The sequence below is a fragment of the Pseudomonas sp. DVZ6 genome, assembly GCF_024259445.1.
GTDB classification, from domain to species: domain Bacteria; phylum Pseudomonadota; class Gammaproteobacteria; order Pseudomonadales; family Pseudomonadaceae; genus Aquipseudomonas; species Aquipseudomonas peradeniyensis.
The window spans coordinates 1-57,671 of the sequence record NZ_JANCLM010000027.1; the positions used below are offsets into that span (position 1 = coordinate 1).

A 57,671-nucleotide genomic window follows, 5' to 3' on the forward strand; every position below is an offset into this window, starting at 1 on the left:
GCTTGCCCCGCGATAGGGCCATCGGCTCAACCGGAACGGTTCAACCCCACCTCCATGTCATCGATCAACGCCTTGGCCATGGCACTGAGGATCCGCGCCGAGCTGCCGGCCAACAGGTCACCCTCCATTTCCGCCTCGCAGGTCAGGTGGCGGATGCAGCCGAGCAGCACCGACAACTCGCTGAAGGCGTCCTCGAAGGAAACACCCGGCTCGACCTTGAACAGGTCCAGGCAGACCGTACGGCCTGCGGTATGGCCACGAGTCATGGTCGGGCCTCCGGTTTGTGTTCGAGCAGGGCGCAGGCCAGTTGGCCTAGGTAGTCGCTGGCGGTGAACAGGCGGTCCTGAACTTCACCGGGTTCGGTCTGGAAGTAGATATCGAGCACATCGGAGATGGCGGTGGCTACCTCGACAGCAGCGGCCATCGCCTCCTCGCGGGTGAGCGTGGAACGGATACTGATGAAGGGTGCGAGACGGGGTGGATCGGGGACGATTTTTTTCATAGGTCCAACTCTTGTGCGTTCCAAGGAAGCGCCATCCCATGGCAATTCTCACAAGACAAAGGGTGGCAGCCGTGAACGGGGTGAGAATCCGGGGCACAAGAAACCCGGTCAGACCGAAGTCTGCCCGTGCACGGCTGCCATGAAGGGACTGCCGAAAAACTTGTACTCCAGGATTCTCACACCCTGGTCACCAAATCTGGCGACCCGATGAAGTTATCCCTGGGGTATTTCCCCGACAATGCGGCGGCTTCCGGCAAGCGCGTAGGATAGTTCCCAAGCTTTGTTGGCTGAAGCATTTGGTTTCAGATTCGGAAATATCTGACAGTTCTTGAGATCGCTGGGGCTGTTTCACAGCCCTTTCGCGGCACAAGGCCGCTCCTACACAGGAGTACGCGCATCCCTGTAGGAGCGGCCTTGTGCCGCGAAAGGGGCGCAAAGCGCCCCCAGGGATTACGACAGATAACCTGACCAGTGGTATTGACCTGGTATTAAAGTGGTATTAATTTTCCACCCAACAACAATATCGGACACCGCCCATGCGTCCTCTATCGGCCCTGCGCCCCGACGACACCAGCGCCACCCCGCTCTACCTGCAGCTGGCGCGCAACCTTGAGCAGGCCATCCACGCCGGCCAATGGACCGCCGACCAGGCGCTGCCCTCGGAGCGCACCCTCAGCGAAACCCTGGACATCTCCCGGGTCACCGCGCGCAAGGCCCTCGAGGTCCTGCTCGAACAAGGCCTGATCCATCGCATCCAGGGCTCCGGCACCTTCATCACCCCACGCCTCGAACAACCCCTGTCACGCCTGTCGAGCTTCAGCGAAATGCTGCGCATGAAAGGCTTCGTGCCCAGCTCCCAGTGGCTTGAGCGCAGCATCGGCACCCCGAGCAACGACGAACTGATCCGCCTCGGCCTGTCGCCCACCGACCAGGTGGTCCACCTCAAGCGCCTGCGCAAGGCCGACGATATCGTCATGGCGGTGGAGGTCAGCACCCTGCCCGCCCGCCTGCTCGGCGACCCGCAGGCCATCGGCGACTCGCTCTACCAGCACCTCGACCGGCTCGGCCGTCCGGTGGTCCGCGCCCTGCAACACATCCGCGCAATCAACGCCAGCGAAGAGCTGGCCGCCCAGGTGGGCATCGCCCCCGGCACCGCCATGCTGCTGATGACCCGCATCGGCTACCTCGACGACAACACCGCCATCGAGCTGACCGACACCTACTGCCGCAACGACTACTACGACTTCGTCGCCGAACTGCGACGCTGACCGGAGCCCCCATGGACATCGCCAATATCCTCACCCCCGACGGCTGGGTGCGCGGACAACTGCACCTGGAAAACGGCCGCATCCGGGCCATCGACGGCACGCCGTGCGACCCGCAGGCCAACGACCTGCCGTACCTGCTGCCCGGGTTCATCGACCTGCACGTGCACGGCGGTGGCGGCAGCGACATCATGCAGGGCGGCGACGCCTTCGCCACCATCGCCCGCACCCATCGGCGCTTCGGCACCACCTCGCTGCTGGCCACCACCATGACCGCGCCCCGCGAGGAGCTGACCCGCGTGCTCGCCGAACTGGGCGAACACCTCAGGCAACCGCGCCAGGGCGCGCGCATCCTCGGCGTGCACCTGGAAGGCCCGTACATCAACCCCGGCAAGCTCGGCGCGCAGCCGAACTTCGCCCACCAGGCGCTGCTCGACGAGGTCGAGCAATACCTGGCCCTGGCGCCGATCAGGGTCATCACCATCGCCCCGGAAGTCGCTGGTCACCTGCCGCTGATCCAGGCCCTGAGCCAGCGCGGCATCCGCCTGCAGATCGGCCACACCCTGGGCAGCTACGAAGAAGGCGTGGCGGCCCTGGAGGCCGGCGCCACCAGCTTCACCCACCTGTACAACGCCATGAGCCCGCTGCACCACCGCGAGCCGGGCATCGTCGGCGCGGCCCTGGCCCACGCCCGCTACGCCGAACTGATTCCCGACCTGCTGCACGTGCACCCCGGCGCCATGCGCGTGGCCCTGCGCTCGATCCCCTGCCTGTACTGCGTGACCGACTCCACCGCCGCCGCCGGCATGCCCGATGGCGAATACCGCCTGGGCAGCCACACCGTGACCAAGTGCCTGGGCGGCGTGCGCCTGCCCGACGGCACCCTGGCCGGCAGTACCCTGACCATGGACCAAGCGCTACGCAATCTGGTGAAGATCGGCCTGCCGCTGGCCGAAGCGTCCGAGCGCCTGTCACTCCATCCCGCCGATTATCTCGGCATCGCCGACCGTGGCCGCCTGCAAGCGGGCGCCTGGGCCGATGCGGTGCTGCTGGACCGCCAACTGAACCTGACCGCCGTGATGATCGAAGGAGAAACCGCATGAGTTCAAGGATGCTCGAAGAAGCCCGCGCCTGCGCCGAGGTCGTCGAACGTCAGACGCAGACGCTGGACCCACGCCTGCAAACCCTGGCCGAACAGCTGCGCCGGCTCGATCCGCAAGTGGCGCTGACCGTGGCCCGGGGCAGCTCGGACCACGCCGCCAGCTACTTCGCCTACATCGCCATGCAGCAGCTGGGTCTGCCGGTGGCTTCGCTGCCGATGTCGGTGGTGACCCTGCAGCAGGCGCCGCTGCGGGTGCGTGGCCAGGTGGCGCTGGGCTTCTCGCAGTCGGGCCAGAGCCCGGACCTGGTCGACAGCCTGCGGCGCCTGGGCCAGTGCGGGGCGACCACGGTCTCGCTGGTCAACGCCGAAGGCTCGCCCCTGGAGCAGGCCTGCCAGCACCACTTGCCGCTGTGCGCAGGCCCTGAGCTGTCGGTGGCGGCGACCAAAAGCTTCGTCGCCACCCTGGCTGCCAGCGCCCGCCTGGTCGCCCACTGGGGCCAGGACCGCGCCCTGCTGGAAGCCGGCCTGGCCCTGCCCGCGCAGCTGCGCGAGGCCGCGGCGCAGGACTGGAGCCCGGTCATCGACACCCTGCGTGACAGCGAGCGCCTGATGGTGATCGGCCGTGGCGCGGGCTTTGCCATCGCCCAGGAAGCCGCGCTCAAACTCAAGGAAACCTCGGTGATCCAGGCCGAGGCCTTCAGCAGCGCCGAAGTGCGCCATGGCCCGATGGCCCTGATCGATGCCCAGTACCCGCTGCTGGTGTTCGCCCCCCGTGGCGTCGAGCAGGCCGGGCTGCTGCAACTGGCCGCCGACATGCGCCAGCGCGGCGCCCGCGTGCTGCTGGCGGCGCCGGCCGATATCGCCGGGCGCGACCTCACCCTGAGCTGCGCCGAACACCCGGCCCTGGACCCGCTGCTGGCGATCCAGAGCTTCTACATCATGGCCGCGGCCCTGGCCGAGGCCCGCGGCCTCGACCCCGACCAACCGCGTCACCTGAGCAAAGTGACCTGCACGCAGTGAAGCCGCGAGGAACAGCGCATGCCCGACAATAACAAGATTATCCTCCATGCCCCGCTCGCCGGACCGCAGGTACCGCTGGACCAGGTACCGGATCCGGTGTTCAGCAGCGGCACTTTGGGCGACGGCGTCGCCATCGACCCGTTGAACGACGTGCTGCACGCGCCCTGCGCCGGCGAAGTGGTGCAACTGGCGCGCACCGGCCATGCGCTGACCCTGCGCGCGGCCAATGGTGCGGAAGTCCTTTTGCATATCGGTGTCGACACCGTGCAGTTGCAGGGGCGCGGCTTCTCGCCGCTGGTGGCGCTGGGCGACCAGGTGACCCTGGGACAACCGCTGGTGCGCTTCGACATGGACCTGGTGGCCCAGCACTGCGTCAGCCTGGTCACCGTGATGCTGGTCAGCAATGGCCCGGGCTTTGGCCTGATGCGGCTGGAGACAGGCACTGCGCGCCTTGGCGCGGCGCTGCTGGAGGTCGAGGCCACGGACAGCGAAGCTGATATACGACCGGTCAGCCATGAGCGTGCAAGTGGTCATGCCCGGGTTGCTCATCACGGTGGCCTGCACGCCCGCCCCGCCGCCCTGCTGCGCCAGACCGCGCAAGGCTTCCAGAGCCATGCGGTGCTGCGTTTCGCCGAGCGCGAGGCCGACCTCACCAGCCTGGTGGCAGTCATGGGCCTGGGCGTTGGCGAGGGCGCAGAGGTCGAGCTTATCTGCACTGGGCCGGACAGCCAGGCCGCGCTGCAGGCGTTGATCGTCGCCGTGCAGACCGCCTCGGTCGGTGAGCGCCATGCCACCCACGTGCCCACCAGCGTCGCCACGCCCACACCCAATGCCGAGCCCGGCGTGCTCAACGGCGTCTGCGCCGCCCCAGGCCTCGCCCTCGGGCCACTGGCGCGCCTGGACGGCATCAGCCTGCCGGCGGACAGCGGCGACAACGATCCCGCCGAGCAGCACCAGGCGTTGAACACTGCCCTGGCCGAAGTCCGCCACGCCATCGACCGCGACTGGCGGCACCTGCCTCGCGGCCAGGAGGACGCGGCGGCGATACTCGAGGCCCACCTGGCCCTGCTCGACGACCCGGCCCTGCTCGGTGACGCCCGCCAGCATATCGCCGGCGGCGTCGCCGCCAGCCATGCCTGGAGCCGCGCCATCGAGACCCAGTGCCAGGTCCTGCGCAGCCTCGGCAACCCGTTGCTGGCCGAGCGCGCCAACGACCTGTACGACCTGCAGCAGCGGGTGCTGCGCGCCCTGCTCGGCGAAACCCGGCAACTGCGCCTGCCGCCGGCGGCCATCGTCGTCGCCCACGAACTGACCCCCTCCGACCTGCTGCTGCTCGCCCGCCATGATGTCGCCGGGCTTTGCATGGCCGCCGGTGGCGCCACCTCGCACGTCGCCATCCTCGCCCGCGCCCGCGGCCTGCCATGCCTGGTGGCCGTGGGCGAAGCGCTGCTCGACCTGCCCGCCGGCACGCCGCTGGTGCTGGACGCCGACCAGGGTCGCCTGGAAACCCAGGCCGCCCCACAACGCCTGGCCGAGGTCCACTGCCACCTGCAGCAACGCCGCGAAATCCGCCAGCGCCAGCAGGCTGCCGCGCAGCAAGGCGCGCGTACCCGCGATGGCCAGCTGATCGAGGTCGCGGCCAACGTCGCCAGCGCCGAAGAGGCCGCCCAGGCCCTGGCCCAGGGCGCCGACGGCATCGGCCTGCTGCGCAGCGAGTTCCTGTTCATCGACCGCCCCACCGCACCGGACGAGGCCGAGCAGCGCAACGCCTACCAGGCGGTGCTCGACGCCATGGCCGAGCGCCCGGTGATCATCCGCACCATCGACGTCGGCGGCGACAAGCAGCTCGACTACCTGCCCTTGCCGGCCGAGGCCAACCCGGTACTGGGCCTGCGCGGCATCCGCCTGGGCCAGGTGCGCCCGGAGCTGCTCGACCAGCAACTGCGCGCCCTGCTCCAGGTCAGCCCGCAGCGGCGCTGCCGAATCATGCTGCCGATGGTCACCGAGGTCGACGAGCTGATCGCCATCCGCCAGCGCCTCGACCGGCTGGCCGCCGAGCTGGGCGTGACGACTCGCGCCGAACTGGGGGTGATGATCGAGGTGCCGGCCGCGGCGCTGCTCGCCGAGCGTCTGGCCGAGCACGCAGACTTCTTTTCCATCGGTACCAACGACCTGTCCCAGTACACCCTGGCCATGGACCGTGACCATGCCGGGCTGGCCGCGCGGGTCGATGCCCTGCACCCGGCACTGCTGCGCCTGATCGGGCTGACCTGCCAGGGTGCGGCGAAACACGGGCGCTGGGTCGGCGTGTGCGGCGCGCTGGCCTCCGATCCGCTGGCCACGCCCGTGCTGGTCGGCCTGGGCGTGGCCGAGCTGTCGGTCAGCGCGCCGCAGATCGGCGAGATCAAGGCTCTGGTCCGCCAGCTCGATGCCAGTGCCTGCCGCCGCTTCAGCCAGGGCCTGCTGGGCCTGGCCAGCGCCGGTGCGGTACGCCAGGCCTGCCGTGACTTCGCCGCGCAACCCAACGCCCAACCAGCGGCCCCCGTGGCCCTACAACAATAATCGGAGCGCACCATGTACCAGCACTTCATCCAGGGCCTGCAGCGGCTCGGCCGCGCCTTGATGCTGCCCATCGCCATCCTGCCCATCGCCGGCCTGTTGCTGCGCCTGGGCGACACTGACCTGCTCGACATCGCCCTGGTGCATGACGCCGGGCAAGCGATCTTCGCCAACCTGGCGCTGATCTTTGCCATCGGCATCGCCGTCGGCTTCGCCCGCGACAACAACGGCACCGCGGGCCTGGCCGGCGCCATCGGCTACCTGGTGCTGGTGGCGACGCTGAAGGTGATCGATCCGAAGATCGACATGGGCATGCTCGCCGGCATCATCTGCGGCCTGCTCGGCGGCGGCTTGTACAACCGCTTCAAGGACATCCAGCTGCCGGACTACCTGGCGTTCTTCGGCGGCCGGCGCTTCGTGCCGATCGCCACCGGGGTATCGGCGGTGTTTCTCGGGCTGCTGTTCGGCCTGATCTGGCCGCCGATCCAGCACGGCATCAACGAACTCGGCCAGCTGATGCTGGAGAGCGGCAGCATCGGCGCGTTTTTCTTCGGCGTGCTCAACCGGCTGCTGATCATCACCGGCCTGCACCATATCCTCAACAACCTGGTGTGGTTCGTCTTCGGCAGCTTCCAGGCGGCCAGCGGCCAGGTGGTCACCGGCGATCTGGCGCGCTTCTTCGCCGGCGACCCTGACGCCGGGCAGTTCATGACCGGCATGTTCCCGGTGATGATCTTCGGCCTGCCCGCCGCCTGCCTGGCCATGTACCGCCACGCCCTGCCACAGCGGCGCAAGCTGATCGGCGGGGTGCTGCTGTCGATGGCACTGACCTCGGCGCTGACCGGAGTGACCGAGCCGATCGAATTCGCCTTCATGTTCCTGGCGCCGCTGCTGTACATGATCCATGCACTGCTGACCGGGTTGTCCATGGCCATCTGCGACCTGTTGGGGATCCGCCTGGGCTTCACCTTCTCCGGCGGCGGCATCGACATGGCCCTGGGCTGGGGACGCTCGAGCAACGGCTGGCTGGTGTTCCCGGTGGGCGTGCTCTATGGGTTGGTCTACTACTTCGTGTTCGACTACTGCATCCGCCGTTTCGACCTGAAGACACCCGGCCGCGAAGAACAGGCGGCCAGCCAGGCCGAGGGCAGCGATGCGCCACGGGCCCGACGCTACATCGACGCCCTCGGCGGCGCGGCCAACCTGCAGGGCGTCGATGCCTGCACCACGCGCCTGCGCCTGGTACTGGCCGACCGCAACCTGGCCCGCGACCAGGACCTGAAAGCCCTCGGCGCCCTCGCGGTGGTGCGTCCCGGTACCGGTGGCAGCCTGCAGGTGGTGGTGGGGCCGATGGCCGATGCGCTGGCCGACGAGATTCGCGCAGAACTGCCCCATGCGCGGGTGGCGGCACCGGTTGCCGAGAAGGCCGCCGTGGTCACCGAGACGGTCGTTGCGGATGAATGGCTGCAGGCCCTGGGCGGGCGCGAGAATGTGCTGGAGGCGCAGTGCGTGGCCTCGAGCCGGCTGCGGGTAAGGGTCAGGGATGAGGGCAAGGTAGAGCAGGAACGCTTGATCGCGCTGGGGTGCCTGGGGGTGAGTCCGCAGGCGGGTGGGGTGTGGCATCTGTTGGTGGGAGCGCGAGCGCCTGGATTGAGCCAGGCGCTGCAAGACATGTAGGAGCGGCCTTGTGCCGCGAAAGGGCCGCAAAGCGGCCCCAGAATTCCGGCGTTTTCGTCAAGATTGCCGGGGCTGCTGCGCAGCCCTTTCGCGGCACAAGGCCGCTCCTACAGCGATGGCACTAGCCTTAGAAATCGGCCAGCGGCCAGACCTCATAAGCCGGCGTTTCATACGGGTGGCTTTGCTTGAGCGCAGCAACCACCTGGCCGATCAGCGCATCAGCCACCACCAGCTCCACCCTCCACTCCTCGACCACCTCGACCTGGCCGGTCTGCCCGAGGTACGGCTGGCTGCCGTCCAACGGGCGGAACTGGCCCTGGCCGAGGGTCTGCCAGGCGCAGTGGTCGTAGTCGCCGATGCGTCCGCCACCGGCGGCGAACACGGCGGCCTTGACCACCTCGACATGGCTGTCGGGGACGAAGAAGGCGAGCTTGTACACCCTCAGTTCACCCACACCCGCGCATTGCGGAACATGCGCATCAGCGCCGCGTCTTCCTGCCACTCATCCGGGCGCCAGGAGTTCTGCACCGCGCGGAACATACGCTCCGGGTGCGGCATCATGATGGTCACGCGGCCGTCGCGGCTGGTCAGGCCGGTGATGCCACGCGGCGAGCCGTTCGGGTTGGCCGGGTAGGCTTCGGTGACCTTGCCGTGGTTGTCGACGTAGCGCAGGGCCACGCAACCGGACAGGTCGGCTTCCAGCAGTGCTTCCTCGCTGGCGAACTCGGCATGGCCTTCGCCGTGGGCGATGGCGATCGGCATGCGCGAACCGGCCATGCCCTGGAGGAAGATCGAGTTGGATTTCTGCACCTCGACCATGGCCACGCGGGCCTCGAACTGCTCCGAGCGGTTGCGCACGAAGTGCGGCCAGTACTCGGTGCCCGGGATCAGCTCGTGCAGGTTGGACATCATCTGGCAACCGTTGCACACGCCCAGGGCGAAGCTGTCGGTACGCTCGAAGAAGGCCTGGAAGGCATCGCGGGCACGGGCGTTGAACAGCGCCGACTTGGCCCAGCCTTCACCGGCACCCAGCACGTCGCCGTAGGAGAAGCCGCCGCAGGCCACCAGGCCCTTGAACGCTTCAAAGTCGACACGGCCGGCGAGGATGTCGCTCATGTGCACGTCGATGGCAGCAAAGCCTGCGCGGTCGAAGGCCGCAGCCATCTCGACCTGGCCATTGACGCCCTGCTCACGCAGGATCGCCACTTGCGGGCGCACACCCTTCTTGATGTACGGCGCGGCGATGTCTTGGTTGACGTCGTAGCCCAGCTTGACCGACAGGCCCGGGTTGTCTTCTTCGAGCAGGGCGTTGAATTCCTGGTCGGCGCAGTCGGCGTTGTCGCGCAGGCGCTGGACCTGGTAGCTGGTCTCGGCCCACTGGCGCTGCAGCAGGCGACGGTCGCCGTTGAACAGTTCTTCGCCTTCGAAGTTGATCAGGACTTCACCGTTGTTGATCGGCTGGCCGATCACGGCGACGCAATCCTCGCCCAGGCCAGCGGCGCTGAACTGCGCCAGCACATCCGGCGTGGCGTCCTGACGGACCTGGATCACCGCGCCCAGCTCTTCGTTGAAGAGGATGGCCGCGACTTTCTCGCGCTTGCTAGTCAGGTTGCCCAGTTCCAGCTCCAGGCCACAGTGGCCGGCGAAGGCCATTTCCAGCACGGTGGTCAGCAGGCCACCGTCGGAACGGTCGTGGTAGGCCAGCAGGTGGCCGTCTTCGTTCAGCCCCTGGATCACGGCGAAGAACGCCTTGAGGTCTTCGGCGTCATCGACGTCCGGCGCCTGGGCGGCCAGCTTGCCGTGGGTCTGCGCCAGGATCGAGGCGCCCATGCGGTTCTTGCCACGGCCCAGGTCGATCAGGATCAGGTCGGTTTCGCCCTTGTCCATGCGCAGCTGCGGGGTCAGGGTCTTGCGGATGTCGGTGACCGGGGCGAAGCCGGTGATGATCAGCGACATTGGCGAGGTGACGCTCTTCTGCTCGCCCGCTTCGCTCCACTGGGTCTTCATCGACATCGAGTCTTTGCCGACCGGGATGGTGATGCCCAGCTCCGGGCACAGCTCCATGCCGACGGCCTTGACGGTGTCGTACAGGCGGGCGTCTTCACCCGGGTGACCGGCGGCGGACATCCAGTTGGCCGACAGCTTGATGTCGGACAGCTTCTCGATGCGCGAGGCGGCCAGGTTGGTCAGGGTCTCGCCGATCGCCATACGGCCAGAGGCAGGGGCGTCGAGCAGGGCCAGCGGCGTACGCTCACCCATGGCCATGGCTTCACCGGTGTAGACGTCGAAGCTGGTGGCGGTGACGGCGCAGTCGGCCACCGGTACCTGCCACGGGCCGACCATCTGGTCGCGGGCCACGAGGCCGGTGATGGTACGGTCGCCGATGGTGATCAGGAAGCTCTTGCTGGCCACGGCCGGGTGGCGCAGGACGCGCTCGACCGAGTCATTCAGGTCCAGGGTGCTCGGGTCGAACTCATCGCCCAGCTCCGCTTCGCGGGTGACCGAGCGGTGCATGCGCGGCGGCTTGCCCAGCAGCACGTCCAGCGGCATGTCCACCGGCGTGTTGGCGAAGTGGCTGTCGGTAACGGTCAGGTGCGGTTCTTCGGTGGCCTCACCGACCACGGCGAACGGGCAGCGCTCGCGCTCGCAGATAGCCTGGAAGCGCTCGAAATCTTCGGCGCTGACCGCCAGCACGTAGCGCTCCTGCGATTCGTTGGACCAGATTTCGTGCGGGGCCATGCCCGGCTCGTCGTTGGGCACGTTGCGCAGTTCGAAACGGCCACCGCGGCCACCGTCGTTGACCAGTTCCGGGAAGGCGTTGGAAATACCACCGGCGCCGACGTCGTGGATGAAGGCAATCGGGTTCTTGTCGCCCAGCTGCCAGCAGCGGTCGATGACCTCCTGGCAACGGCGCTCCATTTCCGGGTTTTCGCGCTGCACCGAAGCGAAGTCCAGGTCGGCGGAGCTGGCACCGGTGGCCACCGACGAAGCGGCGCCGCCACCCAGGCCGATCAGCATGGCCGGGCCGCCGAGCACGATCAGCTTGGCGCCGACGGTGATCTCGCCCTTCTGCACGTGGTCTTCACGGATGTTGCCCATGCCGCCGGCGAGCATGATCGGCTTGTGGTAGCCACGGACTTCTTCACCGTGCGGGGTGTTGATGCCCTGCTCGAAGGTGCGGAAGTAGCCGGTCAGCGCCGGGCGGCCGAATTCGTTGTTGAACGCGGCGCCGCCCAGTGGGCCTTCGATCATGATGTCGAGGGCGTCGACGATACGCTCAGGCTTGCCGTAAGGCTTCTCCCATGGCTGCTCGAAGCCCGGGATACGCAGGTTGGACACGGTGAAGCCAGTCAGGCCAGCCTTGGGCTTGGCGCCACGGCCGGTGGCGCCTTCGTCGCGGATTTCGCCGCCGGAGCCGGTGGAGGCGCCGGAGAACGGGGCGATGGCGGTCGGGTGGTTGTGCGTCTCGACCTTCATCAGGATATGCACCGGTTCCTGCACCGCGCCGTACTGGCGGGTCTCAGGGTTCGGGAAAAAGCGGCCGGCGACGCTGCCGACGATCACCGAGGCGTTGTCCTTGTACGCAGACAGCACGCCTTCGCTGTGCATCTGGTAGGTGTTCTTGATCATGCCGAACAGGCTCTTCTCCTGCGCCTGGCCGTCGATGTCCCAGCTGGCGTTGAAGATCTTGTGGCGGCAGTGCTCGGAGTTGGCCTGGGCGAACATCATCAGTTCGATGTCGTTCGGGTTGCGCTTGAGCCCCTGGAAAGCATTGACCAGGTAGTCGATCTCGTCTTCGGCCAGGGCCAGGCCCAGGTCGATGTTGGCCTGCGCCAGGGCGGCGCGGCCACCGGCGAGGATGTCCACCGAGGTCATCGGCTTGGGCTGGGCATAACTGAACAGGTCGCCTGCGTCTTCCAGCCTGGCCAGCACGCGCTGGGTCATGCGGTCGTGCAGCTCGGCGGCAAGCACCTGGGCGTCGGCGTCGGAGATGCTACCGGCGACGTAGTAGGCGATGCCGCGCTCCAGGCGCTGGATCGACTGCAGGCCGCAGTTGTGGGCGATGTCGCTGGCCTTGGATGCCCAGGGCGAGATGGTGCCCAGGCGCGGCACGACCAGGAACAGGCGGCCGGCTGGCTCCTGCACCGGCACGCTCGGGCCGTACTTGAGCAGACGGCCCAGCACCTGCTGCTGGTCGGCGGTCAGCTCGCCGTCGACGTCGGCGAAGTGGGCGAATTCGGCATACAAACCAGTAACAGCGGGGACTTTCTGGCTCAGTTGCTCGAGTAATTTACCGTGGCGAAAGGCAGAAAGGGCAGGAGCGCCGCGCAGGATCAACATCGTCGGGACAGCCTCAGGAAGGGGTGTGCTTAGAGGCCGTGCATTCTAGCCTAATTCGCAGGCTTTCGGCACCCGCTCAAAGCCAATGCTGCCGGGCGGTGGAACCGGACTTGCGGGTCAAAAAAATCCAGGGGATTTCATCGTGGGAGCGGGCTTGCCCCGCGATGACACCTGCCGGCACAGAGACTGCCTGAACAGGCGAATCGCGGGGCAAGCCCGCTCCCACGACCTGCTGCGCCCTGTCGCAGGCACAGCGACGTGCTACCAGACAAGCCACATATTGTCGAGATATGGCGCCGCCGGTCCTTTGCGTATACTGCACCCTATGTTCGCCCACACTGCTTTGCGCCAGCGATGCGCCAGATGGCTCCTCGCAACCGGACTCTTCCTGATGCTCGGTGCCTGCGTTGAAAAACCCAGCACCCTCGAACGCGTCAAGGAGGATGGCGTATTGCGCGTGATTACCCGCAACAGCCCGGCCACCTATTTCCAGGACCGCAACGGCGAAACCGGTTTCGAATACGAACTGGTCAAGCGTTTCGCCGACGACCTGGGCGTGAAGCTGGAGATCGAGACCGCCGACAACCTCGACGAGCTGTTCGACCAGTTGGGCAAGCCGTCCGGCCCGGTACTGGCCGCCGCCGGCCTGGTCAGCAGCGAGCGCCGCGCCGCCCAGGCGAAGTTCTCCCACCCCTACCTGGAAGTGACCCCGCAGGTCATCTATCGCAATGGCCGCTCGCGGCCGACCAGCGCCAAAGGGCTGGTGGGCAAGAAGATCATGGTGCTCAAGGGCAGCAGCCACGCCGATCAGCTCGCCGAGATGAAAAAGCAGAACCCGGGGCTGGAGTACGAGGAGTCCGACGCCGTCGAGGTGGTCGACCTGCTACGCATGGTCGACGAGGGCCAGATCGACCTGACCCTGGTCGATTCCAACGAGCTGGCCATGAACCAGGTGTACTTCCCCAATGTGCGCGTGGCCTTCGACCTGGGCGACACCCGCGACCAGCGCTGGGCGGTGGCTGCCGGCGAAGACAACAGCCTGCTCAACGAGATCAACGAGTTTCTCGACAAGTCGCAGAAGAACGGCACCCTGCAGCGCCTGAAGGACCGTTACTACGGCCATGTCGATGTCCTCGGCTACGTCGGCGCCTACACCTTCGCCCAGCACCTGCAGCAGCGCCTGCCCAAGTACGAGAAGCACTTCAAGACCAGCTCCAAGGTCGAGCAGGTCGACTGGCGCCTGCTCGCCGCGATCGGCTACCAGGAATCGATGTGGCAGCCCGAGGTCACCTCCAAGACCGGCGTGCGCGGCCTGATGATGCTGACCCAGCGCACCGCCCAGGCCATGGGCGTGTCCAACCGCCTGGACCCCAAGCAGAGCATCCAGGGTGGCGCCAAGTACTTCATGCTGGTCAAGGACCAGCTCGACGACAGCATCAAGGAGCCGGACCGCACCTGGTTCGCCCTGGCCGCCTACAACGTCGGCAGCGGCCACCTGGAAGACGCCCGCACCCTGGCCAGGCGCGAAGGCCTGAACCCGAACAAGTGGCTGGACGTGAAGAAGATGCTGCCGCGCCTGTCGCAGAAGCAGTGGTACAGCAAGACCAAGTACGGCTACGCCCGCGGCGGCGAGCCGGTGCACTTCGTGGCCAACATCCGCCGCTACTACGACATTCTCACCTGGGTCACGCAGCCGCAGCTCGAAGGCCAGGTGGCCGAGGGCAACCTGCATGTGCCGGCGGTGAACAAGGACAAGCCGGCGGAACAATCGCCGCCGATGTGACACGCCACCGTCCTTTGTAGGAGCGGCCTTGTGCCGCGAAAGGGCTGCGCAGCGGCCCCAGGATTTCAGAGTTGAGCAAAGATCGCTGGGGCCGCTTTGCGGCCCTTTCGCGGCACGAGACCGCTCCTACAGGGATCGTGTCAGCTAGGCTTTCGCCCGCCGCGCCTTGAAGAACTCACTCAAGATCGTTCCGCACTCCTCTGCCAGCACCCCACCCTCGAACATCACCCGATGGTTGAGGAACCCCTGGCTGAAGAACTGCCCCTGGCTCTGCACGATCCCCGCCTTGGGCTCCAGTGCCCCATAGACCACCCGCGCCACCCGCGAATGGACGATCAGCCCCGCGCACATGCTGCATGGCTCCAGGGTCACGTACAGGGTGCTGCCCGGCAGCCGGTAGTTGCTGGCCGACTTGGCCGCGGCGCGAATCGCCACCATTTCGGCGTGGGCGCTGGGGTCGCTGTCGATGATCGGCCGGTTGAAGCCCTGGCCGATCACCTGGCCATGCTGCACCAGCACTGCCCCCACCGGCACCTCGCCCAGGGCCGCGCCCTGGGCCGCCAGATCGAGGGCCAGGCGCATGAACTCCTGGTCGCGGCTGCGATCGATGATCTGCGGTCGCATCAGACCACCGCGATCGCGGCCATCAGGCCGGTTTCCATGTGGTCGATGACGTGGCAGTGGAACATCCAGGTGCCCGGGTTATCCGCCACCAGCGCCACCTGCGCCCGCTCGTTCTTGCCCAGCAGGTAGGTGTCGGTGAACCACGGCTCGACGATCTTGCGCCGATTGGAGGCGATTACCTTGAAACTCATGCCATGCAGGTGGATCGGGTGCTGGTACTGGGTCATGTTCTTCAGCTCGAGGATGTAGCTCTTGCCTTTCTGCAGCGTGGCGATCGGCCGGTCGGCGCAGGTCTTGTCGGTGATGTCCCAGGCCTGGCCGTTGATCTGCCACAGGCTCGGCGGTTTGCCGTTCTCGGTGTTCACCGAGACCTTGCCGACCCATTCGAAATTGAAGTTGAGCTTCTCGGCGTTCTCCAGGTCCGGCTCGGCGACCGGATTCGGCGGCAGGGCCTCGGGCCAGTCGCCGGGCGCCTCGCTGCTGGCCACCGAGCGCAGGGTGCCCAGGCGCACGAATCCATCTCGCAGGGAAACCTCCTCGCCCGCCTCGGGAATGCGGATCGCCAGGCAAATGCGCATGCCCGGCCCGAGCCAATACTCGTCGTCCAGTGGCCGCGGGGTCACCGGGTTGCCATCGAGGGCATAGATCATTGCCTCGCAGTTGCCCTTGAGGTTCAAGCGGTAGGTCCAGGTGTTGTCCAGGTTCAGCAGGCGCACCCGCACCACCTGCCCGGCCGGCAGCTCCGTAACCGACTCGGCCTGGCCGTTGATGGTGATCAGGCGCCCGGCGGTGCCATTGCGGGCCGCCTCGCGGGGGATGCTGAACGGCAGCCAGGCGCCCTGCTCGTCCACGTGCCAGTTCTTCAGGCTCAGGGTGCGTTCATGCTGGAAGCCCGTGGGTTCGCGCTCCTCGACGATCAGCGGCCCGACCAGGCCGCGGCCCAGCTCCTCGGAACTGCTGACGTGCGGGTGATACCAGTAGCTGCCGGCATCCGGCACCTTGAACTTGTAGTCGAAGTATTCGCCCGGTTTGACCGGCAACTGCGAGACATACGGCACGCCGTCCATCTCCAGCGGCAGGCGGATGCCGTGCCAGTGGATGGTGGTCTCCACCGGCAGGCGGTTGATGAAGCGCACCCGCAGCCAGGTGCCCTGACGCACCCGCAGTTCGGTACCCGGCGCCGACGGGCCGAAGGCCCAGGCCTCGGTCTTGAAGCCCGGCACCAGCTCGACGTCCAGGGGCGCGGCGATCAGCTCGTAGTCGTGCCCGGCATTGTCGTCCTCGACCTTGCCCAGCCAGTAGCGTGCCGCGCCTCCGGCGCCCAGGCCTACCACCACCAGGCCGGTCAGGCCCTTGAGCATTTGTCGACGGGTAAAGGACATCGGTGCGGGTACCTCGTGTTTTGCACAATCAGTCTGCCAACTGCGGCTGGCGATGAAGGGCGAATACGATACACCTGCAAATAGGAAAGATTAAGTGAAGTGTTGTCGCAACGGCTGACGGGCAGGACTCCCTGGCCACCGCGGATGTGACGGGACAATGCGCCGAAAATGACTGCTCAGGCTAGTGCGGTGTTTCAGCGGTACTTCCGAGACAGGACACTAGCAATTCAACCAAGGCGCCTGCACTATCACGCACCGTCCCCGTACGCTGCGATACGAGACTTTGCATCATGTGTTGTGACCTTGGGTGAGCAGATACGCTTACTGTCGGTGGATATCGACCAGCCTCCATGGCGTCTGGATGCTAATGCTCAGCGCGCTTTTGATCGCCTGCCAATCGCCGCGCGAGGCGCTGCAACAACTGGCTGAAGAGCACGGCCGACCATTGCAGGTGCTCCCGGGCCACACCTACCCGCTCGTCATGCTAGCGCCGCACCCTGCAGAAAAGATGACCCGCCTGCGTGTCTACCTGGAAGGCGATGGTCACGCCTGGTCGACGGCCACTCAACCCAGCCTGGACCCGAGCCCGCACAATCTGCTGGTGCCACGGCTGGCGCTCAATGACCCAACCCCGAATGTGTATTTGGCACGCCCCTGCCAGTTCATCATGGCCGCAGCCTGCCAATCCTCCCTCTGGACCCATCGACGATTCTCCAGTGAGGTGGTTACCCGCCTGAGCCACGCGCTGGACCAGTTGAAGCAGCGATATGCCAACAGGGAATTCGAACTGGTGGGGTATTCAGGTGGCGCCGCCCTCGCCTTGTTGTTGGCGGCGCAGCGCAACGACGTTACCCAGGTGCAAAGCCTCGCTGGCAACCTCAGTCCACATCTGTGGGCGATGATGAAAGGCCTGTCGCCACTCGAGGGCTCATTGGAGCCTCTGGACTATCGCGATCGGCTCGCCTCGCTACCCCAGCGTCATTTCATTGGAGCAGCAGACCCGATCATCCCTGCCAGCTTGGCCGATAGTTACCAACAGGCGCTTGGCTCACCCCTCTCCCAATGTGTCCTTGTGCCACAAGCAAGCCATGATAGAGGGTGGGAGGCAACATGGAGCCAATGGGCTCAAACGCCGCTGGCACCGGTCCCCTAAGACCTGGCTTGGACGAGGCTCTTCGCCTGATCGTTGAGTTCCCTTAATACTGAAGGGGAAGCTCCAAAAAGCTGCCTCGAAGCATTCGTTGGGCTTATTCGTTCGGATTTGTCTTTTTCATGATGAATTCTCCTGCAGGCATCGTGTAGATTGCACGCGTTTAAAATCAGCACTTCACCGACACGCTGGCTGGGATGCCTATAACAAACGCTGATGCGCAGTGTTCCCTGCCGGTTTCTCCCTGTAAGGATACGACTGTCTTGAGCATCTACCTCTTGCGCCGCTCGCTGTTGGCGCTGTCTGTCGCCGCGGCTACTGCCCATGCCACACCCGCACCCGACCTCAACCATGACCTGGGTACAGGGGCCTACAACAGCTCCGGTGATGTATTCAATAACGTCACCTTCACCGGCACGTCGCAGAACGCAGGTGTAACGTTGGTTAACGTGACCCTGGCGGGCAACCTGGTCAACCAAGGCAAAATCAACCTGGCGGCGGCGAACACCAGCGACGTCCTGTCGGGTATCAGCATGACCCTCAACTCCACCGCCACTGGCGACCTGGTCAACCAGGGCGACATTACGGTAGACAGCAACAGCGCCATGGGGCTGGACCTGTACCTGGCGAAGATCGCGGGTGAAGTGAACAACAACGGCAACATCACTGTGACTGGCGAAGGTGCCAATGGCATGATGATCACCTCGACCCAGGCGAACATCAACAACTCGGGCACCATCACCGCTCGCGGCATCGACTCTGCGGGTATCGAAGTAGAGAACGCCCGCTTCACCGCTCAAGTGTTGGGTGGCGACTTCAAGACCGCTATCAACAATAGCGGGACGATCTCGGCCGATGGGGTGGGCATTCACTTTGTCAGCCTCGACCCCTCGGGCGGTTTCAGCATTTTCGCCATCACGCAGACAGGTGGCCTGATCGAAGGCGGCACTGCGGCAATCCTGGCGGACGACAACACCTCGCCCTCGTATTTCTACTGGCACGCAGGGCAAGTAAAAGGTGACCTGCTGGGCTTGAACGGTGTGCTGGTGAGCGGTGAAGCGATATTCGATGGCTCGACCATCCGTGCCGGTTACGTCGATATCGACGGTGGTCGCCTGACGCTGCTCCGCCCGCAGACGACCATCGTGGGCGGCCTCGACCTGGACAGCGACACTGCGCGCCTGCGTCTGCTGCTGGATAACGACACATTGCCTGAAACGCCGATCCTCAAAGTCACAGGCAACACCTACTTCTCTCAGGGTAGCCAGGTCGAACTGCAAGCTCGCTCCGACGACTTCCGTACACCGGCCCAGGGCACTCGTTACACCCTCATCAACTCAGGCACCTGGGAAGATCCGCAGAACCTGTCCGTGGTCTCCTCCTCGGCACTGCTCGAGGTGAAAAGCTTCGGCATCGAAGGCCAGGATCTCAAAGCACTGGTCGCCACCCGCAGTGACGAGGTGATTGCGCAGGGCCTGCAGGATGCCAGTGGCTCGAACAACGCGGTGAACGCGATCAAGCCGCTCAAGAACACCGTCTTGGGCCTGATGGACGAAAGCGATCCGGTTTTCCAGCGTTTCGCCAACGCCGCCACCAACGAAGAGCTGGCCAAACTTGCCGAAACCCTGACCCCGGATGTCAGCCGTGGGGTGATTCATGCCGCCACCAGCGGCCAGAACCTGGTCACAAGCGCCATCAACCGTCGCGCCAGCAAAGCGCGCAATGGCCAGTCCTCCGGTGACGTCCTGGCAGAACAAGGCGTATGGCTGCAAGCGCTGTCCAGCGATGCCAACCAGGACAGCCGCCACGGCGTCGACGGCTACGACGCAAATACCCACGGCATCGCCGTGGGTGCTGACGGCAAGCTCGACGCCAATACCACCCTGGGCGTGGCATACAGCTACCTCACCAGCGACGTCAAATCCGACCTGGGTAGCAAGACCGACGTCAGCGGCCATGCACTGACCTTGTACGGCAACTGGGCCCGTGACAACTTCTTCGTCGACACCTCGCTGATGTATGGCTGGAACGACAACGAGTCCAAACGTTACATTGCCGGTACCCGCGCCAAGGCCGACTACGACAGTGAAATCTTCGGCGTCAACGCCCTGGCAGGCTACACCTTCCAGCTCGACAAGCAGTGGCTGCTGGAACCACAGGTCGGTGCGCGCTATGCCAAGGTGTCGATTGATTCGTACCGTGAAAAAGGCAGCTCAGCCGCCCTCAACGTCGGCAGCCAGCGCTATGAAATAGGCGAGATGGGCCTGGGCGCTCGCCTGGCGGCCGCTTTCGACGTAGGCGTGGGCACCCTGGAACCGGAAGCCAAGCTGATGGCCTGGCACGACTTCATCGCTGACAAGGCCAGCACCACCTCCACCTTCGTGCTCGGAGGCACCCCGTTCACCACCACGGGCGCGAAACCTGCGCGCGACAGCTACGAGCTGGGGCTGGGTGCAAACTACCGCGTGGGTGCGTGGAGCGTAGGAGGCACGTACAACTACCTGGCCAGCAGCGGCTTCAACGCCGACACCTTCAGTGCGAACGTGCGCTACGACTTCTGATCAACGTCTTCGCCTGAAACGACAAAGCCCGCTGATGCGGGCTTTGTCGTTTCAGGCTGCCGGGCTATGGAATAAGCAATATGCACCTCCACCCAAGCATGCGAGCGCCTGACACTGAGGTTCATTTTTCTGTACCGGACCCTCGTGATGCCCATCTTTACTCGCACCTCCAGTGATCAGCAGACCCTGCTGACAATCGCCCGGCAACTCACCGAAGACTGCCCGGACATGCGCGAGATGGCGCGAACAGTCGCGCAACAGATCCTTGACCGCAATGGCCTGAAAGCGCTGGATCCCGACAGTGTGTACCTGCACCGATTCAATACCGCCGTCAGCAGCCCCAGGACCTTCAACGGCTGGCAGCACTTCGATCAGCCGTACGAGTCGATGACTCTGCCACAACTGGTGATGCACCGTTTCGATGTCCATGACCAGGACAACGCCGACTTGCTCAGCTATCTGGTGGGTTTCTACAGCGATGGGCCAGGCAAGGACAGCTACGACGAACACAATGAAGTACGGCTCGATGCCAAGGATGTGCTGGATGACTTCTGGAAGATCGACTTCGCCGCTGATTTCAAGCGGCGGCTGGGCACCTTCTGGACGAATCATTCGGAAAACTTCCGCACGCTGGCCAAGGCCAACTTCCTGAGCAAAGTACTGGAAACCTGTGCCCATGACCCCAAGTCAGCGCTCGCCCGCCAGTGCAGTGACATCGTGCGGGCACTGGTGGGCGAAATGCCCTGGCCGCCATCAGTGCAAGCGTTGCACCAACGAATGCTGCCGGGTAACGGCGTGCGCATATGCACATTCGATATCGGCGGCCATGTCGCGACGGATATCCTGCGCCTGCAGATGCAAGACGGTAGCCAGGTCATCTACCTGCCCGGGGACATCGAAGGCCTGTATCACTTCCAGGATGTGCAGGCATTGTTCCTGTGGGTGCTCAACCACTGCAATCATGCCGAGAACCGGGCACGCTTCGTAGCGCACTTCGCCCTGAACGATCGCGACGAGGGCGACAGCCAGGTCGGGTTGAATCATTTGATCGACCTGCTCTACCACGGCTGGGGCAGGCAGGATTTCTCCGGCCTCAACACCCTGGACCAGCAGATCGACGAAGATGCCTTCGACTGGCTGCGTAACAAAGCCCACCAGCGGATGCTCGATGATGCGCACTTCGCCCTGCGCTCCAACGCCGACCTGCGCAAACAGCTGTGGATCGGTTACTTGAAGGCCGGCCTGCAAGTGTTCGGCCCCATGGCGGCCGTGGACTGGCCGGTGGCCTTGGCACTGGTGGGCGCCGGCCTCGCCGAAACAGGCTTGAACATCGACCAGGCAATAACCGGGCACACGACCCGCGAACGCAAGGCAGGTGTTACGGGCGCGATTTTCGCCGCCATCGAGACCCTGTTCAATGCGACCTTTCTGCTCAGCGCTCCCGGCAACCCCCTTGCCGAGTTAGGTGAAGCAGAAGGAACAACGGATATCGGGGAGCGCCCAACCGAGACAGAGGAGCACGCAGCTTCCGGCGATAGCGAAGTCGAGGATGACTCAGCGACAAGCGTGGCGGATGCCATCAAGACCTGGGTACCCGACCCTTTCCAACCTGCGCAAAGCTGGGAGCTGCTGAACCCTTTCGAAACCAATGTAATGCTCAGCGGCGAACCGGGGTCAGGTACCCTAGAAGGGATCTACACGCAAGGCGGGCAATTCTACGCACTGGTTGAAGATATGCCTTACCAGGTGCGTTTTGTATCAGAGCTGAAAACCTGGACCATCGTCGACCCCGACAACCCGCTCTCTTTCTACAAGAACCAACCGATCCGCCTGGATGCAGAAGGACACTGGCAACCTGTGGATCGCCCAGGCCTCAAAGGGGGCATGCTCGCACGCCTGAAGGCCTGGGGTCGCCCGTCAACGTCCGCTAGCCCGCCTGCACTTGCAGAGACACCTTATGACGTCCCCGCCGACCTGCGCCAATCACTGAACGATGTTTCAGAGCATGAGATTACGGGTACGCGGGAACGATTGGAGGCACCAGAACGCAACGCCGCCCTCAAGCGTTTCCGCCAGCTACGTGATCAATTGGCGACAGACGCCAATGATTTCATGAAGACGGTGCAGCCTCCCCCACGTCCACAGATACCTGAGATCCCTCCTGGCGCCGCCTCCAAACGGGTGCTGCAAAGCATCTACGAGAACAGCAATGGCTTGGTCATCGGAGAAGCGCATAGCAGCCTTGGCAGCAAGCGGCTACTGATCGACAACATGCGCCTGCTGCGCAAGCTGAAGGTCAGGACGCTGTACATGGAGCACTACACGACCGACTTCCAGCAAGCGGACCTGGACACGTTCAATCGCAGCGGCGTGATGCCCAAAGCGCTTGATGCTTATGTCGCGGAACAGGATCTCGGCCACGGCACCGACCCGGCTGGCTGCTACACCTTCCGCCGGGTAATGGTTGAGGCGCAGAAGAACGGCGTACGGATCCAAGCCATCGACTGCATGGCCAGCTATCGCCAGGCATGGGTGAATCCGGTTGCCGATGGGACACGCCAGCAGATGATGAACTTCTATGCGCACCTGATCATCGAGGCCGACCAGGCTGCACGAGGTCCGGGAAAATGGGTTGCACTTGTGGGTAGCAGCCACGCCAACAACTTCCATGGCGTTACTGGTCTGGCTGAAACGGAAGGCGCAATTGGCCTGCGCGTCGAAGACGGCCCGATCGATGGAATCGACACCTACAGCGCCGACCCCGGCAGGGACATCGTTGACCCGAAGGCTGGTGTCAGGCATCTGGAAAGCGACCTGCTCCTGCGTGCGGCAGTGTTGCCCATACGCTCGACATCACCTGACTTCGACAGCATGCTGGTCACGCCAGGCGATTACACCATCGAACGGGTCAATGGCGAGGAATACGTGATCAACCGCAGCCGGAATTCGGCCCTGCGACGCACCCTGATCAAACGGGACGGGCGCTATTGCTACATCGAACGCCCCGACTGGCCAGACGTACATGAACGGCGCTTCGAACACCTTGCCGACCTGCATACCCGCTTGAGTCTGCGCGGCATGCGCTACATCAGCCATTGAGCGAAGCGCAGATACGACAAGGGCGCCTTGCGGCGCCCTTGTGGCTCAACTCATTCCCACTCGATAGTGGCCGGCGGCTTGCTCGACACGTCGTAGGTGACGCGGGAGATACCGTCGATTTCGTTGATGATACGGCCGCTGACGGTTTCCAGCAGCTCGTACGGCAAGTGCGCCCAGCGCGCGGTCATGAAGTCCACGGTCTCGACGGCACGCAGGGCCACGACCCAGGCGTAGCGACGGCCGTCGCCGACGACGCCGACCGACTTGACCGGCTGGAACACCACGAACGCCTGGCTGGTCTTGTGGTACCAGTCGGCCTTGCGCAGTTCTTCGATGAAGATGTGGTCGGCGCGACGCAGGATGTCGGCGTATTCCTTCTTCACTTCACCAAGGATACGCACGCCCAGGCCCGGGCCCGGGAACGGGTGGCGGTAGACCATGTCGTACGGCAGGCCCAGTTCCAGGCCGATCTTGCGCACTTCGTCCTTGAACAGCTCGCGCAGCGGCTCGACCAGCTTGAGGTTCATCTCCTCCGGCAGGCCACCAACGTTGTGGTGCGACTTGATCACGTGGGCCTTGCCGCTCTTGGCGCCGGCCGACTCGATCACGTCGGGGTAGATGGTGCCCTGGGCGAGGAACTGGATGTTGTCCAGCTTGCTGGCCTCGGCATCGAACACGTCGATGAAGGTGCGACCGATGATCTTGCGCTTCTTCTCAGGGTCGGCTTCGCCTTCCAGGTTGTCGAGGAACTGCTTCTCGGCATCGGCGCGGATCACCTTGACGCCCATGTTCTCCTTGAACATGGCCATCACCTGGTCGCCTTCGTGCAGGCGCAGCAGGCCGTTGTCGACGAACACGCAGGTCAGCTGGTCGCCGATGGCGCGGTGCAGCAGCGCGGCAACCACGGAGGAGTCGACGCCGCCGGACAGGCCCAGCAGGACGTTGGCCGAACCGACCTGTGCGCGCACCTGGGCAATGGCGTCCTCGACGATGTTCGAGGCGGTCCACAGGGCTTCGCAGCCACAGATGTCCTGGACGAAGCGCGACAGGATGCGACCGCCTTGCTTGGTGTGGGTCACTTCCGGGTGGAACTGCACGCCGTAGTAGCCCAGGGCGTCGTCGTACATGCCGGCGATCGGGCAGCTCGGGGTGCTGGCCAGTACGCTGAAGTTGCCCGGCATCTGGGTGACCTTGTCGCCGTGGCTCATCCACACGTCCAGGCCCAGCACGCCGTCGTCATCGACATGGTCTTCGATGCCGTCGAGCAGGCGGCTCTTGCCGACCACGTCGACACGGGCGTAGCCGAACTCGCGCAGGTCGGAACCTTCGACCTTGCCACCCATCTGCTCGGCCATCGTCTGCATGCCGTAGCAGATGCCCAGCACCGGGACCTTCAGGTCGAACACGGCCTGCGGGGCGCGCGGGCTGTTGGCTTCGTGGACCGACTCGGGGCCACCGGCCAGGATGATGCCGCGCGGGTTGAATTCGCGGATCGCTTCATCGTCCATGTCGAACGGGTGCAGTTCGCAGTACACGCCGATCTCGCGCACGCGGCGGGCGATCAGCTGGGTGTACTGGGAACCGAAATCGAGGATCAGGATGCGGTGAGCGTGAATGTCGAGGGCCATGACTCAATCTCGTCAGTGGAAATCGGAAACGACACGGGGCTGTCATGACAGCCCCGCTTGCTATTGCTGGAAGCCTCAGCCTACGCGGTAGTTAGGGGCTTCTTTGGTGATCTGCACGTCATGCACATGGGACTCGGCCATGCCGGCACCGGTGATGCGCACGAACTCCGGCTTGGTGCGCATCTCTTCGATGGTCGCGCTGCCGGTGTAGCCCATGGACGAACGCAGGCCGCCCATCAGCTGGTGGATGATCGCGGCCAGGGCGCCCTTGTATGGCACACGGCCTTCGATGCCTTCCGGTACCAGCTTCTCGGCACCGGCCGAGGAGTCCTGGAAGTAACGGTCGGACGAGCCTTGCGCCTGTGCCATGGCACCCAGCGAGCCCATGCCGCGGTAGGCCTTGTAGGAACGGCCCTGGAACAGTTCGACTTCACCCGGTGCTTCTTCGGTACCGGCGAACATCGAGCCCATCATCACGCACGAGGCGCCAGCGACGATGGCCTTGGACAGGTCACCCGAGAAACGGATGCCGCCGTCGGCGATCAGCGGCACGCCAGTGCCTTCCAGTGCGGCGGCGACGTTGGCGATGGCGCTGATCTGCGGCACGCCGACACCGGCGACGATGCGGGTGGTGCAGATCGAGCCCGGGCCGATACCGACCTTGACCGCGTCGGCGCCGGCTTCAGCCAGGGCCTTGGCGGCAGCGCCGGTGGCGATGTTGCCGCCGATCACCTGCACTTGCGGGTAGGTTTCCTTGACCCAGCGAACGCGGTCGATCACGCCCTTGGAGTGACCGTGGGCGGTGTCCACCACCACCACGTCAACGCCGGCGGCAACCAGGGCGGCTACGCGCTCGCCGGTGTCCTTGCCGGTGCCGACCGCAGCGCCGACGCGCAGGCGACCCTGGTCGTCCTTGCTGGCCAACGGATAGGCCTTGGCCTTCTCGATGTCCTTGACGGTCATCATGCCCTTGAGGGCGAACTTGTCGTCGACGATCAGGACTTTTTCCAGGCGGTGCTTGTGCAGCAGCTCGCGGACTTCGTTCTTGTCGGCACCTTCGCGGACGGTGACCAGACGCTCTTTGGGGGTCATCACGTCGCGGACCTTGGCGTCCAGGCGGGTTTCGAAGCGCACGTCACGGGAGGTGACGATGCCGACCAGGTCGCCGTTCGCCAGTACCGGAACGCCGGAGATGTTGTTCAGGCGGGTCAGGTCGAACAGGTCGCGCACGGTGGCGTCGGCGTCGATGGTGATCGGGTCCTTGACCACGCCGGCCTCGAACTTCTTGACCTTGCGTACTTCGCCGGCCTGCTGCTCGATGGTCATGTTCTTGTGGATGATGCCGATGCCGCCTTCCTGGGCCATGGCGATGGCCAGGCGCGCTTCGGTCACGGTATCCATGGCGGCGGAGACCAGGGGAATGTTCAGCTCGATGCCACGAGTCAAACGGGTCTTGAGACTGACTTCATTGGGCAGTACCTCGGAGTAGCCAGGTACAAGGAGGATATCGTCGAAGGTCAGGGCTTCTTGGCTGATACGCAGCATCGCGGGGGCTCCCGGAAGGGGAAAAATGGAAGCGCGCCATTATACCCATCCATGGCGCGCCGCTCAATGCAAAATAAGGGCCTTCGGTCAGCCTTGCGGCAGTTTTACCTGCACCACCGCCACCGGCTGGTCCAGCCAGTCGGCGAAGCTGTCGAGGAAGGCCTGGGTGAACCCGGCCTCGCCCCAGTTGTTGAAGATGAACCCCAGGTTGGAAAAGGCACACGGCTGCAGGTAGAGGAAGCCATTGATGTCGTCCTCGAATCCGCACAGCGGGCAGGTGAAGTTGTCGCTCACCCCCGGCATCCATTCCTCCAGGCTCTCGAACAGCGGCTCGCCCACCTCCCGCCGGCATTCCGGGCAGCCGGCCTCCTCGAGAAATCCGTCGGTAGGGGTATAGATGCAGCGCTTGAGCATCACCTCAAGGCCATTGACCTGTGCGCCGAACGGCAGCTTCTCGGGGTGCAGGGCCACCTTGCGCGCCCCTTCGGCCAGGGCATGGCCCATACGATTGCCGGTGCGACCGCAGGTGCTCAGTTGCTCCTCGACGATCTTCTCGCGCACCAGCCAGCGCAGGATGGCGCGGGCACGGGCTTCGTGAACCGGCACGGTGGACAGCTTGGGGACGATGATGCTTTGGGTGTTCATGCTTGAGGCGGGCCTGCGAACTGCGGTAATCACTCAATTCTACCGTCTGCTCAGGCGCTCAGGTAGCGACCGATCAACGCCAGGCCGCTGGCCAGCACCAGCCAGGTGATCAATCGCACGAAGGCCTCGCGGGATAGCCTCAGGGTCAGCCGCCGTCCCAGCCAGGTACCGGCGAACATCACCGGCAACAGGCAGGCGGCCAGCAGCAACAGGCTGACGTCGGCATATACCCCGGCGATCAGGAACAGCGACAGGCGCACCACCGTGCTGCAACTGATCAGTGCGACCTGGGTCGCCCGCACCTGCTCCTTGGCCTCCAGCCGTGCGCTGAGGTAGATCGCGTACAAAAAACCACCACTGCCGAACAGGGCGCCGAACAACCCGCCCACCGTGCCCATGGGCACCGCCCAGGCGCCCGACAAGCTCGCCGGCCGCACCTTCACCGCCAGGCCATAGACCGCGTAGGCAGTGACGAACAGCCCCATCAGCAACAGCAGCACATCCGACTTCAGGCGCAGCAGGAACACGACGCCCAGGGTACAGCCCACGGCCATGAACGGCAGCAGCCGCAGTAACTCGCCGCGCACCACGTCACGCCGCGACGGCAGCAGGTTGCCGAAGGCGGCGACGAAGTCCAGCAACACCAGCAACGGAATGATCCGCGACAACGGCATGAAGTGGATCAGCACGGGGCCGGCGACCAGCGCGGTGCCGAAGCCGGCGATGCCGAAGACGATATAGGCCACCCCCACACCCAGCAGGATGGGCAGCCAGTCGAGCGTGGAAAACGACAATTGAGCGAGCATCGCGACAGTTCCTCGGGAGACCACTGAAGGTTAGCCAGCGACAAGCCATGCCGACTAATATGCCTTTACGCCATGAGCCATCTGGAAAAGGCATGACATGACTTCGATCCGTCAGCTGCGCTATTTCGTCGAAATTGCCGAGGCCGGCAGCTTCAGTGCCGCCGCAGAGCGGCTGTACATCGCCCAGTCGGCCCTCAGCCGTCAGATCAAGGAGCTGGAGCTGCACCTGGGGTCCGCACTGTTCGAGCGCACCGCTCGCCAGCCACGGCTGACCGCCGCCGGGCTGGCCTTCCTCGACCGCGCCCGACGCCTGCTGGCCGACCTGGACAAGGCCGAACGCCTGGCCCGCGAAGTTGGCCAAGGCCTGCGCGGCAGTTTGCGTCTGAACCACTCCAGCACCGTGCCGCTGACCGGGCAGTTGCTGCAGCGCCTCGGCACCTACCTCGAGGCTAACCCTGGCGTATCCCTAGAAATCGCCCAGCAATCGTCGGAAGCGCAGCTGGAGGACATCGCCGAGGGACGGCTGGAGATCGGCCTGTTGCGCCTGCCAGTACTGCGCCAGCACGAGGGCGTGGAACTGCATGCGCTGTTCGACGAGCCCCTGCTGCTGGCGGTGGCGGCGAGCCACCCACTGGCCACGGCGGCCAGTGTTCGGTTGGGGCAACTGCGCGAGGAACGCTTCATCTCCATCCCCCATCGTCAGCGCGGCGGGCTGAGCTACCTGTCGGCGTCGCTGTGCATGAACGAGGGATTCTATCCCCAGGCGGCGCAGGTGGTGTCGCGCAAGACCACGCAACTGCAGTTGATCCAGGCCGGGTTCGGGGTAGCATTGTTGCCGGCGAGCATGCGCGAGATCGCCCCGCCATTGGTGCGTTTCGTGCCGTTGGTCGAGGCGTGCCAAAGTACCGTGGCGCTGGCTTGCCGGAGGGATGCCGGGGAGTTGGTGCGTCAGTTCGTGGCGATCATGCAAGGCTGAAGGCCTCTATCGCGGGGCAAGCCCGCTCCCACGCCCTAGGTCGTATGTGCGTGGGAGCGGGCTTGCCCCGCGATAGAGGCCGGCACAGACAACCAGGCCTTCGCTCCTTTATGATGCCCGGCATGATCAGAGACCCTTTCGAACGACTCGGCCTGGACCGCGAGGTCCTCACCGTCAGCCAGCTCAACGGCCGCGCCCGCGTGCTGCTCGAGGACGTGTTCCGCAGCGTCTGGGTGGAAGGCGAGATTTCCAACCTCGCCCGCCCGGCCTCCGGCCACATGTACTTCACCCTCAAGGACAGCGGCGCGCAGATCCGCTGCGCGCTGTTCCGGCAGAACGCCGCCCGTGTGCGCCAGGCCCTGCGTGACGGCCTGGCGGTAAAGGTGCGCGGCAAGGTTTCGCTGTTCGAGGGCCGCGGCGACTACCAGCTGATCCTCGACACCGTCGAACCGGCCGGTGACGGCGCCCTGCGCCTGGCCTTCGAGGCACTGAAGGAAAAGCTCGGCGCCGAGGGCCTGTTCAGCACCGAACGCAAGCAGCCGCTACCGGCCCACCCGCAGCGCATCGGCATCGTCACCTCGCCCACCGGCGCGGTGATCCGCGACATCATCAGCGTGTTCCGCCGCCGCGCGCCGCAGGTCGAACTCAACCTGATCCCTACCGCCGTGCAGGGCCGCGAAGCCATCGCGCAGATCGTCCGCGCCCTGCAGATGGCCGACCGACAGGGCTTCGACGCGCTGATCCTGGCCCGTGGCGGCGGCTCGCTGGAAGACCTCTGGTGCTTCAACGAAGAGGCCGTGGCCCGTGCCGTGGCCGCCTGCGTGACACCGATCGTCAGCGCCGTGGGCCATGAAACCGACGTGTCGATCAGCGACTTCGTCGCCGATGTGCGCGCCCCCACGCCTTCGGCCGCCGCCGAGCTGCTCGCCCCCGACAGCAGCGGCCTGCAACAACGCCTGGACAGCCTGCAGCGGCGCTTGTTGCTGCGCATGCAGAGCCGCCTGGCCCATGACCGCCTGCGCGTGGAGGGCCTGGCCCGGCGCCTGCGCCACCCGGGCGAACGCCTGCGCCAGCAGGCCCAGCGCCTGGACGATCTGGACATGCGCCTGCGCCGCGCCTTCGCGCTGACCATGAGCCAACGCCACGAACGCCTCGGCCGCCTGGACATGCGCCTGGCCGCGCAACACCCGGGACGCAACCTGAAACTGCTCAAGCAACGCCTGGACAGCCTGGCCGAACGCCTGCCACGGGCCATGCGCGAGGTGCTCAAGGACCGCCGCCAACGCTTCCAGGCGCAGTTGCAGACGCTGCAGGTGGTCAGCCCATTGGCCACCCTCGCCCGCGGCTACAGCATCCTCCTCGACGAGCGCGGCCAGGCCATCCGCAGCGCCGCGCAGACCCACAACGGCCAGCGCCTGACCGCCCGTCTCAACGAAGGCGAGCTCAAGGTGCGGGTCGAGGACAACCACCAGACTCCGGTCACCCTCTCGCTACTGGACTGACACATGCCCCGCCTGTTCGCGCCCCTGCTCGCCCTCGCCCTGCTGCTGCCGCTCACCGCGGCCCAGGCCAGCTACATCACCCGCGCCCTCGACAAGCCGGTGCCCGGCGGCGTGGCCGTGGTCAACCTGGGGCCGGCCGCCAGCGCGCCGAGCGCCCGCTTCGACGGCAAGCCGGTGCTGGTGGTGAAGGAGCAGGACAACTGGCTGGCCATCGTCGGCATACCGCTCACCCAGAAGCCCGGCAGCGCCGTGCTCACCCAAGGGGGACGCGACATTCGCTTCAGCGTGGGCAGCAAGAAATACCCCGAACAGCACATCACCCTGAAGAACAAGCGCCAGGTCAACCCCGAGCCCGAGGACCTCAAGCGCATCGACCGCGAGCTGGCCGAGCAGGTCAAGGCCTACCGCAGTTTCAGCCCGACCCTGCCGAGCAACCTGATCCTCGACAAGCCGGTCAACGGCCCGCTGTCGAGCAAGTTCGGCGTGCGCCGCTTCTTCAATGGCGAGGAGCGCAACCCTCATGCGGGCCTGGATTTCGCCGTGCCCGCCGGCACGCCGATCAAGACCCCGGCCAATGGCAAGGTGATCCTGGTGGGCGACTACTTCTTCAATGGCCGCACGGTGTTCGTCGACCATGGCCAGGGCTTCATCAGCATGTTCTGCCACATGTCGAAGATCGACGTGAAGCCGGGGCAGGTACTGCGCCGGGGCGAGGTGGTCGGCCGCGTGGGCTCGACCGGCCGGGCCACCGGGCCGCACATGCACTGGAACGTCAGCCTCAACGATGCGCGGGTGGATCCTGCGATCTTCATCGGCGCGTTCCAGCCCTGAGTCCTGTGCCATCTGGGCCGGCCTCTTCGCGGGTAAACCCGCTCCCACAGGAATGGCGCCGTACCTGTGGGAGCGGGTTTACCCGCGAAGGGGCCGGCACGGCCAACATCAATCACTTTGTGTTGCGCCATCGAAAAATACTGCGCAACATTAAAGAAACAGAACAAAAATATCAGCCATAAAATCTCGAGAAATCGCATTTTTTAAGCATTTCTCTCAATTTCCCCGCAGTGCTTGCCATCCCCCAACCCACTGGTTAGGGTTGAGCCTATGAACATCTTCAGCACCCTGCTCCGACAACACCGCAGCCTCTGCCTGGTCAGCGCCCGACTACCAGGGTGAATCGCGTCGCCTCGCCTTTTTCTCTCGTTTTCGTTTGGCAGGCCCGATCACGGCCGCACATAAAAAGGATTGCTTCCATGACCATGCTCAAAGACCCTTCGAAGAAATACCGCGCGTTCCCGACCATCGACCTGCCCGACCGTACCTGGCCGTCGAAGACCATCACCCAGGCACCGATCTGGTGCAGTTCCGACCTGCGTGATGGCAACCAGTCGCTGATCGAGCCGATGGACTCGGAGAAGAAGCTGCGGTTCTGGAAGACCCTGGTGCAGGTGGGCGTGAAGGAAATCGAAGCGTCGTTCCCGTCGGCCTCGCAGACCGACTTCGACTTCGTGCGCACCCTGATCGAAGACGGCCACATCCCGGACGACACCACCATCCAGGTGCTGACCCAGGCCCGTGAAGACCTGATCGCCCGTACCTTCGAGTCCCTGCGCGGGGCCAAGAAGGCCATCGTGCACCTGTACAACGCCACCTGCCCGTCGTTCCGCCGCATCGTCTTCAACCAGGACAAGCAGGGCGTGAAGGACATCGCGGTCAACGCCGCCAAGCTGTTCGTCAAGTACGCCGCCCAGCAGCCGAACACCCAGTGGACCTTCCAGTACTCGCCTGAAACCTTCAGCGCCACCGAACTGGAATTCGCCAAAGAGGTGTGCGACGCGGTGATCGAAGTGTGGAACCCGACCCCCGAGCACAAGATCATCCTCAACCTGCCGGCCACCGTCGAAGTTGCCACGCCGAACGTCTACGCCGACCAGATCGAATGGTTCTGCCGCAACATCAACCGTCGCGACAGCGTGATCATCAGCCTGCACACCCACAACGACCGTGGCACCGGCATCGCCGCCACCGAGTTGGGCCTGATGGCCGGCGCCGACCGTGCCGAAGGCTGCCTGTTCGGCAACGGCGAGCGCACCGGCAACGTCGACCTGGTCACCCTCGCCCTGAACCTCTACACCCAGGGCATCGACCCGCAGCTGGACTTCTCCGACATCGACGGCGTGCGCAAGGTCGTCGAGGAGTGCAACCAGCTGCCGGTGCACCCGCGTCACCCGTACGTCGGCGACCTGGTCCATACCGCCTTCTCCGGCTCGCACCAGGACGCCATCCGCAAGGGCTTCGCCAAGCAGCAGGATGGCGAACTGTGGGAAGTGCCGTACCTGCCGATCGACCCGGCCGACATCGGCCGCAGCTACGAGGCGGTGATCCGCGTCAACAGCCAGTCGGGCAAGGGCGGCATCACCTACCTGCTCGAGCAGGAGTACGGCATCAGCTTGCCGCGCCGCATGCAGATCGAGTTCAGCCAGGTGGTACAGGGCGAGACCGACCGTCTCGGCCTGGAAATGACCGCCGAGCAGATCTACAAGCTGCTGCAGAAGGAATACCTCCAGGCCAACGCACCGTATGCGCTGGTCAGCCACCGCCTGCAGGAAGAGAACGGCAGCAGCCACGTGCAGGTGGAAGTTTCCGGTGAAGGCGAGACCACCCTGCACTGGCACGGTAAAGGCAACGGCGCCCTGGAAGCGCTGGTCGCCGGCTTGCCGGTCAGCGTGGAGATCATGGACTACAACGAGCACGCCATCGGTGCCGGCACCAACGCCAAGGCGGCGGCCTACATCGAGCTGCGCGTGGCCGGTGGGCGTCCGGTGCACGGCGTGGGCATCGACGAGAACATCACCACCGCCAGCTTCAAGGCGCTGTTCAGCGCGCTGAACCGCTCGCTGAGCCAGCAGCAGGCCAAAGCGGCGTAAACCATCGGCGATGAACGAAGCCCGCATCCTCGATGCGGGCTTTTTCATGCCTGTTGCTTTGGCCTGCATCCATCCCTGTAGGAGCGGCCTTGCGCCGCGAAAGGGCCGCAACGCGGCCCCAGCGATCTTTGCATGAACACTGAAACCAGGGCCGCTGCGCGCCCCTTTCGCGGCACAAGGCCGCTCCTACAGGGCGATCGGCCACCCTGCAAGGCGCAACTGCAGGCGAAAAAAAGGGGCGCCGACCAAGCGCCCCACAAGCCGTGTAGCACACAACGAAATCTGTCAGTCCAGCAGCGCCATCGCCTCGGCGCTGCACGCCTCGATCCGCGCCCAGTCGCCGTTCTTGATCCAGCTGCTGTCGAGCATCCAGGTGCCGCCCACGCACATCACATTGGGCAGGGCCATGTAGTTGCGCACGTTGGCCGGGTTCACCCCGCCGGTCGGGCAGAAGCGAATGTCGCCGAACGGGCCGGCAAAGGCCTTGATCGCCGCCACGCCACCACTGATCTCCGCCGGGAACAGCTTGAAGCGACGATAGCCGAGGGCGTAGCCCATCATGATCTCCGACGGCGTGCTGATGCCCGGCAGCAGCGGAATGTCGCTATCCACGCCCGCCTCGAGAATGTCCTGGGTGATGCCCGGGGTGACGACGAACTGCGCGCCCGCGGCCTCGACGGCGGCGAACATGCCACGGTCGAGCACGGTACCGGCGCCGACGCACAGTTCCGGACGCTGCTCGCGCAGTACCTGGATGGCCTTCAGGCCGTGCTGCGAGCGCAGGGTCACTTCCAGGGTGCGGATGCCGCCGGCGGCCAGGGCGTCGGCCAGGGGCAGGATGTCTTCCTCACGGGCGATGGTGATCACCGGCAGGATGCGCGCCTTGTCGCAGATCGCGTCGATCCGCGCGGCTTTGTCGGCCATCGAGAGCAAAGGCTGTGGGCGTTCGAGGGTGGTCATGACAATGGGTCCTTGGCTCATGGGCACCAGTAGATGTCCAGGGGGTCGTGAAGAAAGGCGCGAATCGGCATTTCGGTAGGGTCTTCGGCCGCCAGGGCGGTACGCAGGGTGGCGAGCTTGCCCGCGCCTTGCACGGACAGGGCGATGAAGCCGGCGCTGGCCAGCAGCGCGCGGGTCATGCTCAGGCGCTGGTGCGGCACGCTTGGCGCCAGCATCGGCAGGCAGCGACGCTCGCCGACCTTGGCCAGACCCTGGCGCAGGTTGGGGCTGGCCGGGAACAGCGAGGCCGTGTGGCCGTCGTCGCCCATGCCCAGCACCAGCACATCGATCGGCGGCAGGTCGGCGAGCACCTGGTCAGCCTGCTCGGCGGCGGCCTCCAGGGTCGCGGCGCTCTGGTACAGGCCGATGAAACGCGCCTTGGCCGCACCGCCCTTGAACAGATGACGGGACAGCAGGCCGGCGTTGCTGTCGTCGTGCACCACCGGCACCCAGCGCTCGTCCGCCAGGCTCACGGTGACCTTCGACCAGTCCAGCGCCTCTGCCGCCAGTTTCTCGAGAAACGGCACCGGGCTGCGGCCGCCGGACAGCACCACGCAGGCCTGGCCCTTGCTGGCGATGGCCTGGCGCAGGCGCTCGGCCACATCATGGGCCAGGGTCGCCGCCAGGGTTTTCGCATCAGCCAGCTGATGCGCCTTCACCGTCGCCGGCAGTTGCAGTTCAGATATCGCCATACCAGGCCCTCCCATCGCGAGTGATCAATGCAATCGAGCTCATCGGCCCCCAGGAACCGGCCGCATAGGGCTTGGGCGCGTCGCCGCTGGTCTTCCAGCCGGCGATCAGCTGATCGCACCATTTCCACGCGTATTCGATCTCGTCCTTGCGCACGAACAGGTTCTGGTTACCGCGCATCACTTCCAGCAACAGACGCTCGTAGGCGTCCGGAATCCGCGCGCTGCGCCAGGTGTCGGAGAAGTTCAGCTGCAGCGGGCCGCTGCGCAGCTGCATGCCCTTGTCCAGGCCCTGCTCCTTGGTCATCACCCGCAGCGAAATGCCTTCGTCCGGCTGCAGGCGGATGATCAGCTTGTTGCCGATCTGCAAACGCTGTTCCGGAGCGAAGATGTAGTGCGGAGTTTCCTTGAAGTGGATGACGATCTGCGACAGCTTCTGCGGCATGCGCTTGCCCGTGCGCAGGTAGAACGGCACCCCCGACCAGCGCCAGTTGCGGATATCGGCGCGCAGGGCGACGAAGGTCTCGGTGTCGCTCTGGGCGTTGGCGTTGTCCTCTTCCAGGTAGCCCGGCACCGGCTTGCCGTCGCTGAAGCCGGCAATGTACTGGCCGCGCACCACATGGGTGCTCAGGCCTTCGCCGGTGATCGGTGCCAGTGCCTTGAGCACCTTGACCTTCTCGTCGCGGATGCTGTCGGCGGACAGGTCGCTGGGCGGGTCCATGGCGATCAGGCAGAGCAGCTGCAACAGGTGGTTCTGGATCATGTCGCGCAGCTGGCCGGCCTTGTCGAAGTAACCCCAGCGGCCCTCGATACCGACCTTCTCGGCGACGGTGATCTCCACATGGGAGATGGAATTCTGGTTCCACTGGGTTTCGAACAGGCTGTTGGCGAAGCGCAGGGCGATCAGGTTCTGCACCGTCTCCTTGCCCAGGTAGTGGTCGATGCGGTAGACCCGGCTCTCGGGGAAGAACCGCGCCACGGCGTCGTTGACCCGGCGCGACGATTCCAGGTCATGGCCGATGGGCTTTTCCAGCACCACCCGGGTGCGCGAGGCCAGGCCGGCCTTGTCGAGGTTCTCGCAGATCGCGCCGTAGACCGCCGCCGCCGTGGCGAAGTAGGCGATCAGCGGCTGCCCGCTCGGCGCCTGTTCGGCCAGGGTCTGGTAGCCCTCGGGTTCGACGAAGTCCAGGTGCAGGTAGCTCAGGCGCCCGAGGAAGCGCCCCAGGGAAGCGGCATCGATCTCGGCCTCCGGCACATGGCGGCGCAGATGGGCTTCGATGTTGTTCAGGTGTTCCTGCACGCTGCCCGGCTCGCGGGCCAGGGCCAGCAGGCGGGTGTCCGGGTGCAGGAGGTCGGCGCGGTCGAGCTGGTAGAGCGCGGGAAACAGCTTGCGCAATGCCAGGTCGCCTAAGGCGCCAAAGAGGGCGAAGGTGCAGGGTTCGACACTGATCGCGGCCATGATGTTGGTTCTTTTATAAATGTTGGACTAGGAATACCGGTTTCAACCCTGCTTTTCAAGGGTTAATGTAGTAAAAACCACAACATTGAATACAGCCATTACAGACAAGTGGTGTGACAATCTTACCGACAGTACGATACACGCCACCGCAAAAAGCCTGCTTCCCGACCCAAGGACACACCATGGACCGCGTGCGCAACCTCCTGGAACAGATCCAGGGCCGCCTCGACGAGCTGAACAAGGCCGAACGCAAAGTCGCCGAAGTCATCCTGCTCAACCCGCAACAGGCCACCCGCTTCAGCATCGCCGCCCTGGCCCAGGCGGCCAGTGTCAGCGAACCGACGGTCAACCGCTTCTGTCGCTCGTTCGGCGTCAGCGGCTACCCCGAGCTCAAGCTGCAGCTGGCCCAGAGCCTGGCCAGCGGCGCCGCCTATGTCAGCCGCGCGGTGGAGGCCGACGATGATCCGGCCGCCTACACCCAGAAGATCTTCGGCAGCGCCATCGCCTCGCTGGACAGCGCCTGCCAGGCGCTCGACCCGCAGCAGGTCAGCCGCGCCGTTGACATGATGATCCAGGCCCGGCAGATCCACTTCTTCGGCCTCGGTGCCTCGGCCCCCGTGGCCCTCGACGCCCAGCACAAGTTCTTCCGCTTCAACCTCGCCGTGTCGGCCCATGCCGATGTGCTGATGCAGCGCATGCTGGCGTCGGTGGCCCACACTGGCGATCTGTTCGTGATCATTTCCTACACCGGGCGCACCCGCGAACTGGTCGAGGTGGCCCGCCTGGCCCGGGAAAACGGCGCCTCGGTGCTCGGCCTGACCGCCGCCGGCTCGCCCCTGGCCCAGGCCTGCAGCCTGAGCCTGCACATTCCGTTGCCGGAAGACACCGACATCTACATGCCGATGACCTCGCGGATCATCCAGCTCACCGTGCTCGACGTGCTGGCTACCGGCATGACCCTGCGCCGCGGCGTGGACTTCCAGCCGCACCTGCGCAAGATCAAGGAAAGCCTCAACGCCAGTCGCTACCCGATCGAGGACGACGACCTCAACTGAGCCGGTGCGCCTGCAGCCGCAGGTGCGCCCGCTCCCCCGGCGCCAGGCTCAGGCCCTCGCCACTGCCACTGGCAGCCTCGACACAGACAAAGCCCTGGCATTCGCGCCCGGTCACGCCCATCAACGGGCGATTGCCCGGGTGCCAGACCACGGTGTCGTCGCTGTCGCCGGTGTCGATGCACAGCTCGCGCTGCCAGGCCGGGTCCTGCAACTGCACCTTGGGTGTGCCCGGGTAGACTTTCTGGCAGCCGCCCTTGAGGGTCAGCGCGCCATCCTCACGGCAGGCCTGGCGATTGAGGCGATCGTAGCCTTGGATATCCTCGAGCCCGGACAGCGCTATCTTCGACACGTCGCTGATTCGCCAGTAGGCCAGCAGCGCATGGCTCAGCTGGCAGGGCTCGCTGTCCTGGTGCTCGGTGCAGAGGCTCAGCTCCATGCTCGCGCCAAGCCGGGCGTGCAGGTCGACCTGCCAGTCGCACAGGTCCAGGCGCCACTTCAGGGTCACGCCCTGCTCGTCTTCACGACTGTACACCAGTTTCCAGTCCAGCAAGCGCGCCCAACCGTGGGCCGGCCACAGGTCCTCGCTGGGGTGACGGCCATACCATGGCCAGCATACCGGCACGCCCCCACGGATGGCGCCCACCTGCGGCCACTGCTCGGCGCACCACAGCCAAGGCTTTTCGCCGGCAGGCTGGAAATGCAGCAGCTGCGCGCCCTGACGGCTGAACACCGCCTGGCAGCAGGGGTGGTCGATGATCAGCACATCGCGCTGCTGGTAACGCTCCCACTCGAAGGTCGGCCTGGGCCGTTGCGAGGTGAAGAAGCGATGTAGCGGATGTTCAGGCATGGTTCCGAGCTCTTTTGTTGTTCGAGATAGCGCTGTCTCGCCCCGTGCCCGCTAACCACTGCTGGCCAGTGGTTAGCGGGAGGTCGAGATGGATGGCGTAAATTTACAACAATTTTTCTCAGAATGACGACTGAATCTTCAACCCCGCGACCAGCGCGTTATCCACCTGGTCGACACCGCCCGGGCTCTTGATGTACTGCAGGTTCGGGCGCACGGTCAGCCAGTTGGTGACGTGGAAGCCGTAGTAGAGCTCGGCGTTGTACTCGGTGCGCTGCAACGGCGCGAAGCCCGGGTTGTCGTAGTCGTTGATACCGCTCTGGGCATTGAGCAGCTCGGCGCGCTTCTTCACGTCGTCGTTGACGTGGATGCGGGCGATGCCGAAGCCGATGTCGTCCTTGGGCCGGGCGTCGAAGGCGCCCTTGTAGACCAGGCCGACCTGCTGGTAGTTGTCGACCACGTTGGTGGCCTTGTCGTGCACGGTGAAGTTGGCGAACAGGCTCAGGCCGCGATTGACGTCGCCGGCATGGGCGGTGACCTGCTGCTGGGCCACCACCCACCAGCCGTGCTTGCTGGAGTGCGACTTGAACGCCGCGCCGGTCAGCGCCTGCGGGTTGCCGTTGATGTCGTCGTAGACGTCGTCGGCCTTGGCGGTGCTGTAGTAGTAGCCCAGGCGGTACTCGCCCGGCAGGCCGTTGACCTTCGGCGACCACACCGCCTCGACCGGCAGGATCGCGCCCTTGGTGCCGCTGCCGCTGAGCTTGAAGCCGTTGCCGGTCTCCAGGTTCGACGGGTTCTGCTCGTAGGCGCCGACCTGGACGAAGAATTCCGGGGTGATGTTGTACTTGACCCGCAGCGCCCACTGGCTGACCGGCCAGTTGTACCAGATGCCGCCGACCCAGTTGCCCACCTGCGAGCCACAGAAGGCCAGGTTCTGGAAGTCGCAAGGGAAGCTGTTGAAGTCCTCGCCCTCGCCGAAGCGGCCGAATTTCACGTCCAATGCGCCGTCGAAGTACTTCTGCTTGATCCACATCTGGGTCAGGCGCCAGGTCTGGCCCCGGCCCCAGACTTCCTGCACCGAGCTGAACTGCCCGGCGCGCGGGTCGCTGATGCGGTCGTTGGACAGGTTGCGGCCGCTACGCTCGGTGATCGCCAGTTTGAACTCGGTGTCCTTCCAGCCGAAGATCTTCTCCAGGTCCAGGTGCGCGCCGAGGGCGAACTGGTCGCTGTAGCGCGCGGTCTTGTCGTCGTTGTAGCCGCCGTTAAGGTTGCCGGCCACCTCGCCGACGTAGTCGAGGGTGAAGTCGTAGCCCTTCTCCAGCAACTCGGTGCGGGTGCCGCCCCAGTCGCCGGTCATCCATTTCGATTCCGACGAGAAAGCCTCGGCGGCCTGGGCCCCGCTGCTGCCGACCACGGCCAGCAGTGCCAGTGAGCCCAGCGTCCTGATGCGATTGCGATGTTCCATCCCTTTGCGTCCTCTTTTCTTGTTATTAACAGAACGGTTTAACGGCGTTCGTCTGTAGGAGCGGCCTTGTGCCGCGAAAGGGCTGCGAAGCGGCCCCAGGTCTTGGCATCCTTCAGCATTGCTGGGGCTGCTGTGCAGCCCTTTCCGGCCGGTCCGACGCCTCGGCAAGGCCGCTCCTACAGGGACCGTGTCCGGTTTAGCGGCCTTTGAAGCGAGTCACGTTGTCCTTTACGGCGGTGGCGGCAAGGTCCAGGCGTTCGCCGCTGCCGGCGTCGAACAGCAGCACCCGCGCCGGGTCGAACTGCAGGTTGAGGCTGTCGCCGACCCGGCATGCCACATCCGGTGCCAGGCGGCAGCAGACCTTGGTCTGGTTGAGGGTGACGAACACCAGCAGGTCCGGACCGGTGGGTTCGGTGACCTGCACTTCGGCGCGGATGCCCGGCAGGCCATTGCCCTGCTCCGCCCCCAGGGCGATCTGCTCCGGGCGCACGCCGAGGATGATCTCGCGGCCTTCCAGCTCGTCAGCCGCCACGCCCAGCGGCAGCTCGCAGCGCGCCTGGCCGCTGTCGAGCAGCGCCAGCACGCGGCCGTCCTGCTTCGTCAGGCGCACCGGGATGAAGTTCATCGGCGGCGAGCCGATGAAGCTGGCGACGAACAGGTTGGCCGGATCGTTGTAGATCTGCTGCGGCGTGCCGAACTGCTGGATGATTCCGTCCTTCATCACTGCCACCTTGTCACCGAGCGTCATCGCCTCGATCTGGTCGTGGGTGACGTACACCGTGGTGGTCTTCAGGCGCTGGTGCATCAGCTTGATCTCGGTGCGCATCTCCACCCGCAGCTTGGCGTCGAGGTTCGACAGCGGCTCGTCGAACAGGTAGATCTTCGGCCGCCGCGCCAGCGCCCGGCCCATGGCCACACGCTGTTGCTGACCACCGGACAGCTGCCCGGGCTTGCGCTCGAGCAGATGCTCGATCTGCAGCAGCTTGGCGACCCGCGCCACCTCCTGGTCGATGGCGGCCTGGGGCATCTTGCGGATCTTCAGGCCGAAGGCGATGTTGTCGCGCACGTTCATGGTCGGGTACAGCGCGTAGGACTGGAACACCATGGCGATGTCGCGATCCTTCGGGCTCATGCCGCTGACGTCCTCGTCGTCGATGAGGATCGCCCCGCCGCTGATGCTTTCCAGGCCGGCAATGCAGTTCATCAGCGTCGACTTGCCGCAGCCCGAGGGGCCGACCAGGATCAGGAACTCGCCGTCCTTGATCGCCAGCTGGATGTTCTTGAGCGTGTCCGGCAGGCCCACGCCGTAGGTCTTGTGCACATTACGAAGTTCGAGTGTTGCCATGACTTACCCCTTGACCGCGCCGGCGGTCAGCCCGCGCACGAAATACTTGCCCGCGACCACGTAGACCAGCAGCGTCGGCAGCCCGGCGATCATCGCCGCGGCCATGTCGACGTTGTATTCCTTGGCCCCGGTGCTGGTGTTGACCAGGTTGTTGAGGGCCACGGTGATCGGTTGCGAGTCGCCGCTGGAGAACACCACGCCGAACAGGAAGTCGTTCCAGATCTGGGTGAACTGCCAGATCAGGCAGACCATGATGATCGGCGTCGACATCGGCAGGATGATCCGCCCGAAGATGGTGAAGAACCCGGCGCCGTCCAGGCGCGCGGCCTTGACCAGCGCCTCGGGGATGCTCACGTAGTAGTTGCGAAAGAACAGCGTGGTGAAGGCCAGGCCGTACACCACATGTACCAGCACCAACCCGCTGGTGGTGCTGGCCAGGCCCAATTTGCCAAGGGTGAACGAGGCCGGCAGCAGCACGGTCTGGAACGGCAGGAAGCAGCCGAACAGCAGCAGGCCGAAGAACAGCTGCGAGCCACGGAAGCGCCACATCGACAGCACATAGCCATTGAGCGCGCCAATCGCGGTGGAGATCAGCACCGCCGGCACAGTGATCAGGATCGAGTTGACGAAGTAGCCGCTGACCGTGCTCCACGCCTTGCTCCAGCCAATGGCGGTGAACGCAGTCGGCCAGCTCAGCAGGTTGCCGCTGCCGATGTCCTCAGGGGTCTTGAAGCTGGTCAGCAGCATCACCACCAGCGGCACGAGGTACAGCAGCACGGCCAGCAGCAGCACCGCGTGGATGGCGATACGGCTGAGGTTCAGCACGGGTTTGTCGGTCAGGCTAGTCATGGCGTTTGCCCCGCAATTCGGAATACAGGTACGGCACCAGGATCGCCAGGATGGCGCCGAGCATCAGGATCGCGCTGGCCGAGCCCATGCCCATCTGCCCGCGGCTGAAGGTGAACGAGTACATGAACATGGCCGGCAGGTCCGAGGAGTAGCCCGGCCCGCCGGCGGTCATCGCCGCCACCAGGTCGAAGCTCTTGATGGCGATGTGCGCGAGGATCATCAGCGAGCTGAAGAACACCGGGCGCAGGCTGGGCAGCACCACGGTCCAGTAGATGCGCGGCAGGCTGGCGCCATCGAGCTGGGCGGCGCGGATGATCGACTGGTCGACGCCGCGCAGGCCGGCGAGGAACATCGCCATGATGAAGCCCGAGGCCTGCCACACGGCGGCGATCACCAGGCAGTAGACCACGCGGTCGGGGTCGATCAGCCAGTCCAGGCGAAAGCCTTCCCAGCCCCAGTCGCGCAGCAGCTTGTCCAGGCCCATGCCGGGGTTGAGCAGCCACTTCCAGGCGGTGCCGGTGACGATCATCGACAAGGCCATGGGGTACAGGTAGATGGTGCGAATGAACCCTTCGCGGCGGATGCGCTGGTCGAGCAGCACGGCGAGGAACACGCCGATGGCCAGGGTGATGCCGATGAACAGGCCACCGAACAGCAGCAGGTTCTTGCTCGCCACCCACCAGCGGTCGTTGTCGAACAGCCGGGCGTACTGCGCCAGGCCCGCCCACTTGTAGGTGGGCAGGAAGGTCGAGGTGGTGAACGAGAGGACGAAGGTCCACAGGATGTAGCCGTAGAAGCCCACCAGGACGATGAACATGCTCGGCGCCAGCACCAGCTTCGGTAGCCAGCGCTGCAGCGCGTCCAGGGGGGAGGCCCGCAGGCGGGCGGTTGCTGTGGTCATGGTTCAGATCTCGTTTCGAGAAAGGCAGATAAACGTGTAGGAGCGGCCTTGTGCCGCGAAAGGGCCGCAGCGCGGCCCCGACAACAACTGGGGAGGCCAGGGGCTGCTATGCAGCCTGTTCGCGGCGCAAGGCCGCTCCTACACAGGCGCCTGACTACTTGGCGGCGTTGACTGCTGCGGCCAGCTTCTTCGCCGCATCCGCAGGATCAGCCTTCGGATCGTTGATGTAGTTGGTCACCACATCGAAGAACGCCCCCTGCACCGCCAGCGTGGTGGCCATGTTGTGCGCCATGCTCGGTTGCAGGCCGCCGGACTTGGCGTCGGCCAGGAAGTCCTTGGCCGCGGTCTGGGCGCAGCTGTCGAAGCCATGCTTGCCCATGTCGGCGAGCATGTCGTTACGCACCGGGATCGAGCCCTTGTTGATGCTGAAGACCTTCTGGAACTCCTCGCCCAGCACCTTGCGGGCGATGTCCTGCTGGCCCGCCGCCGTGCCCTTGTCCTTCTGCTTGAACACCACCAGCGAGTCGATGTTGTAGAGGAAGGCCTGGTCGGTGCCGGGGAAGGCCACGCACTGGTAGTCCTTGCCGGCGGTCTTCTTGGCCAGGGTCCATTCGCTCTTGGCCCAGTCGCCCATGATCTGCATGCCGGCCTTGCCGTTGATGACCTTGGCCGCCTCCAGGTTCCAGTCCTGGCCCTTGCCGTCAGGATCCATGTAGGTGGCAACTTTCTTCAGCTCGGTGAGCGCCTTGACCATCTCGGGACCGCTCAGGGCATCCTTGTCCAGTTCGACAAGGGCCTTCTTGTAACCCTCGACGCCCATCACCGAGAGCACCACATTCTCGAACACGGTGCTGTCCTGCCACGGCTGGCCACCGTGGGCCAGTGGGATGAAACCGGCGGCCTTGAGCTTGTCGGCAGCGGCATAGAATTCATCGAGGGTGGTCGGGGCCTTGTCGATACCGGCCTTCTTGAACACTTCCGGATTGATCCACAGCCAGTTGATACGGTGGATGTTCACCGGCACGGCCACGTAGTCGCCGTCGTACTTCACGGTGTCGGCGACCTTCTTGTCGAGCAGGCTGTCCCACTTCTCCGTTTTGGCCACGTCCTTGAGCACGTCAGGGTCGAGCAGGCCGGTCGCGGCCCAGTCCTGGATATCCGGTCCTTTGATCTGGGCCACGGCGGGCGGGTTGCCTGCCACCGCGCGGCTCTTGAGCACGGTCATCGCGGTGGCGCCACCACCACCAGCCACGGCACCGTCCTTCCAGGTGAAACCATCTTTCTCGACCTGGGCCTTGAGCACGTCGACGGCAGCTTTTTCACCACCGGAGGTCCACCAATGGACGACCTCCACGTTGCCTTTGGATTCGGCGGCATGGGCATTGAGCGAGCAGAGTGAGGCGAGGGAGATCGCAGCGGCGAGACGAAGCGTCGAATGCATGGGAATACCTTTATTGTTGTTATGCGAGGCAAGACTGTCGCTTGCATGGCATGGAGTGTAAGGAGCCCGCGTCCGTCGTCAGGTAACGAACGGATGCGCGAATGTCATCATCTGGTTACATAGCCAGGGACGTGGCCAGGCTCGGCGCCAGCGGCAGGCGCGGCAGCAGCAGGGCCTGGTAGGCGTGGTAGAGGTCGGGCTTGCCGCCCCAGATCCGTGCACTGGGCAGCAAGGTCGCATCGAGCTCGTGGTGCCAACTGCCGTGGCTGCGGTCGATGAAGTGGCTGGCGATGAAGTCCCAGAAGCAGCGATACCAATGTTCGTACTGCGCCTCGCCGGTACGCCGCAACAGGGCCGCGGCGGTGGCGCTGGCCTCGGCATGTACCCAGTGCAGGCGCTCGCGCACCACCGGGCGGTTGCGCCAGTCCAGGGTGTAGACCAACCCCGGCGTGCCATCGGCCTGCCAGGCATGCTTGCAGGCGCTGTCGAACAGCCCCCTGGCGGCAGGCAGCAAGGACTCGGGCGCAGGCAGTTGCGCCCGTTGCAGGGCCGCCTCCAGGTGCAGCACCAGGCGTGCCCATTCGAAGGCATGACCGGGCGTGGTGCCGTAGGGGCGGAAGCCGTCGGCGGGGTTGTCGCGGTTGTAGTCGGGCAATGCCTGCCAGTGCTCGTCGAAATGCTCGGTGACCTGCAAACCATCGGCGGCGGCCTGGGCCAGGATCAAACGCTGCACGATGCGCAGCGAACGCTCCAGCCAGCGCACGTCGCCGATGACATCGGCCAGGGCAAGAAACGCCTCGACGCCGTGCATGTTGCTGTTGGCTCCACGGTAGGCCTCCGCCTGCCGCCAGTCGCGGGAGAACGACTCGCGCAGGGCACCCTCCTCCTCGCACCAGAAGCGCTGCTCGATGACCCGGACCACGGCATCCAGCAGTGCCTGGGCCTGTGTGACACCCGCCACCACCGCCGAGCTGGCGGCAAGGGCGACGAAGGCATGCAGGTAGGCGGCCTTGCCGGTGTCGCCGTGGCCTTCGGGCTGGGCGTACCAGCCGTCGTGCTCCTGGTCGCGCAGCGGGCCCAGCAGGGCCTCGACGCCATGCTCGACCAGCTCGCGGCAACCCGGAACGCCCTGGATATGCGCCAGGGCGAAGCTGTGCGTCATGCGCGCGGTGTTCATGGTCTCGGCCAGGGCGCAACGGGGCAGGCGGCCTTCGTCGTCGAGGTTGCCGAACCCCTGGGACAGGCGCGAAGCCCTGGCGAAGGCGAGCAGGCGCAGGGCCTCGGCGTCGAGCCAGGCATGGTGTGTCGGGGAGTCGATCCAGCGGTTGGCCATGGGCGTGGTCTTCCTTGTTGTTGTCAGCCGATTCTAGTCAGCCGTCCTGGCTGGCATGTCACGAAGACCGGCTCGATTGTCACCACATCGTTACATCGAAGCCCTTATCGCGGGGCAAGCCCGCTCCCACGCCGGCCGTGCATGTTGGCGTGGGAGCGGGCTTGCCCCGCGATAAGGGCTCATTCGGCTGTACGCGGCAGGTACAAGGTCACCCGCAACCCACCCTCACGCAGGTTGAACAGGCTCACCTCGCCGCCATGGCTGTGGGCGATGTTGCGCGCGATCCCCAGCCCCAACCCATAGCCCTGCTGCTGACCGGCCAGCCGGAAGTGCGGCTCGAACACCTGCTCCAGGCGCTGCTCCGGCACCCCCGGCCCCTGGTCGTCGACCTGTAGGACGAAGCTCTCGGCACTGTCGAGGATCCGCAGATGCGCCCGCTCGCCGTACTTGATGGCGTTATCGATCAGATTGCCGATGCAGCGGCGCAGGGCCAGCGACTTGCCGGGGTACGGCGCCAGCGCCTGCCCCTCTAGGGTGATGCGGCCGTCACCGAGGTAAGGCTCGGCGAGCATCTCCAGCACCTGGTTGAGGTCGATCGGCTCGATGTTCTCGTGAATGTCGGTGTCCTTCACGCACTGCAACGCCCCTTTGACCAGCAGCTCCAGCTCGTCGAGGTCGCGGCTGAACTTCGCTTGCAGCTTCTCGTCCTCGAGCAGCTCGACCCGCAGGCGCAGACGCGTGATCGGCGTGCGCAGGTCATGGGAAATGGCGCTGAACAACTGGGAGCGTTCGGTGAGGTAACGGCTGATCCGCTCGCGCATGCTGTTGAACGCCCGCCCCACCTCGACCACTTCGCTGCCGCCGCCCTCGGCCACCGGGGCCACGTCGGCGCCCAGCGACATTTCCCGCGCCGCTCGCGCCAGGCGCTTGAGCGGCCGGCTCTGCCAATGCACCAGCAAGCCGATGAACAGCAACAGCAGGGCGGTGGTCATGGCGATAAAGCCGATCTGCTGACGCGGCAGGCGCTCGGCCTCGAGGCTGGTGTAGGGCTCGGGCAGCAGCGAGGCGATGTACAGCCACTCACCCTCGCCCAGGCGGATCTGGGTCACCAACACCGGTGGGTTGAGTGGCTCCAGGGTCAACGAGTAATGCGCCCAGGAGCGGGGCAGCTCATCGAGTTTCAGGCCGCTGTTGAAGATCCGCAGGTCATCGGGGCTGACGAATTCGACTGAGATCTCCAGCTGCTGGCCCAGGCGCTCGTGCAACACCTGCTGGAACACGTCGATTACCGCCTGCTTGCGCGGGGTGATCGGCAGCACCGGCATCTCCAGCGGCTTGACGTTGAGCGAGACGAAGAAGCGCGTTCCGCCCATGCTACGCAACTGGTCAAGGACCATCGGCCGGTAGGCCACCGGCAGCGAACGGAAGTAGCTGACGCTGGCACTCATCGAATGAGCCAGGCTGCCGGCACTGGCACGCAGGCCCTGCAACTGGCTGGCGCGCAGTTGCGCCACCCAGATCAGGCTCGACAGCCCCTGGGCCAGCAACACCACCAACAAGGTCAGCAGCAGCATGCGCCCCAGCAGCGAGCGCGGCAGCAGGCGCCAGCGGCGCTCGCTAGGCCGGGCAGACATTGGCCGCCAGCAGGTAGCCGCTGCCGCGCACGGTGCGGATCAGCCGAGGGGGTTTTTCCGTGTCGCGCAGGCGCTGGCGCAGGCGGCTGACCGCCATGTCGACGATACGGTCCAGCGGCATCGGCTCGCGCCCACGGGTGGCGTTGCCGATGGTGTCGCGGTCGAGGATCTGCTGCGGGTGGTCGAGGAACAGCTTGAGCAGGGCGAAGTCGGCGCCGGAGAGGATCACCTCCTCGCCATCGCGGTGGAACAGGCGATGGCTGATCGTGTCCAGCCGCCAGTCGTCGAAGGCCAGCACCGCGCTGGCCGGCGCCGCCTGGCCGAAATCGGCGCGGCGCAACAGGGCCTTGATGCGGGCCTGTAGTTCACGTGGGCTGAAGGGTTTGCCGAGGTAATCGTCGGCGCCCAGCTCCAGGCCGATGACCCGGTCGGCCTCGTCGGAACTGGCGGTGAGCATGATGATCGGCACCCGCGCCTGGCGCGGGTGCTGGCGGACCCAGCGGCACAGGCTGAAGCCGTCCTCGTCGGGCAGCATCACGTCGAGGATCACCAGGTCGTAGGGGTTGGCGTCCAGGGCGCGGCGAAAGCCCTGGCCGTCGGGTTCGGCATGGACCTGCAGGCCGCAACGGGCCAGGTAGGTCTGCAACAGTTCGCGGATATCCTGGTCGTCGTCGACCATCAGGATCGATTTGCCGGCAGTGGTCACAATGGTCAGTCCTCTTGTAAACGCAGATCTTTATGTCTGCTGTGGGGCTGCTTCGCAGCCCTTTCGCGGCGCAAGGCCGCTCCTACAAAGGCTACGCAATCAACTGTAGGAGCGGCCTTGCGCCGCGAAAGGGCCGCGAAGCGGCCCCAGCGATCAATGATCCAACGCCTGTTGCAAGGCCACCCCCGCCCCCAGCAACCCGGAAAACTCCGCCGTCACCAACCAGACCGGCACCCCGGCGAAGTAGCCGCTCATACAGCCCTTGTCGGCGAAACTCGCAGCGAATCCGCTGCCCAGGAACAACTCGGCGAAACGCGGAATCACCCCGCCGACAATGTAGACCCCACCCCGGGCGCCCAGGGTGAGCACGTTGTTGCCTGCCACCCGCCCGAGGAAGCGGCAGAACTGCTCGATCACCGCCAGTGCCCGGGGCTCGCCGGCCAGGGCCGCGTCGGTGATCTGCGCCGGGGTCTTGTGCGTCGGCGTGGCGCCGTCGAGCGCGCAGATCGCCTGGTACAAGCGCACCAGCCCACCGCCGCTGAGCACCGTCTCGGCGCTGACATGGCCGATCTGCCGGTGAATCTCCTGATGGATCGCCGCCTCGCGGGCATTGCCCACCGGCAGGTCGACATGCCCGCCCTCCCCCGGCAGCGCCAGCCAGTGCTCGCCCAGGCGCAGCAGGCTGCCCACACCCAGGCCGGTGCCGGGGCCGATCACCAGCGCCGGACGCGACGGGTCGGCGAGGCCTGCGCAGACCTCGCGGAACTCACCGTCGCGCAGCCGGGTCATGCCCAGGGCCATGGCGGAAAAATCGTTGATCAGCAACAGGCGCTCGACCTGCAGCGTCTGGCAGAACGCGCTGCGGCTCAGGCGCCAGTGGTTGTTGGTGAAGCGGAATTCGTCGCCGTCCACGGGACCGGCCACCGCCAGGCACACCGCCGCCAGGCCGCCACGGGCGATGCCCTGGTCGGCGAGGTAGGCCTCGATGGCCTGCTCGGGGCTGGTGTAGTCGGCGGTGGCCAGCACCTGGACCGCCTGCAGCTCGTTGTCGCGCCACAAGGCAAAACGTGCGTTGGTGCCACCGATGTCGCCGACCAGCAAGGCCTTCATTTGAGGTTCTCCAGGGCCGAGGTGAAGGCGCTCGCGCCCTGTTCGGCGGAACTGAACGCCACGCGCATGAAGCCGAACAGCTCGCGCCCGCAGCCCAGGTCGTTGCCCGTGGGCGGCTCGGGCAGCTCACGGCTGGCCAGTTCCTCGGCCGAGACCATGATCCGCAGCGTGCCTTCGGCACCATCGACGCGCACGATATCACCATCGCGCACTCGCGCCAGCGGGCCGCCGTCGAAAGCCTCCGGGCACACGTGGATGGCCGCCGGGATCTTGCCCGAGGCCCCGGACATGCGCCCGTCGGTGACCAGCGCCACCTTGAAGCCGCGGTCCTGCAGCACGCCGAGGAAGGGTGTCAGCTTGTGCAACTCGGGCATGCCGTTGCAGCGCGGCCCCTGGAAGCGCACCACGGCGACGAAGTCGCGCTCCAGTTCGCCGGCCTTGAACGCATCGGCCAGCGCCTGCTGGTCGTGGAACACCCGGGCGGGCGCCTCGACCACGCGATGCTCCGGCGCCACCGCCGACACCTTCATCACGCCGCGCCCCAGGTTGCCCTCCATGACCCGCAGGCCGCCCTCGGCGGAGAACGGCCGCGCCACCGGGCGCAGGATGCTTTCGTCGAGGCTGTCCTTCGGACCTTCGCGCCACACCAGTCGGCCATCCTCGAGGAACGGCTCCTGGGTGTAGCGGCGCAGGCCATGCCCGGCCACGGTGTTGACGTCCTCGTGCAGCAGGCCCGCGTCGAGCAGCTCGCGAATGAGGAACGCCATGCCGCCGGAGGCCTGGAAGTGGTTGATGTCGGCTTTGCCGTTCGGATAGACGTGGGACAGCGTCGGCACCACCTCGGACAGGTCAGCCATGTCCTGCCAGGTCAGCTGGATGCCGGCGGCCTGGGCGATGGCCGGGATGTGCAGGGTGTGGTTGGTCGAGCCGCCGGTGGCGTGCAGGGCGACGATCGAGTTGACCAGCGCCTTCTCGTCGACAATCTCGCCAATCGGCATGAAGTTGCCGCTGGCCTTGGTCATCCGCGTGACCTGGCGCGCGGCCTCGGCGGTAAGGGCGTCGCGCAGCGGCGTGTAGGGATTGACGAACGAGGCGCCCGGCAGGTGCAGGCCCATCACCTCCATCACCAGCTGGTTGGTGTTGGCGGTGCCGTAGAAGGTGCAGGTGCCCGGGCCGTGGTAGCTCTTCATTTCCGATTCGAGCAGTTGCTCGCGGGTGGCCTTGCCCTCGGCGTAGCGCTGGCGCACATCGGCCTTCTCCTTGTTGGAGATGCCCGAGACCATCGGCCCGCCTGGCACGAAGACGGTCGGCAGGTGACCGAAGCGCAGCGCGCCCATCATCAGGCCGGGGACGATCTTGTCGCAGATGCCCAGCATCAGGGCGGCGTCGAACATGTTGTGCGACAGGGCGATGGCGGTGGACATGGCGATCACTTCGCGGCTGGCGATGGCCAGCTCCATGCCCGGCTCGCCCTGGGTGACGCCATCGCACATGGCTGGCACGCCGCCGGCGAACTGACCGACCGAGCCGACTTCGCGCAGGGCCTGCTTGATCTGCTCGGGAAAGTGCTGGTACGGCTGGTGCGCCGAGAGCATGTCGTTGTAGGCGGAGACGATGGCCACGTTGGCGGCGTTCATCAGGCGCAGGGTCTGCTTGTCCTCGCCGCCACAGCCGGCCACGCCATGGGCGAAGTTGGCGCACTGCAGGCTGGCGCGCATGGGTCCGTCACTGGCCGCCCCACGGATCAGCTCAAGGTAGCGTTCACGGGTACGGCGGCTGCGGGCGATCAGCCGTTCGGTGACCTCAAGGATGCGCGGATGCATGTACTGGACTCCAGGCTAACGGTAAGGGCGGTTTTACCAGGGACTGTCCCTCCAAACGATTGCGACCTAGGCTCTGGATAGAGGCTTCTGGTCCGTTTGCGACGGCACTGCCAACCACTCGTTGTATGTTTAAACAAAATACTGCCAGCAAAAAGGCTTGTTTTCTATCTCTCGGTGAATAATCTTGTAATTCCAACAACAAAACCGTTTCAGTGAAGCTGCTCTTTGTGCCACAGGCTTCACCCGACTGCCAGAGGTAACGTCATGACCCTACGCATCGCCATCAACGGATTCGGCCGCATCGGACGCAACGTCCTGCGCGCACTGTACACGCAGGGCTACCGCCAGGACCTGCAGGTCGTCGCCATCAACGACCTGGGCGACAGCGCGATGAACGCCCATCTGCTCAAGTACGACAGCGTCCACGGCACCTTCGACGCCACTGTCGAGGCCGACCATGAAAGCCTCACCGTCAATGGCGACCGCATCGCCGTCAGCGCCATCCGCAATCCCGCCGAACTGCCCTGGAAGACCCTGGCCATCGACGTGGTGTTCGAATGCACCGGGCTGTTCACCGAACGCGCCAAGGCCGCCGCCCACCTGACGGCCGGCGCCGCCAAGGTGATCGTCAGCGCGCCGGCCAAGGGCGCCGACGCCACCGTGGTGTACGGGGTCAACCACGATGTGCTGCGCGCCTCGCACCAGATCATCTCCAACGCCTCGTGCACCACCAACTGCCTGGCGCCGATCGCCCAGGTGCTGCACCGCGAGTTCGGCATCGAGCAAGGCCTGATGACCACCATCCACGCCTACACCAACGACCAGGTGCTCACCGACGTCTACCACGGCGATCCATACCGCGCCCGCTCGGCCACCCAGTCGATGATCCCGAGCAAGACCGGCGCCGCCGAGGCGGTGGGCCTGGTGTTGCCGGAACTGGCCGGCAAGCTCACCGGCATGGCCGTGCGGGTGCCGGTGATCAACGTGTCGCTGGTCGACCTCACGGTCAACCTCAAGCGCGAGGCCAGCGCCGACGAAGTCAACCAGCTGTTCCTCGAGGCCAGCCGCCACTCGCGCGTGCTGGGCTACAACGCCCTGCCGCTGGTGTCGTGCGACTTCAACCACAACCCGCTGTCGTCGATCTTCGACGCCAACCACACCCGCGCCAACGGGCGCATGCTCAAGGTGCTGGCCTGGTACGACAACGAATGGGGCTTCTCCAACCGCATGCTGGACAACTGCCTGGCGTTGTTCAACGCCAGGTGAAGTTTTGCACGATCTCCTGTAGGAGCGGCCTTGTGCCGCGAAAGGGCCGCAAAGCGGCCCCAGCTCTTGTTGCATCGACTCTGAAATCCTGGGGCCGCTTCGCGGCCCTTTCGCGGCACAAGGCCGCTCCTACACGAGCCGCGCTAGCCGCAATATTTACCTGTTCGTGACATTTTCGCGCTTGACCCCGAGCATGGATGATAAGCATTATCATTAACCCGAAAAGCGACCAGGTTTCCCCGTGAGTCAGTCCCGGTTCAACTCAGTGTTCCTCAACCAGCGCCTCACCCTGCTGCGCACCTTGCAGCGCATGGTGGGCAACCCCAGCACCGCCGAGGACCTGCTGCAGGAAACCTACCTGCGGGTCACCCGCGCCCTGGGCGAGCGGCCGATCGAGCACCTCGAGCCCTTCGTTTTCCAGACTGCCCGCAACCTGGCCCTGGACCACCTGCGCGCACGCAGGGTGCAGGCGCGCACGCTGGTGGACGACGTGCCCGAACAGGTCCTGCACAATGTCGCCGCCCCTTCGGCCAGCAGCGAGGACGCCGCCCACGCCGAACAGTTGCTCAAGCACCTGAGCGTCAGCCTCGGCCAGCTCAGCGAGCGCCAGCAGCGCATCTTCATCCTCAGCCGCCTGCACGGCGCCAGCTACCTGGAAATCGCCGAGCAGCTGAAAGTCTCGGCCAGCACGGTGCAGAAGGAGCTGAAACTGATCATGGCCATCTGCATGGGCGTGGCCGATCGTCACCAGTGATGCGACCTCTCGCCGCTGACCCGCGCAAAGCCCTTGCCATGGACCGGGTCTGCACTGATCATGCGCAAAAAAAGCCCCTCGCAAGGATCCCCCGTGACCGACCGCCCCACACCTCGCCCGTCACCCGCCGAGCCTGATGCCCGCGCCCGTGCCCGCGAGGAGGCGCTGGACTGGTTGATCCGCCTGCAGTGCGCCAGCGAAGACGATACCCGCGCCTTCGAGCACTGGCTGGGGGCCAAGCCGGAGAACGCCGAGGCCTATGTCGAGGCCGAAGCGCTGTGGAACGGCGCCTCGCTGCGCCAGGCCGCCGGCCAGCTGCAGCACAGCCGCAAGCGCTCGCTCGCCGGGCGCCTGCGCAGCCACTGGAAGCCGCTGGCCACCGCTGCCGTGCTGCTGGTCGGGCTGTTCACCTTCGGCAACCTGCCGGTGCGCCTGCAGGCCGACCACCTGACTGTGGTCGGCGAGCGACAGCGCCTGGAGTTGGACCCGGGTGCCAAGGTGCTGCTCAATACCAATTCGGCCTTCGCCAGCGACGAGCGCGAAGGCCGCAAGGTCGCCCGCCTGCTTCAGGGCGAGGCGTACTTCCAGGTATCCAACACCAGCCAGCCGCCCCTGGAAGTCCAGGCCGGCCCGTTGCGCGCCAGCGTGCGCGACACCGACTTCGCCGTGCGTTACCTCGATGGCGAGGCCCAGGTGCGGGTGCAGCGCGGCGATGTCGACCTGCAGGCCGCGAGCGACCAACGCATCCGCCTGAGCGCCGGCGACAGTATCAGCGTCGGTCCCAAGGGCTTCGGCCAGCGCCAGCGCCCCGACATGAGCAAGGACCTGGCCTGGATCGAAGGCCGCCTGGTGTTCGAGAACTGCCCGCTGAGCCAGGTGCTCGCGGAAGTCCGCCGCTACTACCCGGGGTGGATCATCAACCGCAACACCCACCTGGAGCAGGTCGCGGTCACCGGCAACTACCGCCTTGACCAGCCGCTGGAAACGTTGCGCGCCCTCGCCCACATCACCTCAGCGCAACTGCACGAATACCCTGCCGTAGTCATTTTGAACTGACCCTGTAAGTTTTTTTACGCGATCGCCCTGTCTCGCCCGTCTCGTTATAGCCAATACGATTGATTCTCGTTCGAAAACAAGAACAAGCACCGCTTATAACTCACGCGCGACAGGGAGCGCTTTCGATGCCCACAGGTCAGACCCGCCCGTCCTCTTCTTCCCGCCGTCGCGGGCAATTGTCCCTGTTGACCCTGGCCCTGCTCGCCAGCGGCGCCTGCAGCCTGCCGGCACTGGCCGTGGAACCGGCCCAGGCGAGCAGCCCGCGCATGGGCGACTACCGCTTCGCCATCACCCAGCAGCCACTGGTCGAGGCCATCAACGCGTTCAGCAAGGTGACCGGCTGGCAGGTCGGCTTCAGCGCCGAGCTGGCCGAGGGCGTGGCCTCGCCGGGCGTGCAGGGCTCGCTGGCACCAGAGGCCGCGCTGCAGCGCCTGCTGCGCGGCACCGGCCTGGGCTACCGCAAGATCGGCAACGGCAACGTGGTGCTCGAGCGCCAGTCCGCCGGCAACACCATCGCCCTGCAACAGGTGACCGTCAGCGCCACCCGCAGCGCCCAGGATGTCAGCCAGGTGCCGAGCACCGTCAGCGTGCAGACCCGCGAGCAGCTGGACCGGCAGAACGTCAACGACATCAAGCAGCTGGTGCGCTATGAGCCCGGTGTGTCGGTGTCCGGCACCGGCCAGCGCAGCGGCCTGAACGGCTACAACATCCGCGGTATCGATGGCGACCGGGTGCTGACCCAGGTGGACGGCGTGTCGATTCCCGACAGCTTCTTCAACGGCCCCTACGCCCAGACCCAGCGCAACTATGTCGACCCCGAGATCGTCAAGCGCGTGGAGATCCTGCGCGGCCCGGCCTCCGTGCTGTACGGCAGCAACGCCATTGGCGGCGCAGTGAGCTACTACACCCTCGACCCGGAAGACATCATCAAGCCTGGCAAGGATGTCGGCGCACGCCTGAAGACCGGCTACAGTTCCGCCGACGAAAGCTGGCTGACCTCGGCCACCGTAGCGGGCCGCCAGGGTGACTTCGACGGCCTGCTACACCTGAGCCAGCGCAATGGCCACGAGACCGAGTCCTATGGCGGGCATGGCGGTGCCGGCATCAACCGGACCAAAGCCAACCCTGAAGACGTTCGCACCACCAACGTACTGGCCAAGCTGGGCTGGAACTACGCCGACGACGCGCGGTTCGGGCTGACCTACGAGCACTACAAGGATGATCGCGACCAGAACATCCTCAGTGCGGTAGGTGGGCCGTTCAACGGCGGCTCGCCCCTGGGCATGTACCGCAGCCGCACCGGCAACGACACTGTCACCCGCGAGCGTTTCGGCATCAATCATGAATTCGGCCTGGACTCGCTGGTCGCCGACCACGTCAAGTGGAGCCTGAACTACCAGATCGCCAAGACCGACCAGGCAACCTCGGAAATCTACTTCCCGTTCAGCCGCACGGTGCTGCGCGAACGCGACACCACCTACAAGGACCGCCAATGGGTGCTTGATGCCCAGCTGGACAAGGCGTTCCGCATCGGTGAAACCGACCACCTGCTCACTTACGGCACCACGCTCAAGCACGAAAAGATCACCGGCCTGCGCACCGGCAAGGGCACCTGCCTGGTGGTGGGCGGCGCCTGCCGATTCATCGGCCAGATCAGCCCGGCCGACACCCCGGCACCGGTCAGCGACTTCCCGGATCCGACCGTCAATACCTACAGCCTGTTCGCCCAGGACGAGATCCGCTGGAACAACTGGACCTTCCTGCCGGGCGCTCGCTACGACTACACCCGCATCGATCCGAAGATGACCGCCGAATACCTGCGCGGTGTGCAGAGCACCAGCCCCACCGGGCAAAGCCGTCTGAACGACGACGACAAGAAATGGCACCGCGTATCGCCCAAGCTGGGCGTGACCTATGCCTTCAACGACAACTACACCTGGTACGGGCAGTACGCCGAAGGTTTCCGCACGCCGAGCGCCAAGGCGATCTGGGGCCGCTTCGAAAACCTCGCCGGCGGCTATGTGGTCGAGCCTAACCCGGGGCTGGAGCCGGAGAAGAGCAAGAGCTACGAAACCGGCCTGCGTGGCAACTTCGACGCCGGCAACTTCGATGTCGCGGTGTTTTACAACAAGTACCGCGATTTCATCAACGAAGAGGCCGTGCAGTCGACCAACCTGGGGACCTCCTTCCAGGCCAACAACATCAAGCACGCCACCATCAAGGGCGCCGAAGTCAAGGGCCGCCTCAACCTGGACCGCTTCGGCGCGCCTGAAGGCCTGTACACCGTCGGCTCCATCGCCTATGCCTACGGGCGCAACGACGACACCGGCCAACCGCTGAACAGCGTCAACCCGCTGACCGGCGTGTTCGGCCTGGGCTACGAGCAGATCGACTATGGCACCCAGCTCAGCTGGACCGTGGTCAAGCGCAAGAACCGCGTGGACGATACCAAGTTCTTCGCCCCCGACGGTTCCAGCTCGAACTTCCGCACGCCCGGCTACGGCGTGCTGGACCTGACCGGCTTCTACCGGATCACCGACGACCTGACCATCAACGGCGGCGTGTACAACCTGGCCGACAAGAAGTACTGGCAGTGGGACGACGTGCGCAAGTACGCCATGGTCGGTGACCAGAACGGTGTGGGCGAAGCTGCCGTCACCCAGCCGGCCAACCTGGACCGCCTGACCGCGCCGGGGCGCAACTTCGCCATCAACCTGGTGTGGGATATCTGAGGCCTGGACCCAACACCGTCGCTGTTTTCTTCGCGGGTAAACCCGCTCCCACAGGTTCCGCGTCGCTCGCAAGACCTGTGGGAGCGGGTTTACCCGCGAATAGCAGCAAACACGTTTTGCGAATGATTTCACTTCGCAGGTGAGGTTTTTTTACTGTCCCGCGTCTTCCTTTTCGTCTTGTCACTAGACAGCCCCATTTTCCAAGGATGCCCCCATGACCGCCCCTTCCACCGAACGCGCCGCCCTGCGCTCCCAGCGCCTGAACCAGGTCACCCACGCCCCGCACACCGAGCTGGACGCCCTGGTCAAATCGCACAAGCCGTTCGACAGCCGTGAAAGCTTCGCCCGCTTCGTGGTTGCCCAGTACCTGTTCCAGTCCGAGCTGCAGGCGCTGTACACCGATCCGCAACTGATCGCCATCGTGCCGGACCTGGCCGCGCGCTGCCGCGCCGATCAGGCCCGCCTGGACCTGGCCGACCTCGACACCGAAGTGCCCGCGCCCTTCGCCGGCGCCCTGGGCAAGCCAAGCCTGGGCGAGGCCCTGGGCTGGATCTTCGTCTCCGAAGGCTCCAAACTGGGCGCCGCGTTCCTGATCAAGCGCGCCGTGGCCCTGGAGCTGTCCGAGACCTTCGGTGCCCGTCACCTGGGCGAACCGGCCGGTGGCCGTGCCGAAGGCTGGAAGCAGTTCACCCGCATCCTCGACAGCCTGGACCTGTCGCCCGAGGAAGACGCCGCCGCCGAGCGTGGCGCGGTCGCCGCCTTCGAGCGCTTCACCGAGCTGCTCAAGCATGCCTACGCCGCCGACGCCGCGCTGGCCTGACACGCTTTACCCGGCCGCCTGCGGGCGGCCACACCGTTGCAGTGAGACCATGACCCGAATCGCCCGCTCGAAACTGTCCCGCCTGCTCTACGCGATCCTGGCCTATGTCAGCCTGGGCATTGGCCTCGTGGCCATCGTCATTCCCGGGCTGCCCACCACCGAATTCATCCTCCTCGCCGCCTGGGCCGCGACCCGCAGCTCGCCGCGCCTGTCCGCCTGGCTGGAGAACCACCGGCTGTTCGGCCCGATCCTCTACAATTGGCGCAACGGCAAGGTGATCCAGCGCCGCGCCAAGGTCA

Annotated in this window: 44 protein-coding genes (1 of these 44 running past the window's edge); 20 read left to right on the top strand and 24 right to left on the bottom strand. The window is 65.4% G+C overall.

What is annotated here, in order from left to right:
* Window positions 1-26: 26 nt before the first annotated feature.
* Window positions 27-266 (bottom strand): DUF3077 domain-containing protein, encoded by a 240-nt coding sequence (locus NMG10_RS16300; protein ID WP_050704173.1) that lies wholly within the window; start codon window positions 264-266, stop codon window positions 27-29.
* Window positions 263-502, bottom strand: coding sequence for a hypothetical protein (locus NMG10_RS16305; RefSeq protein ID WP_232855940.1), 240 nt, complete (start codon window positions 500-502; stop codon window positions 263-265). Before NMG10_RS16305 ends, NMG10_RS16300 begins: the two co-directional genes overlap by 4 nt.
* Window positions 503-1,038: 536 nt before the next feature.
* On the opposite strand from NMG10_RS16305, the gene NMG10_RS16310 reads away from it, so the two are divergent.
* The 5 genes from NMG10_RS16310 to nagE are packed head-to-tail and all read left to right on the top strand — an operon-like array spanning window position 1,039 to window position 8,125.
* On the top strand, window positions 1,039-1,770 hold the full coding sequence (locus tag NMG10_RS16310; protein ID WP_232855941.1) for a GntR family transcriptional regulator: 732 nt from the start codon (window positions 1,039-1,041) through the stop codon (window positions 1,768-1,770).
* An 11-nt stretch (window positions 1,771-1,781) separates the two neighbouring features.
* The gene (gene nagA, locus NMG10_RS16315) at window positions 1,782-2,870 is read left to right on the top strand and encodes an N-acetylglucosamine-6-phosphate deacetylase (RefSeq protein ID WP_232855942.1); all 1,089 of its coding nucleotides are present in this window, start codon (window positions 1,782-1,784) and stop codon (window positions 2,868-2,870) included.
* Window positions 2,867-3,889: an SIS domain-containing protein gene (locus tag NMG10_RS16320; RefSeq protein ID WP_232855943.1), complete on the top strand. Its 1,023-nt coding sequence runs from the start codon at window positions 2,867-2,869 to the stop codon at window positions 3,887-3,889. The genes nagA and NMG10_RS16320 overlap by 4 nt, the downstream gene beginning before the upstream one ends.
* 18 nt (window positions 3,890-3,907) lie before the next feature.
* Window positions 3,908-6,451, top strand: coding sequence for a phosphoenolpyruvate--protein phosphotransferase (ptsP, locus tag NMG10_RS16325; RefSeq protein ID WP_232855944.1), 2,544 nt, complete (start codon window positions 3,908-3,910; stop codon window positions 6,449-6,451).
* Window positions 6,452-6,463: 12 nt separating this feature from the next.
* Complete coding sequence (gene nagE, locus NMG10_RS16330; RefSeq protein WP_232855945.1) at window positions 6,464-8,125, top strand: N-acetylglucosamine-specific PTS transporter subunit IIBC; 1,662 nt, start codon at window positions 6,464-6,466, stop codon at window positions 8,123-8,125.
* Window positions 8,126-8,252: 127 nt separating this feature from the next.
* Here nagE and NMG10_RS16335 read toward each other — a convergent pair whose 3' ends face one another.
* Both NMG10_RS16335 and purL read right to left on the bottom strand, forming a co-directional pair.
* On the bottom strand, window positions 8,253-8,564 hold the full coding sequence (locus NMG10_RS16335) for an NGG1p interacting factor NIF3 (RefSeq protein WP_232855946.1): 312 nt from the start codon (window positions 8,562-8,564) through the stop codon (window positions 8,253-8,255).
* A 2-nt stretch (window positions 8,565-8,566) separates the two neighbouring features.
* Window positions 8,567-12,466 (bottom strand): phosphoribosylformylglycinamidine synthase, encoded by a 3,900-nt coding sequence (purL, locus tag NMG10_RS16340; RefSeq protein WP_232855947.1) that lies wholly within the window; start codon window positions 12,464-12,466, stop codon window positions 8,567-8,569.
* 325 nt (window positions 12,467-12,791) lie between these two features.
* Here purL and mltF point away from each other — a divergent pair, with 325 nt between their 5' ends.
* Window positions 12,792-14,249 (top strand): membrane-bound lytic murein transglycosylase MltF, encoded by a 1,458-nt coding sequence (gene mltF / locus NMG10_RS16345; protein WP_254464719.1) that lies wholly within the window; start codon window positions 12,792-12,794, stop codon window positions 14,247-14,249.
* A gap of 144 nt (window positions 14,250-14,393) precedes the next feature.
* Here the strand turns inward: mltF and tadA are convergent, their stop codons facing one another.
* Together tadA and NMG10_RS16355 are read right to left on the bottom strand one after the other, a co-directional pair.
* Entirely contained in the window at window positions 14,394-14,873 is a 480-nt protein-coding gene (gene tadA / locus NMG10_RS16350; RefSeq protein WP_050704163.1) for a tRNA adenosine(34) deaminase TadA, read from the bottom strand.
* On the bottom strand, window positions 14,873-16,255 hold the full coding sequence (locus NMG10_RS16355) for a multicopper oxidase family protein (protein WP_232855949.1): 1,383 nt from the start codon (window positions 16,253-16,255) through the stop codon (window positions 14,873-14,875). Before NMG10_RS16355 ends, tadA begins: the two co-directional genes overlap by 1 nt.
* A gap of 367 nt (window positions 16,256-16,622) precedes the next feature.
* On the opposite strand from NMG10_RS16355, the gene NMG10_RS16360 reads away from it, so the two are divergent.
* The 3 genes from NMG10_RS16360 to NMG10_RS16370 all read left to right on the top strand — a co-directional run bounded on the left by NMG10_RS16360 (window position 16,623) and on the right by NMG10_RS16370 (window position 23,065).
* Entirely contained in the window at window positions 16,623-17,408 is a 786-nt protein-coding gene (locus NMG10_RS16360; RefSeq protein ID WP_232855950.1) for an alpha/beta hydrolase, read from the top strand.
* Between the two features lie 260 nt (window positions 17,409-17,668).
* The gene (locus tag NMG10_RS16365) at window positions 17,669-19,966 is read left to right on the top strand and encodes an autotransporter outer membrane beta-barrel domain-containing protein (protein ID WP_254464720.1); all 2,298 of its coding nucleotides are present in this window, start codon (window positions 17,669-17,671) and stop codon (window positions 19,964-19,966) included.
* A 147-nt stretch (window positions 19,967-20,113) separates the two neighbouring features.
* Window positions 20,114-23,065: a membrane-targeted effector domain-containing toxin gene (locus NMG10_RS16370; protein ID WP_254464721.1), complete on the top strand. Its 2,952-nt coding sequence runs from the start codon at window positions 20,114-20,116 to the stop codon at window positions 23,063-23,065.
* Between the two features lie 50 nt (window positions 23,066-23,115).
* Here NMG10_RS16370 and guaA read toward each other — a convergent pair whose 3' ends face one another.
* The 4 genes from guaA to NMG10_RS16390 all read right to left on the bottom strand — a co-directional run bounded on the left by guaA (window position 23,116) and on the right by NMG10_RS16390 (window position 27,689).
* Window positions 23,116-24,693 carry a glutamine-hydrolyzing GMP synthase gene (guaA, locus tag NMG10_RS16375; RefSeq protein WP_050704158.1) on the bottom strand — a complete coding sequence of 526 codons (1,578 nt, stop codon included), beginning with the start codon at window positions 24,691-24,693 and terminating at the stop codon, window positions 23,116-23,118.
* A 75-nt stretch (window positions 24,694-24,768) separates the two neighbouring features.
* Window positions 24,769-26,238 carry an IMP dehydrogenase gene (gene guaB / locus NMG10_RS16380; RefSeq protein ID WP_050704157.1) on the bottom strand — a complete coding sequence of 490 codons (1,470 nt, stop codon included), beginning with the start codon at window positions 26,236-26,238 and terminating at the stop codon, window positions 24,769-24,771.
* 87 nt (window positions 26,239-26,325) lie between these two features.
* Window positions 26,326-26,883: a sugar ABC transporter ATPase gene (locus NMG10_RS16385; protein ID WP_110738328.1), complete on the bottom strand. Its 558-nt coding sequence runs from the start codon at window positions 26,881-26,883 to the stop codon at window positions 26,326-26,328.
* A 50-nt stretch (window positions 26,884-26,933) separates the two neighbouring features.
* Complete coding sequence (locus NMG10_RS16390) at window positions 26,934-27,689, bottom strand: sulfite exporter TauE/SafE family protein (RefSeq protein WP_232855953.1); 756 nt, start codon at window positions 27,687-27,689, stop codon at window positions 26,934-26,936.
* 97 nt (window positions 27,690-27,786) lie between these two features.
* Here NMG10_RS16390 and NMG10_RS16395 point away from each other — a divergent pair, with 97 nt between their 5' ends.
* The 4 genes from NMG10_RS16395 to leuA all read left to right on the top strand — a co-directional run bounded on the left by NMG10_RS16395 (window position 27,787) and on the right by leuA (window position 33,091).
* Window positions 27,787-28,665, top strand: a complete 879-nt coding sequence (locus NMG10_RS16395; RefSeq protein ID WP_232855954.1) for a LysR family transcriptional regulator — start codon at window positions 27,787-27,789, stop codon at window positions 28,663-28,665.
* A 122-nt stretch (window positions 28,666-28,787) separates the two neighbouring features.
* Window positions 28,788-30,167, top strand: coding sequence for an exodeoxyribonuclease VII large subunit (gene xseA / locus NMG10_RS16400; RefSeq protein WP_254464722.1), 1,380 nt, complete (start codon window positions 28,788-28,790; stop codon window positions 30,165-30,167).
* Between the two features lie 3 nt (window positions 30,168-30,170).
* A complete protein-coding gene (locus NMG10_RS16405; RefSeq protein WP_050704153.1) occupies window positions 30,171-30,998 on the top strand; it encodes a M23 family metallopeptidase in 828 nt (275 codons plus the stop codon).
* Window positions 30,999-31,417: 419 nt separating this feature from the next.
* Window positions 31,418-33,091 (top strand): 2-isopropylmalate synthase, encoded by a 1,674-nt coding sequence (gene leuA / locus NMG10_RS16410; protein ID WP_186713889.1) that lies wholly within the window; start codon window positions 31,418-31,420, stop codon window positions 33,089-33,091.
* Between the two features lie 285 nt (window positions 33,092-33,376).
* Here leuA and NMG10_RS16415 read toward each other — a convergent pair whose 3' ends face one another.
* From NMG10_RS16415 to zwf, 3 genes are read right to left on the bottom strand one after another with little or no spacing between them, the layout of a single operon-like run.
* Window positions 33,377-34,051 carry a bifunctional 4-hydroxy-2-oxoglutarate aldolase/2-dehydro-3-deoxy-phosphogluconate aldolase gene (locus NMG10_RS16415; RefSeq protein WP_050704151.1) on the bottom strand — a complete coding sequence of 225 codons (675 nt, stop codon included), beginning with the start codon at window positions 34,049-34,051 and terminating at the stop codon, window positions 33,377-33,379.
* Window positions 34,052-34,068: 17 nt separating this feature from the next.
* A complete protein-coding gene (gene pgl / locus NMG10_RS16420) occupies window positions 34,069-34,782 on the bottom strand; it encodes a 6-phosphogluconolactonase (RefSeq protein WP_254464723.1) in 714 nt (237 codons plus the stop codon).
* Complete coding sequence (gene zwf, locus NMG10_RS16425; RefSeq protein ID WP_254464724.1) at window positions 34,769-36,238, bottom strand: glucose-6-phosphate dehydrogenase; 1,470 nt, start codon at window positions 36,236-36,238, stop codon at window positions 34,769-34,771. The genes pgl and zwf overlap by 14 nt, the downstream gene beginning before the upstream one ends.
* A 191-nt stretch (window positions 36,239-36,429) precedes the next feature.
* Here zwf and hexR point away from each other — a divergent pair, with 191 nt between their 5' ends.
* The gene (gene hexR / locus NMG10_RS16430) at window positions 36,430-37,293 is read left to right on the top strand and encodes a DNA-binding transcriptional regulator HexR (protein ID WP_172670918.1); all 864 of its coding nucleotides are present in this window, start codon (window positions 36,430-36,432) and stop codon (window positions 37,291-37,293) included.
* On the opposite strand, the gene NMG10_RS16435 is transcribed toward hexR, so the two are convergent.
* The 11 genes from NMG10_RS16435 to edd all read right to left on the bottom strand — a co-directional run bounded on the left by NMG10_RS16435 (window position 37,286) and on the right by edd (window position 50,744).
* The gene (locus NMG10_RS16435) at window positions 37,286-38,140 is read right to left on the bottom strand and encodes a D-hexose-6-phosphate mutarotase (protein ID WP_254464725.1); all 855 of its coding nucleotides are present in this window, start codon (window positions 38,138-38,140) and stop codon (window positions 37,286-37,288) included. The two genes, hexR and NMG10_RS16435, sit on opposite strands and share 8 nt — an antisense overlap.
* Before the next feature lie 118 nt (window positions 38,141-38,258).
* Entirely contained in the window at window positions 38,259-39,602 is a 1,344-nt protein-coding gene (locus NMG10_RS16440) for a carbohydrate porin (protein ID WP_254464726.1), read from the bottom strand.
* A 196-nt stretch (window positions 39,603-39,798) separates the two neighbouring features.
* The gene (locus NMG10_RS16445; protein ID WP_254464727.1) at window positions 39,799-40,947 is read right to left on the bottom strand and encodes an ABC transporter ATP-binding protein; all 1,149 of its coding nucleotides are present in this window, start codon (window positions 40,945-40,947) and stop codon (window positions 39,799-39,801) included.
* A 3-nt stretch (window positions 40,948-40,950) separates the two neighbouring features.
* Window positions 40,951-41,796, bottom strand: coding sequence for a carbohydrate ABC transporter permease (locus NMG10_RS16450; protein ID WP_254464728.1), 846 nt, complete (start codon window positions 41,794-41,796; stop codon window positions 40,951-40,953).
* Window positions 41,789-42,697 carry a carbohydrate ABC transporter permease gene (locus NMG10_RS16455; RefSeq protein WP_186713879.1) on the bottom strand — a complete coding sequence of 303 codons (909 nt, stop codon included), beginning with the start codon at window positions 42,695-42,697 and terminating at the stop codon, window positions 41,789-41,791. Before NMG10_RS16455 ends, NMG10_RS16450 begins: the two co-directional genes overlap by 8 nt.
* Window positions 42,698-42,851: 154 nt before the next feature.
* Window positions 42,852-44,138: an ABC transporter substrate-binding protein gene (locus NMG10_RS16460; RefSeq protein WP_254464729.1), complete on the bottom strand. Its 1,287-nt coding sequence runs from the start codon at window positions 44,136-44,138 to the stop codon at window positions 42,852-42,854.
* 115 nt (window positions 44,139-44,253) lie between these two features.
* Entirely contained in the window at window positions 44,254-45,471 is a 1,218-nt protein-coding gene (locus NMG10_RS16465; protein ID WP_254464730.1) for an AGE family epimerase/isomerase, read from the bottom strand.
* Window positions 45,472-45,650: 179 nt separating this feature from the next.
* Window positions 45,651-47,105, bottom strand: coding sequence for an ATP-binding protein (locus NMG10_RS16470; protein ID WP_254464731.1), 1,455 nt, complete (start codon window positions 47,103-47,105; stop codon window positions 45,651-45,653).
* Window positions 47,089-47,811 carry a response regulator gene (locus tag NMG10_RS16475; RefSeq protein ID WP_046854317.1) on the bottom strand — a complete coding sequence of 241 codons (723 nt, stop codon included), beginning with the start codon at window positions 47,809-47,811 and terminating at the stop codon, window positions 47,089-47,091. Before NMG10_RS16475 ends, NMG10_RS16470 begins: the two co-directional genes overlap by 17 nt.
* Before the next feature lie 153 nt (window positions 47,812-47,964).
* Window positions 47,965-48,921: a glucokinase gene (locus NMG10_RS16480; RefSeq protein ID WP_234561707.1), complete on the bottom strand. Its 957-nt coding sequence runs from the start codon at window positions 48,919-48,921 to the stop codon at window positions 47,965-47,967.
* Window positions 48,918-50,744, bottom strand: coding sequence for a phosphogluconate dehydratase (edd, locus tag NMG10_RS16485; protein WP_203650925.1), 1,827 nt, complete (start codon window positions 50,742-50,744; stop codon window positions 48,918-48,920). The genes NMG10_RS16480 and edd overlap by 4 nt, the downstream gene beginning before the upstream one ends.
* 264 nt (window positions 50,745-51,008) lie before the next feature.
* On the opposite strand from edd, the gene gap reads away from it, so the two are divergent.
* The 6 genes from gap to NMG10_RS16515 form a co-directional block, all read left to right on the top strand.
* Window positions 51,009-52,010 carry a type I glyceraldehyde-3-phosphate dehydrogenase gene (gene gap, locus NMG10_RS16490; protein ID WP_234561709.1) on the top strand — a complete coding sequence of 334 codons (1,002 nt, stop codon included), beginning with the start codon at window positions 51,009-51,011 and terminating at the stop codon, window positions 52,008-52,010.
* Between the two features lie 241 nt (window positions 52,011-52,251).
* Window positions 52,252-52,764 (top strand): RNA polymerase sigma factor, encoded by a 513-nt coding sequence (locus tag NMG10_RS16495; protein WP_254464732.1) that lies wholly within the window; start codon window positions 52,252-52,254, stop codon window positions 52,762-52,764.
* A 93-nt stretch (window positions 52,765-52,857) separates the two neighbouring features.
* The gene (locus NMG10_RS16500) at window positions 52,858-53,820 is read left to right on the top strand and encodes a FecR domain-containing protein (protein ID WP_254464733.1); all 963 of its coding nucleotides are present in this window, start codon (window positions 52,858-52,860) and stop codon (window positions 53,818-53,820) included.
* 125 nt (window positions 53,821-53,945) lie between these two features.
* The gene (locus tag NMG10_RS16505; RefSeq protein WP_254464734.1) at window positions 53,946-56,552 is read left to right on the top strand and encodes a TonB-dependent receptor; all 2,607 of its coding nucleotides are present in this window, start codon (window positions 53,946-53,948) and stop codon (window positions 56,550-56,552) included.
* A gap of 214 nt (window positions 56,553-56,766) precedes the next feature.
* Window positions 56,767-57,372, top strand: a complete 606-nt coding sequence (locus NMG10_RS16510) for a biliverdin-producing heme oxygenase (RefSeq protein ID WP_254464735.1) — start codon at window positions 56,767-56,769, stop codon at window positions 57,370-57,372.
* A 49-nt stretch (window positions 57,373-57,421) separates the two neighbouring features.
* Window positions 57,422-57,671, top strand: partial view of a YbaN family protein gene (locus NMG10_RS16515; protein WP_028691980.1) — the 5' portion only. 164 nt of this gene lie beyond the right edge of the window; the window shows 250 of its 414 coding nt (coding positions 1-250); its start codon is at window positions 57,422-57,424; its stop codon lies beyond the right edge, outside the window.

Coding starts and splice junctions, on each gene's coding strand:
- NMG10_RS16390 (WP_232855953.1), bottom strand. CDS start 27,689: ATGCTCGCTCAATTGTCGTTTTCCACGCTCGACTGGCTGCCCATCCTG.
- NMG10_RS16505 (WP_254464734.1), top strand. CDS start 53,946: ATGCCCACAGGTCAGACCCGCCCGTCCTCTTCTTCCCGCCGTCGCGGG.
- NMG10_RS16310 (WP_232855941.1), top strand. CDS start 1,039: ATGCGTCCTCTATCGGCCCTGCGCCCCGACGACACCAGCGCCACCCCG.
- NMG10_RS16480 (WP_234561707.1), bottom strand. CDS start 48,921: ATGAAGGCCTTGCTGGTCGGCGACATCGGTGGCACCAACGCACGTTTT.
- NMG10_RS16385 (WP_110738328.1), bottom strand. CDS start 26,883: ATGAACACCCAAAGCATCATCGTCCCCAAGCTGTCCACCGTGCCGGTT.
- edd (WP_203650925.1), bottom strand. CDS start 50,744: ATGCATCCGCGCATCCTTGAGGTCACCGAACGGCTGATCGCCCGCAGC.
- NMG10_RS16405 (WP_050704153.1), top strand. CDS start 30,171: ATGCCCCGCCTGTTCGCGCCCCTGCTCGCCCTCGCCCTGCTGCTGCCG.
- NMG10_RS16455 (WP_186713879.1), bottom strand. CDS start 42,697: ATGACCACAGCAACCGCCCGCCTGCGGGCCTCCCCCCTGGACGCGCTG.
- zwf (WP_254464724.1), bottom strand. CDS start 36,238: ATGGCCGCGATCAGTGTCGAACCCTGCACCTTCGCCCTCTTTGGCGCC.
- NMG10_RS16470 (WP_254464731.1), bottom strand. CDS start 47,105: ATGTCTGCCCGGCCTAGCGAGCGCCGCTGGCGCCTGCTGCCGCGCTCG.
- NMG10_RS16305 (WP_232855940.1), bottom strand. CDS start 502: ATGAAAAAAATCGTCCCCGATCCACCCCGTCTCGCACCCTTCATCAGT.
- NMG10_RS16465 (WP_254464730.1), bottom strand. CDS start 45,471: ATGGCCAACCGCTGGATCGACTCCCCGACACACCATGCCTGGCTCGAC.
- mltF (WP_254464719.1), top strand. CDS start 12,792: ATGTTCGCCCACACTGCTTTGCGCCAGCGATGCGCCAGATGGCTCCTC.
- NMG10_RS16320 (WP_232855943.1), top strand. CDS start 2,867: ATGAGTTCAAGGATGCTCGAAGAAGCCCGCGCCTGCGCCGAGGTCGTC.
- NMG10_RS16395 (WP_232855954.1), top strand. CDS start 27,787: ATGACTTCGATCCGTCAGCTGCGCTATTTCGTCGAAATTGCCGAGGCC.
- pgl (WP_254464723.1), bottom strand. CDS start 34,782: ATGGCGATATCTGAACTGCAACTGCCGGCGACGGTGAAGGCGCATCAG.
- NMG10_RS16440 (WP_254464726.1), bottom strand. CDS start 39,602: ATGGAACATCGCAATCGCATCAGGACGCTGGGCTCACTGGCACTGCTG.
- NMG10_RS16415 (WP_050704151.1), bottom strand. CDS start 34,051: ATGACCACCCTCGAACGCCCACAGCCTTTGCTCTCGATGGCCGACAAA.
- NMG10_RS16435 (WP_254464725.1), bottom strand. CDS start 38,140: ATGCCTGAACATCCGCTACATCGCTTCTTCACCTCGCAACGGCCCAGG.
- nagE (WP_232855945.1), top strand. CDS start 6,464: ATGTACCAGCACTTCATCCAGGGCCTGCAGCGGCTCGGCCGCGCCTTG.
- nagA (WP_232855942.1), top strand. CDS start 1,782: ATGGACATCGCCAATATCCTCACCCCCGACGGCTGGGTGCGCGGACAA.
- guaA (WP_050704158.1), bottom strand. CDS start 24,693: ATGGCCCTCGACATTCACGCTCACCGCATCCTGATCCTCGATTTCGGT.
- leuA (WP_186713889.1), top strand. CDS start 31,418: ATGACCATGCTCAAAGACCCTTCGAAGAAATACCGCGCGTTCCCGACC.
- NMG10_RS16355 (WP_232855949.1), bottom strand. CDS start 16,255: ATGTCCTTTACCCGTCGACAAATGCTCAAGGGCCTGACCGGCCTGGTG.
- purL (WP_232855947.1), bottom strand. CDS start 12,466: ATGTTGATCCTGCGCGGCGCTCCTGCCCTTTCTGCCTTTCGCCACGGT.
- NMG10_RS16450 (WP_254464728.1), bottom strand. CDS start 41,796: ATGACTAGCCTGACCGACAAACCCGTGCTGAACCTCAGCCGTATCGCC.
- gap (WP_234561709.1), top strand. CDS start 51,009: ATGACCCTACGCATCGCCATCAACGGATTCGGCCGCATCGGACGCAAC.
- guaB (WP_050704157.1), bottom strand. CDS start 26,238: ATGCTGCGTATCAGCCAAGAAGCCCTGACCTTCGACGATATCCTCCTT.
- NMG10_RS16445 (WP_254464727.1), bottom strand. CDS start 40,947: ATGGCAACACTCGAACTTCGTAATGTGCACAAGACCTACGGCGTGGGC.
- NMG10_RS16460 (WP_254464729.1), bottom strand. CDS start 44,138: ATGCATTCGACGCTTCGTCTCGCCGCTGCGATCTCCCTCGCCTCACTC.
- ptsP (WP_232855944.1), top strand. CDS start 3,908: ATGCCCGACAATAACAAGATTATCCTCCATGCCCCGCTCGCCGGACCG.
- tadA (WP_050704163.1), bottom strand. CDS start 14,873: ATGCGACCGCAGATCATCGATCGCAGCCGCGACCAGGAGTTCATGCGC.
- NMG10_RS16510 (WP_254464735.1), top strand. CDS start 56,767: ATGACCGCCCCTTCCACCGAACGCGCCGCCCTGCGCTCCCAGCGCCTG.
- NMG10_RS16370 (WP_254464721.1), top strand. CDS start 20,114: ATGCCCATCTTTACTCGCACCTCCAGTGATCAGCAGACCCTGCTGACA.
- xseA (WP_254464722.1), top strand. CDS start 28,788: ATGATCAGAGACCCTTTCGAACGACTCGGCCTGGACCGCGAGGTCCTC.
- NMG10_RS16300 (WP_050704173.1), bottom strand. CDS start 266: ATGACTCGTGGCCATACCGCAGGCCGTACGGTCTGCCTGGACCTGTTC.
- NMG10_RS16360 (WP_232855950.1), top strand. CDS start 16,623: ATGCTCAGCGCGCTTTTGATCGCCTGCCAATCGCCGCGCGAGGCGCTG.